Raw genomic sequence first — 53,788 nt, forward strand, 5'->3', positions numbered from 1 at the left:
TGATGCCTGGCGACAACATCACGGTCGACGTCGAGCTGATCGTGCCGATCGCCATGGAAGAGAAGCTGCGCTTCGCCATCCGTGAAGGCGGCCGCACCGTCGGTGCCGGCATCGTCGTCACCATCAAAGAATAATTGGACTTAAACCGATCTGTCGCGGGCGCGGAAGTTGCCCGCGCCGCGCCAGAACAAGGAAGTGACGCATGAACGGACAGAATATCCGCATCCGCCTTAAGGCGTTTGATCACCGGGTGCTCGACGCCTCGACCCGGGAGATCGTGTCGACGGCCAAGCGCACCGGCGCCAACGTCCGCGGCCCCATTCCGCTGCCGACGCGGATCGAAAAGTTCACGGTCAACCGGTCGCCGCACGTCGACAAGAAGAGCCGCGAGCAGTTCGAGATGCGCACGCACAAGCGTCTGCTCGACATCGTCGATCCGACCCCGCAGACGGTCGATGCTTTGATGAAGCTCGACCTCGCCGCCGGTGTGGACGTCGAGATCAAGCTCTAAGGGAATGAGAGCGCGGTAAGGGGCGATGCCCCTGGCCCGGAACTCTAAAGGAATTGAACCGATGCGTTCAGGTGTGATTGCAAAGAAGGTGGGAATGACCCGCATCTATAACGATGCCGGGGAACATGTTCCCGTCACCGTTCTCCAGATGGAGAACTGCCAGGTCGTGGCGCAGCGCACGCAGGAGAAGAACGGCTATACGGCCGTCCAGCTCGGCGTTGGCCTTGCCAAGGTGAAGAACACGTCGAAGGCGATGCGCGGCCATTTCGCCGCCGCGTCCGTCGAGCCGAAGGCGAAGCTCGCCGAATTCCGCGTCTCCGCCGACAACATGATCGACGTCGGCGCCGAGATCACCGTCGAGCACTTCGTCGCCGGCCAGAAGGTCGATGTGACGGGCACCTCGACCGGTAAGGGTTTCCAGGGCGTGATCAAGCGGCACAACATGGGTGGCGGCCGCGCCACGCACGGTAACTCGGTGTCGCACCGCACGCACGGCTCGACCGGCCAGCGCCAGGACCCCGGCAAGGTGTTCAAGGGCAAGAAGATGGCCGGCCACATGGGCGACGCCCGCGTCACCACGCAGAACGTCGAGGTCGTCTCGACCGACGCCGACCGCGGCCTGATCCTGATCCGCGGCGCCGTTCCCGGCGTCAAGGGCGCCTGGATCCTGGTTCGCGACGCGGCCAAGGTCGCGCTCCCGGCCAATGCGCCGAAGCCTGCCGCGATCCGCGCTGGCGCCGCCAAGAATGAAGCCCCGGCCACCGAGGGAGCGGAATAATGGACCTCAAGATCACAACGCTGGGCGGCAAGGACGCCGGCAAGGTGAAACTCTCCGAGGAGATTTTCGGCCTTGATCCGCGCGAGGACATCCTGCAGCGCGTCGTGCGCTGGCAGCTGGCCAAGAAGCAGCAGGGCACGCACAAGGCCAAGGGCCGCGCCGAGATCGCGCGCACCGGCGCCAAGATGTACAAGCAGAAGGGTACGGGCCGCGCCCGTCACCATTCGGCTCGCGCTCCGCAGTTCCGCGGCGGCGGCAAGGCGCACGGCCCGGTCGTGCGCAGCCACGAGCACGACCTGCCGAAGAAGGTACGGGCGCTCGGCCTCAAGCATGCTCTCTCGGCCAAGGCCAAGAGCGCGTCGATCATCATCGTCGACGAGCTGAAGCTGACCGAGGCCAAGACCAAGGCGCTGGTGGCGAATTTCGAGACGCTCGGCCTGACCAACGCCTTGCTGATCGGCGGCGCCGAGCTCGACCAGAACTTCAAGCTGGCGGCGACCAACATTCCGAACATCGACGTGCTGCCCATCCAGGGCATCAACGTCTACGACATTCTGCGCCGCGGCACGCTGGTCCTTTCCAAGGCCGCCGTCGAGGCTCTCGAGGAGCGCTTCAAATGACCGACCTTCGTCACTACGACGTGATCGTCTCGCCGGCGATCACCGAAAAGTCGACCATGGCTTCCGAGCAGAACCAGGTCGTCTTCAACGTCGCCAAGAAGGCGTCGAAGCCGGAAATCAAGGCCGCCGTCGAAGCCCTCTTCGGTGTCAAGGTTACGGCCGTGAACACGCTTGTCCGCAAGGGCAAGATCAAGCGCTTCCGCGGCACGATCGGCCGCCAGGGCGACGTCAAGAAGGCGGTTGTGACGCTGGCCGACGGCCAGTCGATCGACGTCGCGACGGGTCTCTGAGCTAGGCCGCGAGGACAGGACAATGGCACTCAAGAAATTCAACCCGGTAACGCCGAGCACCCGCCAGCTGGTCATCGTCGACCGCTCGGGGCTCTACAAGGGCAAGCCCGTCAAGGGCCTGACCGAAGGCCTGACCAAGTCGGGCGGCCGAAATAACTACGGCCGCATCACGGCCCGCTTCATCGGCGGGGGTCACAAGCGTTCGTACCGCATCATCGACTTCAAGCGGCGCAAGTTCGACGTCGTCGGCACGGTCGAGCGGATCGAGTACGATCCGAACCGCACCGCCTTCATCGCGCTGATCAAGTATGACGATGGCGAGCTGTCCTACATCATCGCCCCGCAGCGCCTTGCTGCCGGCGACAAGATCGTGGCAGGCGAAGCCGTCGACGTGAAGCCGGGCAATGCGATGCCGCTGGCCTCGATGCCGGTCGGCACGATCGTCCACAACATCGAGCTGAAGCCGGGCAAGGGCGGCCAGGTCGCCCGTTCGGCTGGCGGTTACGCCCAGCTCGTCGGCCGCGACCAGGGCATGGCGATCCTGCGCCTCAACTCGGGCGAGCAGCGCGTCGTGCACGGCTCCTGCATGGCGACCGTCGGCGCGGTGTCGAACCCCGACCACGGCAACATCAACGACGGCAAGGCCGGCCGCACGGTGTGGCGCGGCAAGCGCCCGCACAATCGCGGCGTGGCCATGAACCCGGTCGATCACCCGCACGGCGGCGGCGAAGGCCGCACCTCGGGTGGCCGTCATCCGGTTTCGCCCTGGGGCAAGCCGACCAAGGGCAAGAAGACGCGGTCCAACAAGGCGACCGACAAGTTCATCGTGCGCTCGCGCCATCAGCGCAAGAGCTAAGAAGAGGTAACGCCAAGTGACTCGTTCGATTTGGAAAGGCCCCTTCATCGACGGCTACCTTCTCAAGAAGGTGGACAAGGTTCGTGAAGGCGGTCGCAATGAGGTGATCAAGATGTGGAGCCGCCGCTCCACCATCCTGCCGCAGTTCGTCGGCCTCACCTTCGGTGTCTACAACGGCCAGAAGCATGTTCCCGTCTCCGTGAACGAGGACATGGTCGGTCACAAGTTCGGTGAATTCGCTCCGACCCGGACCTATTACGGTCATGGCGCGGATAAGAAGGCGAAGAGGAAATAATCATGGGCAAGGCCAAAGCTCCGCGCAGGCTTGCTGACAACGAAGCGCGCGCCGTTCTGCGCACGATCCGTATCAGCCCGCAGAAGCTGAACCTGGTTGCCGCGCTGATCCGCGGCAAGAAGGTCGCGACAGCGCTTTCCGACCTCGAATTCTCGGCCAAGCGGATTTCCGGCACGGTCAAGAAGACGCTGGAATCGGCGATCGCCAACGCGGAAAACAACCACGACCTCGACGTCGACGCGCTGATCGTGGCGGAAGCCTATGTCGGCAAGTCGATCGTCATGAAGCGGTTCCACGCTCGTGGCCGTGGTCGCGCCAGCCGTATCGAAAAGCCGTTCTCGCACCTCACGATCGTCGTTCGTGAAGTCGAGGAAAAAGGGGAGGCCGCATAATGGGCCAGAAAGTCAATCCGATCGGGCTGCGTCTCGGCATCAACCGCACCTGGGATTCGCGCTGGTTCGCGAACACCGGCGAGTACGGCCAGCTGCTGCATGAGGATATCAAGATCCGCAAGTATCTTGAGAAGGAACTCAAGCAGGCCGCGATCTCCAAGGTCGTGATCGAGCGTCCGCACAAGAAGTGCCGCGTCACCATCCATGCGGCGCGTCCGGGCCTGATCATCGGCAAGAAGGGCGCCGACATCGAGAAGCTTCGCAAGAAGCTGATGGAGATGACGAAGTCCGAGACGCACCTCAACATAGTCGAGGTGCGCAAGCCGGAGATCGACGCCACGCTGGTCGCGCAGTCGATCGCGCAGCAGCTCGAGCGCCGCATCGCGTTCCGCCGCGCCATGAAGCGCGCCGTGCAGTCGGCGATGCGTCTCGGCGCCGAGGGCATCCGCATCAACTGCTCGGGCCGTCTGGGCGGTGCCGAAATCGCCCGCATGGAATGGTACCGCGAAGGCCGCGTGCCGCTGCATACGCTGCGCGCCGACGTCGACTACGGCACGGCCGAGGCGAACACCGCCTACGGTATCTGCGGCGTCAAGGTCTGGGTGTTCAAGGGCGAGATCCTCGAGCACGACCCGATGGCTTCGGAACGCCGCGCGACCGAGGGCGATCATGCGCATGGCGGTCCCGCCGGTGGCGAGCGCGAACGCGGCCGCCGTCGCGAAAACGCCTGAGACATTTGAGAATTTGGAGTTAGAACGATGCTGCAGCCAAAGCGCACAAAGTTCCGCAAGCAGTTCAAGGGCCGTATCCACGGTACCGCCAAGGGCGGCACCAACCTGGATTTCGGCGGTTTCGGGCTGAAGGCGCTTGAGCCGAACCGCGTCACCGCGCGCGAGATCGAGGCGGCCCGCCGCGCGATCACCCGCGAGATGAAGCGCGCCGGCCGCGTCTGGATCCGGGTGTTCCCGGATCTGCCGGTCACCTCGAAGCCGACCGAAGTGCGCATGGGTAAGGGCAAGGGCGCCGTCGACTATTGGGCGGCGCGCGTCAAGCCTGGCCGCATCATGTTCGAGATCGACGGCGTCAGCGAAGAGACGGCGCGCGAGGCGCTGCGTCTCGGCGCTGCCAAGCTCTCGGTCAGGACGCGCTTCGTACAGCGCATCGCAGAATAAGGACGGGCCGATCATGAAAGCCGAAGACATCCGGACCAAGACCCAGGACCAGCTGACCGACGACCTGGCCAGCCTGAAGAAGGAGCAGTTCAACCTGCGCTTCCAGAAGGCCACCGGTCAGCTCGAGAAGACCGCACGCGTGAAGCAGGTCCGCAGGGACATCGCGCGCATCAAGACCATCGCCGCGGAAAAGTCCGCGGCCAAGAAGGCTTAAGGACGAAAACCATGCCAAAGCGCATTCTGCAGGGCACCGTCGTCAGCGACAAGAACGAGAAGACGGTTGTCGTCAAGGTCGAACGGCGCTTCACGCATCCCGTGATGAAGAAGACCGTGCGCATGACCAAGAAGTACAAGGCGCACGACGAGAACAACGCCCACAAGGTCGGCGACCAGGTGTTCATCCAGGAATCGAAGCCGATTTCCAAGGACAAGCGCTGGATCGTCGTGTCTTCGGACCAGGCGTAAACAAGCGAATTTTGGACAGACCGGGGAGGGGCTTCGAGCCCGTCCCGTTAGAAAAGAAGAAGGCGGCCAGTCATGATTCAGATGCAAACAAACCTCGACGTCGCGGATAATTCCGGCGCCCGTCGTGTCATGTGCATCAAGGTGCTGGGCGGCTCGAAGCGGAAATACGCTTCCGTCGGCGACATCATCGTGGTGTCGATCAAGGAAGCCATTCCGCGCGGCCGCGTGAAGAAGGGCGATGTGATGAAGGCGGTCGTGGTTCGCACGGCCAAGGACATCCGCCGCCCGGACGGCAGCGTGATCCGTTTCGACAAGAACGCGGCCGTTCTCGTCGACAACAAGAAAGAGCCGATCGGCACGCGTATCTTCGGACCGGTTCCGCGCGAACTCCGCGCCAAGAACCACATGAAGATCATCTCGCTCGCGCCAGAAGTGCTGTAAGGAGCCGGACCAATGCAGAAGATTAGAAAAGGCGACAAGGTCGTCGTGCTGGCCGGCAAGGACAAGGGCCGTTCGGGCGAAGTCCTCTCGGTGCAGCCGAAGGACGACACCGCGCTGGTGCGTGGCGTCAACATGATCCGTCGTCACCAGAAGCAGTCCCAGTCCCAAGAGGGCGGGATCATCACCAAGGAAGCGCCGATCAACCTGTCGAACATCGCGCTGGCCGACCCCAAGGATGGCAAGCCGACCCGCGTCGGTTTCATCTTCCAGAAGGACGGCAAGAAAGTGCGCGTCGCCAAGCGCTCGGGAGAAGTCATCAATGGCTAAGGCTGAAACCAAGCAGGCGACTGCCAAAAACGAGCCGCGCCTCAAGAAGGTCTACAACGAGACCATCCGCAAGGCGCTGCAGGAGCAGTTCGGCTACGACAACGACATGCAGGTTCCGCGCCTCGACAAGATCGTGCTGAACATGGGCGTTGGCGAGGCGACCGGCGATTCGAAGAAGCCTTCGGTCGCCGCCGAGGACCTGGCGCTGATCGCCGGCCAGAAGGCCGTCGTCACCCGCGCCCGCAACTCGATCGCCGGCTTCAAGGTGCGCGAGAACATGCCGATCGGCGCCAAGGTCACGCTGCGCAAGGAACGCATGTACGAGTTCCTCGACCGCCTCGTGAACATCGCGCTGCCGCGCGTCCGCGACTTCCGCGGGCTGAATCCGAAGAGCTTTGACGGCCGTGGCAACTATGCCATGGGCATCAAGGAACACATCGTGTTCCCGGAGATCAACTACGACAAGGTTGATCAGGTCTGGGGCATGGACGTCATCGTTTGTACGACGGCGAAGACGGACGACGAAGCCAGGGCTCTGCTCAAGGCTTTCAACTTCCCCTTCCGCCAGTAACGGCAGCGAAAAAGGAAAAATCTGAAATGGCAAAGACCAGCTCAGTCGAGAAGAACAACAGGCGCCGGAAGCTTGCGGACCAGTATGCCGCCAAGCGTAACGCGCTGAAGGCCATCGTCATGGATCAGTCCAAGCCGATGGAAGAGCGTTTCCGCGCCCAGTTGAAGCTGTCGGCACTGCCGCGCAACTCGGCCAAGATCCGCATCCGCAACCGCTGCGAAGTCACCGGCCGTCCGCGCGCCTACTATCGCAAGCTCAAGGTTTCGCGTATCGCGCTTCGCGATCTTGGCAACAACGGCCAGATCCCGGGCCTGGTCAAGTCGAGCTGGTAAGGAGGACATTGAGATGTCATTGAGCGATCCTCTCGGCGATATGCTGACCCGCATCCGCAACGCCTATGGCCGCAAGAAGTCGAGCGTCTCGACTCCGGCCTCGCGTCTGCGCACCCGCGTCCTCGACGTGCTGAAGGCTGAAGGCTATATCCGCGACTACAGCCAGACCGACTTCGAAAACGGCAAGTCCGAAATCGAAATCGAGCTGAAGTATTTCGACGGCGCGCCGGTCGTGCGTGAAATCGCCCGTGTCTCGAAGCCGGGCCGCCGCGTCTATGTCTCGGCCAAGTCGATCCCGCAGGTCGCCAACGGCCTCGGCATCGCCATCCTTTCGACGCCGAAGGGCGTGATGGCCGACCACGAAGCGCGCGAGCAGAATGTCGGCGGTGAAATCCTCTGCCAGATCTTCTGATCCGGCGCGTGAGATCGAAAGCGGTATCCGGTTTTCGGGAACGCTCGAAAACTGGAACCTGAACCAAGAGAAGTGACGAGGACAACAAAATGTCTCGTATTGGAAAGAAACCCGTTTCGCTGCCGCAGGGCGTGACCGCGACCGTCAACGGCCAGACCGTGACGGCGAAGGGCCCCAAGGGCGAGCTGAAGTTCGTGGTCAACGACGAAGTGCTGGTCAAGCTGGAAGGCACCGAGATCGCCGTTCAGCCGCGCGACCAGACCAAGACCGCCCGCGCCAAGTGGGGCATGTCGCGCACGCAGATCGTCAACATCCTGCAGGGTGTCAAGGACGGCTTCGAGAAGCGGCTCGAGATCACCGGCGTCGGCTATCGCGCCGCCATGCAGGGCAAGAACCTGCAGCTGGCGCTCGGCTTCAGCCATGACGTGATCTACGAGACCCCGCAGGGCATCACGATCACGGTGCCGAAGCCGACGGAAATCACGGTCACCGGCATCGACAAGCAGCAGGTCGGCCAGGTTGCCGCCGAGATCCGCGAGTATCGCGGCCCCGAGCCCTACAAGGGCAAGGGCGTGCGCTACGCCGGCGAGAAGATCGTCCGCAAGGAAGGCAAGAAGAAGTAAGACTGCAACGCCGCGGGGAGCGGCCGCGGGAGGCTTGGCCTACCGCACAGGGTTGCCCCCGTCTACTGAAGGCAAGGAACTGACATTATGGCTAGCCCGAAAGAAACCACCCAACGCCGTGCGCAGCGCGTGCGCCGTCAGCTCAAGAAGGTCGCCGGCGAGCGTCCGCGGCTGTCGGTCCACCGCACCTCGAAGAACATCTACGTCCAGGTCATCGACGATGCCCAGGGCCGCACCCTGGCCGCCGCCTCGACGCTGGAGAAGGACCTCAAGGGTTCGCTCAAGACGGGCGCCGACACCGCTGCCGCTGCCGCGGTCGGCAAGCTGATCGCCGAGCGCGCTTCGAAGGCCGGCGTCAAGGAAGTCGTCTTCGATCGCGGCCCATACATCTATCACGGCCGCGTCAAGGCGCTGGCCGACGCTGCCCGCGAAGGTGGCCTGAGCTTCTAAGCCTGGTCCCGAAAAGTTGCAGACTTTTCGGATAGGATCATGCAAGGAAGAAAATGATTTTTCACCGCCGGCGACCCAAAAGTGGCGCCGGCATTTCAGCAACCCGTGCTTCCGGAAAAGAACAAGGAACAGGATATGGCACAGGAACGTAGGGAAGGCGGTCGCGGCCGCGAGCGTGATCGCGAAGAGCGCGATGACGGCATGGTGGACAAGCTCGTCCACATCAACCGCGTCGCCAAGGTGGTTAAGGGCGGCCGGCGTTTCGGCTTCGCCGCTCTCGTCGTCGTCGGCGACCAGAAGGGGCGCGTCGGCTTCGGCCACGGCAAGGCACGCGAAGTGCCGGAAGCGATCCGTAAGGCGACCGAGTCGGCCAAGCGCGACATGATCTTCGTGCCGCTGCGCTCGGGCCGCACGCTGCATCACGACGTCGAGGGCCGCTGGGGCGCTGGACGCGTTCTGCTGCGCGCCGCCAAGCAGGGTACCGGCATCATCGCCGGCGGCCCGATGCGCGCTGTCTTCGAGACGCTCGGCATGCATGACGTGGTCGCCAAGTCGATGGGTTCGTCGAACCCGTACAACATGGTTCGCGCCACCTTCGACGCGCTGAAGAGCCAGATGCATCCGAAGGATGTGGCTGCAGCGCGCGGCATCAAGTACTCGACCCTTCAGGCCCGCCGCGGCAATGCCGTTGCGGCTGAAGAATAGTCGACGCTGACCAGGGATCCAGACCATGGCCAAGAAAGCTACCAAGACCATCACCGTCGAGCAGATCGGCTCGCCGATCCGTCGGCCGAAGGAGCAGCGCGCTACGCTGGTCGGCCTCGGCCTCAACAAGATGCACAAGCAGCGCACGCTGGAAGACACGCCCTCCGTGCGCGGCATGATCGCTGCCGTCCAGCATCTCGTCCGCGTCGTGGACGAGGGCTGAGCACAAGCGCAGGAGAACGAAGATGAAACTCAACGATCTGCGTGACAAGGACGGCGCCACGCACTCCAAGAAGCGCCTAGGCCGCGGTATCGGCTCCGGCTCGGGCAAGACCGCCGGTCGCGGCGTCAAGGGCCAGAAGGCGCGCTCCGGTGTCGCCATCAACGGCTTCGAGGGTGGCCAGATGCCGCTCTACCGGCGCCTGCCGAAGCGCGGCTTCAACAACCTGTTTGGCAAGAGCTTCACGGTCGTGTCGCTGGCCCGCATCCAGGCTGCGGTCGACGCCAAGAAGCTCGACGCCAAGGCAACGGTGACGGCCGAGGCGCTGGTCGCGGCCGGCGTCATCCGCCGCGTCAAGGACGGCGTGCGAGTGCTCTCCGACGGCGAGCTCAAGGCGAAGCTCGCCTTCGACGTGGCGGGCGCCTCCAAGGCCGCCATCGAGAAGATCGAGAAGGCCGGCGGTTCGGTGAAGGTGCCGGAAAAGGCCGCCGCCGAGTAACGGCGATTTGAAGCGCGGTCGGCAAGAGCGGACTTCGTTTTTGCTCCCGATCGCGCTTTGATCCGATCAATATGGCGGCCGCGTCAACGCGGCCGCTTGCATGTTTACGGTCCGGAGCTTATCTCGTGAGCTTCGGTGACACGCGCCGCCTGAGCTGCGGGCATCGAGCGTGACATAGCAATCAAAGAAGTAGAGCATGATGTTGTCCGAAAACCGCTCCACACTTTTCGGCATCATGCTCTAGCGGAGAATCAGGCATGGCTTCGGCTGCTGAACAACTAGCCTCGAATCTGAATTTTTCGGCTTTCGCCAAGGCCGAGGACCTGAAGAAACGCATCTGGTTCACCATCGGCGCGCTGCTCGTCTATCGGCTCGGCACCTATATCCCGCTGCCCGGCATCAATCCGGACGCTTTCGCCCAGGCCTTCTCCTCGCAGAGCAAGGGCGTGCTCGGCATGTTCAACATGTTCGCCGGCGGCGCCGTGCAGCGCATGGCGATCTTCGCGCTGGGCATCATGCCCTACATCTCCGCCTCCATCATCATGCAGCTGATGACCTCGGTCATCCCGTCGCTGGAAGCGCTGAAGAAGGAAGGCGAGCAGGGCCGCAAGATCATCAACCAGTACACGCGCTACGGCACCGTGCTTTTGGCGCTGGTGCAGGCCTATGGCATCTCCGTCGGGCTGGAAGGCGGCAACGGCATCGTCAACGATCCCGGCATGTTCTTCCGCATCTCCACCGTGGTGACGCTGGTCGGCGGCACCATGTTCCTGATGTGGCTCGGCGAGCAGATCACCGCGCGCGGCATCGGCAATGGCATTTCGCTGATCATCTTCTCCGGCATCGTCGCCGGCCTGCCGCGCGCCATCTCCGGCACGCTGGAACTCGGCCGTACCGGCGCGCTGTCGACCGGCCTGATCCTGGCGATCATCGTTTTGGCCATCGTCGTCATTGCGCTCATCGTGTTCTTCGAGCGGGCGCAGCGCCGCCTGCTGATCCAGTACCCGAAGCGCCAGGTCGGCAACCGCATGTTCCAGGGCGATACCTCGCACCTGCCGCTGAAGCTCAACACGTCGGGCGTCATCCCGCCGATCTTCGCGTCGTCGCTGTTGCTCCTGCCGGCAACGGTCGCCGGCTTCTCGCAGACGACCAACATGCCCGCCTGGGCGAGCACGATCCTTGCCTCGCTCGGCCACGGCCAGCCGCTCTACATGGCGTTCTACGCGGCGATGATCGTGTTCTTCGCCTTCTTCTACACGGCGATCGTCTTCAACCCCAAGGACACCGCCGACCAGCTCAAGAAGCATTCCGGCTTCATTCCGGGCTACCGCCCGGGCGAGCGCACCGCCGATTACATCGACTATGTTCTCACGCGCATCACCGTCATCGGCGCCATCTACCTGGTGCTGGTGTGCCTGCTGCCCGAATTCCTGATTTCAGCGACTGGCGTACCATTCTACCTTGGTGGCACATCGCTTCTGATCGTGGTCAGTGTAACGCTCGATACGGTGGCGCAGATCCAGGGTCACCTGATCGCGCATCAGTATGAGGGCCTGATCAAGAAGTCGAAGTTGCGCGGGGGGAAGAGGACCAGATGAGGCTGATATTGCTTGGACCGCCGGGGGCGGGCAAGGGGACGCAAGCGCAAAGACTGGTGGAGAAATACCGCATACCGCAGCTCTCGACCGGCGACATGCTGCGTGCGGCCGTACAGGCCGGCACGGAAGTGGGCAAGCGGGCCAAGGCGGTGATGGATGCCGGCGAACTGGTGTCGGACGCCATCGTCAACGCCATCGTGGCCGAGCGCATCGACCAGGCCGATTGCGCAAATGGCTTCATCCTCGACGGTTACCCGCGCACGCTGGTTCAGGCCGATGCGGTTGAATCGATGCTCGCCGACCGTGGCCTCCATCTCGATGCCGTCATCGAACTCGTGGTCGACGACAAGGCGCTGGTTGGACGAATCGTCAAGCGCGCCGAGGATGCCAAGGCCGCCGGCCAGCCGGCGCGCAAGGACGACAATCCGGCTGTGTTCGAGGAGCGCCTGCGGGAGTACTACAAGAAGACCGCGCCGCTGATCGGCTACTATTACGCCAAGGGCAGGCTGAAGAGCGTCGACGGCATGGCCGACATAGACGCGGTGACGCGCGAGATCGAAACGGTGCTCAAATCCGTCACCCAGGCGGCGGCATAGAGAAAACAGTCGATTGCGCTTGACTGTAGCGGTCCGCTGGGGTATGGCGGCCCGTCTTCCATCAGGCATAGGCTTTGCTTGTCCGCAAGGGCAAGGCAGCCGCTTTGAACTGGAAACTCCCGCAAGGGCCGGCCTCCACCGGACGCGGGGCAACTTGAAGCGCCGGCGTGTCCGGCCCATATGGAGATGAGAGAAGATGGCTCGTATAGCCGGCGTCAACATTCCGACCAACAAGCGCGTCGTCATTGCGCTTCAGTACATTCACGGCATTGGCAAGAAGTTCGCCCAGGAGATCGTCGACAAGGTCGGCATCCCGGCCGAGCGCCGCGTCAACCAGCTGACCGACGCGGAAGTGCTGCAGATCCGCGAGACGATCGACCGCGACTACCAGGTCGAAGGCGACCTGCGCCGCGAAGTGTCGATGAACATCAAGCGGCTCATGGACCTCGGCTGCTACCGCGGCCTGCGTCACCGCCGCTCGCTGCCGGTCCGCGGCCAGCGCACGCATACCAATGCGCGCACCCGCAAGGGCCCGGCGAAGTCGATCGCCGGCAAGAAGAAGTAATTGGGGGAATAAGGGAGTAGGGGAGTAAGGCAGTAGGGAATAGTCCGAAAATCGGATCATTTGTTCCCTACTCCCTTACTTCCCTATTCCCCTACTCCCTTACCAAGGTGGAGCCGCTGGCATTACGGCGGTGTAGAGATCAACTGAAAGGACTACCATGGCCAAGGAAGCCGCTCGTGTTCGCCGTCGCGAACGCAAGAATATCTCGTCGGGCGTTGCCCACGTCAATTCGACCTTCAACAACACGATGATCACCATCACCGACGCGCAGGGCAATTCGATCGCCTGGTCGTCGGCCGGCGCCCAGGGCTTCAAGGGTTCGCGCAAGTCGACCCCGTTCGCCGCCCAGATGGCCGCCGAGGACGTCGCCAAGAAGGCGCAGGAACACGGCATGCGCATGCTCGAGGTCGAGGTCTGCGGGCCCGGCTCGGGTCGTGAATCGGCGCTGCGCGCGCTGCAGGCCGCCGGCTTCACCATCACCTCGATCCGTGACGTGACGCCGATCCCGCACAATGGCTGCCGCCCGCGCAAGAAGCGCCGCGTCTAAGGAACTATCGAACGCCGCGCGAACGCCAAAAAGCGTTCCTCCGCGGCATTCCAGGTCGCCCGCCACGATTGGATGGTGGCGGGGCAACGGAAGGAAAGCATCATGATCCAGAAAAACTGGCAGGAACTGATCAAGCCGAACAAGATCGAGTTCTCGTCGAAGAAGAAGACGCTGACCACGCTGGTCGCCGAGCCGCTCGAGCGCGGCTTCGGCCTCACGCTGGGCAACGCGCTGCGGCGCGTGCTTCTGTCTTCGCTGCGCGGCGCGGCCGTCACCGCGGTGCAGATCGACGGCGTCCTGCATGAATTCTCGTCCATCGCCGGCGTGCGCGAGGACGTGACCGATATCGTGCTCAACATCAAGGAAATCGCCATCCGTATGGAAGGCGACGGCCCGAAGCGCATGGTCGTTCGCAAGCAGGGCCCGGGCGCCGTGCTGGCCGGCGACATCCAGACGGTCGGCGACGTCGAGATCCTCAACCCCGACCACGTCATCTGCACGCTGGACGAGGGCGCCGAGATCCGCATGGAGTTCACCGTCGACACCGGCAAGGGCTATGTGCCGGCCGAGCGCAACCGCGCCGAGGACGCGCCGATCGGCCTGATCCCGGTCGACAGCCTCTACTCGCCGGTCAAGAAGGTCTCCTACAAGGTCGAGAACACCCGCGAGGGCCAGGTCCTCGACTATGACAAGCTGACCATGACCATCGAGACCGACGGCTCGATCTCGGGCGAGGACGCGGTGGCTTTTGCCGCTCGCATCCTGCAGGACCAGCTCGGCCTGTTCGTCAACTTCGACGAGCCGCAGAAGGAAGTCGCCGCCGAAGCCGTCACCGAGCTTGCCTTCAACCCGGCGCTGCTCAAGAAGGTCGACGAGCTGGAGCTCTCGGTGCGTTCCGCCAACTGCCTGAAGAACGACAACATCGTCTATATCGGCGACCTGATCCAGAAGACCGAAGCCGAGATGCTGCGCACCCCGAACTTCGGCCGCAAGTCGCTGAACGAGATCAAGGAAGTCTTGGCGGCGATGGGCCTGCACCTCGGCATGGAAGTGCCGGACTGGCCGCCGGAAAACATCGAAGACCTCGCAAAGCGTTACGAAGACCAATATTGAGCATGAATTCCAAGGATCGGCGGCGTGAGCCGCCAGATCCGACGGTCATGCGGAAAACCATCAGAGGCCGTGGCCTCTTGAACAACTGAAGAAGGAAAAGAGCCATGCGCCACGGTTTCAAAGGCCGTCGTTTCGCCCGCAGTGTAAGCCACCGCAAGTCGATGTTCGCCAACCTCGCAGTCTCGCTGCTCGAGCACGAGCAGATCGTCACCACTCTGCCGAAGGCTAAGGACCTGCGTCCGATCGTCGAGAAGCTGGTGACGCTCGGCAAGCGCGGCGATCTGCATGCGCGCCGTCAGGTGATCGCCCAGATCGGCAATGAGGGCGTCGTCAAGCGCCTGTTCGAGACGATCGCGCCGCGCTACGCCTCCCGCAACGGCGGCTACCTGCGCATCATGAAGGCGGGCTTCCGTCACGGCGACAATGCCGCGATGGCGGTCATCGAGTTCGTCGACCGCGACACCTCGGCCAAGGGCGCCGGCGACCGCGCCCGCATCGAAGCCGAAGGTACCGAAGAGGAAGTCGCGGCCGCCTGAGGCTGGGCTTTTCGCAAGTGTTCAAAGGGGCCCTGTGGGCCCCTTTTTACATTCTGAAATCGGCGCTTGGCGTTTCCGACAATTTCGTCGGCCGACGCCCGTGCTTTTGCGCGACAATTATCGGATTTCGGTGCATTAGCCTTTCATTCTGCACAATCGTCGGGACAATGGCGCCCGATTTGGAGGATTCGGAATGCGCATGAAACGGCTGTCCCTTGTTCTGATCTCGGCCTTGCTGGCGTTCGCGCCGGCGGCCAGGCAGGCGCTGGCCGAGGACGCCGCCAAGCCCGCCGATCCCGGCCTGTCCGACGTGCTGACCGATCTTCTCCATGGCGTCGAAGGCGAGAACGCCACCTCCGGACCCGACAAGCGCGTGCCGTTCGGCCGCGAGGAGGTGCAGCTCTCGTTCGCGCCTTTGGTCAAGCAGACGGCGCCGGCCGTGGTCAACGTGTATGCCTCGCAGACCGCCAAGGTGACGTCGCCTTTCGAGGGCGATCCCTTCTTCGAGGAATTCTTCGGCCGCGCGCAGCCGCGCGCGCAATCCTCGCTGGGCTCTGGCGTGCTGGTCGACCCGAGCGGTGTCATCGTCACCAACTACCACGTCATCAAGGATGCCGACGAGGTGAAGGTGGCGACCGCCGACGGGCGCGAGTTCACCAGCAAGGTCATGCTCAAGGATGAGACGCTCGATCTCGCCGTGCTCAAGATCTCCGCCGACAAGCCGTTCCCGGTGATCGCCATCGGCGATTCCGACGCGCTCGAGGTCGGCGATCTGGTGCTGGCGATCGGCAATCCGTTCGGTGTCGGCCAGACCACCACCAGCGGCATCGTTTCGGCGCTGGCCCGCAGCCATATCGGCGTTTCGGATTCGGGCTATTTCATCCAGACCGACGCCGCCATCAATCCCGGCAATTCCGGTGGCGCGCTGATCAACATGGGCGGCCAGCTGGTCGGCATCAACACGGCGATCTACAGCCGCAGCGGCGGCTCGATCGGCATCGGTTTCGCCATCCCCGCCAATATGGTGCGGGCGTTCGCCGACGCGGCCAAGGCCGGTCTCGATTTCTTCGAGCGGCCCTATGTCGGCGCCGAGTTCGAGGCGGTGACGCCGCAGATCGCCGAATCGCTCGGCATGGAAAAGCCGACCGGCGCGCTGGTCTCGTCGGTCGATGCTGCCGGGCCGGCGGGCAAGGCTGGGCTGAAGCCCGGCGATGTCGTGCTCTCGCTCAACGGCACGACCGTCGAAAGCATCGAGGCGCTGGATTATCGTATGGCGACGTTGTCGATCGGCACCAAGGCCAGCTTCGCCGTGCTCAGCAAGGGCCAGCAGGCGACGATGGATATCGCGCTGGAGCGCGCGCCGGAAGGCGCCAAGGCCACCGAGGTGACGCTGCATGGCCGCAGCCCGTTCGCCGGCGCCAAGGTGGCGGAGCTGTCGCCGCGGCTGGCGCAGCGGCTCGGCCTGCGCACCGACCTCAAGGGGGTCGCCGTGGTCGACATCAATCGCGATTCGCCGGCCGCCGATTTCGGCTTCCAGCCGGGCGACATCGTGCGCGAGGTGAACGGCACGACTGTCGACACGGCGGCGACGCTGGCGCAGGTAGCCCAGCAGGACACGCGCTGGTGGCGCTTTACCGTCGAGCGCGGCGGGCAGATACTGCGCCAGGTGTTGCGTTATTGAGGCGATCCAGGGATCGTCCTCCAGCTTTGAAGACCGTTCATGGCCGATTTGTTCAGCGTCGATGAACCGGAAAAGGCGCCGCCCGGCCGGCCGCTGGCCGACCGGCTGCGCCCGAAAAACCTCGGCGAGGTCGTTGGCCAGGAGCATCTGACCGGTCCGGATGGCGCGCTGACCAGGCTGATCGATTCCGGCTCGCTCGGCTCGATGATCTTCTGGGGCCCGCCAGGCACCGGCAAGACCACGGTGGCCCGGCTGCTGGCCGGCGAGACCAAGCTTGCGTTCGAGCAGATATCGGCGGTGTTTTCCGGAGTCGCCGACCTCAAGAAGGTGTTCGAGGCAGCGAAGCTGCGCCGCGGCAACGGCCGCCAGACCTTGCTATTCGTCGACGAGATCCATCGCTTCAACCGGGCTCAGCAGGACGGCTTTCTGCCGGTAATGGAAGACGGCACCGTCGTGCTGGTCGGCGCCACCACGGAAAACCCGTCCTTCGAGCTGAACGCCGCGCTTTTGTCGCGCGCGCGCGTGTTGGTCTTCCGTTCGCTCGGCGAGGACAGCATCGCCAAGCTGCTGGCGCGGGCGGAGGAGACCGAGGGCAGGGCGCTGCCGCTCGACGACGAGGCGCGGGCCATGCTGATCCGCATGAGCGACGGCGACGGCCGAGCTTCGCTGACGCTTGCCGAAGAAGTGTGGCGCGCCGCCAAGCCGGGCGAGGTGTTCGGGCCGGAGGGCCTGCAGCGCATCATCCAGCGCCGCGCGCCGATCTACGACAAGGGTCAGGACGGTCACTACAATCTGATCTCGGCGCTGCACAAATCGGTGCGCGGCTCCGATCCGGACGCGGCCCTCTACTATCTCGCCCGCATGTTCGACGCTGGCGAGGATCCGCTCTATCTCGGCCGCCGGCTGGTGCGCATGGCGGTGGAGGATATCGGGCTGGCCGACCCGCAGGCGCTGGTCATCGCCAATGCCGCGAAGGACGCCTACGACTATCTGGGTTCGCCCGAGGGCGAGCTCGCCTTCGCCGAGGCCGCCGTCTATCTCGCCACCGCGCCGAAATCCAACGCCGTCTACACCGCCTTCAAGGCGGCGACACAAGCGGCAAAGGAGCACGGCTCGCTGCTGCCGCCCAAGCACATCCTCAACGCGCCGACCAAGCTGATGAAGGAAGAGGATTACGGAGCCGGCTACCGCTACGACCACGACGAGCCCGACGCCTTTTCCGGCCAGGACTATTTCCCCGAAAAGATGGGCCGGCGCACCTTCTACGATCCGCCCGAGCGGGGCTTCGAGCGCGATATCAGGAAGCGGCTGGAATACTGGGCCAAGCTGCGCGGCGAGCGGGAAAGGTAGGCTGCTTCTCGCGGCTGGCCGTTTGCCGCGGTCCGTGCCTGGTCAGCCGGCAAGCGCCGCGCGGATCTTGCCCGCGTTTTCCGCCAGCACCTCGGGCTTTTCCATCTGTCCGCTGTGCGGCTTCAGGGGGACGCCTTCGAAGCGCGGGATGACATGGACATGCAGGTGGTAGACGGTCTGGCCCGAAGCCGGTTCGTTGAACTGCAGGATGGTGACGCCGTCGGCGCCGAAGGCTTTCTTGACCGCCTGCGCCAGCTTCTGAACGCCAATGAAGAGCGGCCCGAGCGTTGCCGTGTCGGCGTCGAGCAGATTGCGCGATGGCGCCTTCGGCACCACCAGCGTGTGGCCCTTTCCTTGCGGCATCACGTCCATGAAGGCGATGACCGCATCGTCTTCATAGACGCGGTGCGAGGGGATTTCGCCGCGCAGGATCTTCGCGAAGATGTTGCCGGGATCGTAGTCAGCCATGGCGGGCGCTCCTGATCATGGATGTCCTGCCTCGTGTAGCGAAGCCGTCATGGCGCGGCAAGGCAGGTCAGCCGAGATCGATTCATGCCCGCCTCGACCAGGGCGTGGCCTATTCGGCCAGATCCTTGCGGAACGGCGTGTGTTCCTCGAGATATTCGCCCATCCGCTCGACCTCGCGGCGCTCGCGGCGGAGATAATCGGCCACCGCGTTGCGCAGGCCCGGATGCGCGATGTAGTGCGCCGAGTGCATGGTCACGGGGCGGTAGCCACGCGCCAGCTTGTGCTCGCCCTGCGCGCCGGCTTCCACCACCTTCAGCCCGCGCTCGATGGCGAAGTCGATCGCCTGGTGGTAGCAGACCTCGAAATGCAGGAAGGGGTGGTCCTCGATGCAGCCCCAGTTGCGTCCGTAGAGCGCGTCCGAGCCGATGAAGTTGATGGCGCCGGCGATGTAGCGGCCGTTGCGCCTGGCCATCACCAGCAGGATGTCGTCGGCCATGCGCTCGCCGATCAGCGAGAAGAACTGGCGGTTCAGATAGGGCCGCCCCCATTTGCGGCTGCCGGTATCCATGTAGAAGGCGAAGAAGTCGTCCCAGGCCTTCTCGGTCAGGTCCTTGCCGGTCAGCCAGTCGATGGTGATGCCGTCCACCAGCGCCTCGCGCCGCTCCTTCTTCATCGCCTTGCGTTTGCGCGAGGCAAGCGTGGCGAGGAAGTCGTCATAGTTCGAAAAGCCTTCATTGAAGAAATGGAACTGCTGGTCGGTGCGGTGCAGGAAGCCGGCTGCCTCCAGCGTCGCGACATCGCTTTCCGGGGCGAAGGTGACATGCGCGGAAGAGACGCCCAGCCTGTCGGTCACCATCTTCAGGCCTGCGGCGAGGCCGGCCTTCACCGCGCCGTCGTCCTCGCCCTTGCTGACCAACAGGCGAGGGCCGGTGACGGGCGTGAACGGCACGGCGCTTTGCAGCTTCGGATAGTAACGGCCACCGGCGCGCTCGAACGCATCCGACCAGCCATGATCGAAGACATACTCGCCCTGGCTGTGCGATTTGAGATAGCACGGAACGGCGCCCAGCAGCCTGCCTTGGGCCGTCTCCAGCCGCAGGTGATGGCCCTGCCAGCCGGTGCGGCGCACGGCGCAGCCGGACTCTTCAAGCGCGCTCAGAAAGGCGAATGAAACGAGAGGATTATAGCCGTTTTCCTTGTCGCCGCGCGTGGTCCCGGCAAAGCCGTCCCACTCGTCGCAGGTGAAGGCGCCGATGCCGAAAGCGACGCGGATCGAAAACTCCGCATCCGCCATCTGTCCATCATCGTCATCACCCTGATCCATGAGGCTTATTTAAGCTCCATCCGGGGCCGCGCAAGCCTGGATCACGCCACCTTTACGAGATCGGGTTCGAAACCCTCGAAGGTCATCTGGTCGGCATATTTGAAGGTGAGCTCCACCGCTGGCTGGTCATGCACGGTCCAGGTGATGACCGGCATTTTCAGCCGCTGGCGCACGAAGCTGACGAATGGGTTGGGCAGGTCGCCGGCGGCATAGGAGGTGAAGGCGATGTCATGCGCCAGCATGGCGAAATGCGCCTCTATCAGCTGATTGTCCTTGCCGTAGGCGGTAAGCCCGCCAGGAATGCCGGGCGCGTCCTTCGGAAAATCGCGGATCAGCCAATGGTCGAACGACATGATCGCAACCTTGCCCTTGTAGCGCTTGAGCATCTTGCCGACGGTCGCCACAAGGCCCTGGTCGTAGCCCGGCGTGCCCTTCAGTTCGACCACCAGCGGCACGCGGCCGTCGATCAGGTCGAGCGCCTGCTGCAGCGTCGGCACATGATCGGCCGTGCCGCCGACCTTGAGCGCCGAGAGCTCCGCCGCCGTGCGCTGCCAGACGAAGCCGTCCTCACCGGTCAGCCGCTTGATGTCGCCATCATGGATGACGACGGGAACGCGGTCCGACGAGAGATGCACGTCGCATTCGATCGCGTAGCCGCGCTCGGCGGCGGCTGCGAAGGCCGACAGCGTGTTCTCCCAGCGCGTCTTGTTCATGTCGTGGAAGCCGCGGTGGGCCACGGGCCGGGCGGTCAGCCAGGAAAGATCGGTCATGATGTCAGTCCGGCTCATTCGACTTCGAAGATCGCTTCGATTTCCACCGCCGCGTTGAGCGGCAGCGAGGCGGTACCGATGGCGGAGCGGGCGTGCTTGCCGTTTTCGCCCAGTACCGCGACCAGGAAATCGGAAGCGCCGTTGGCGACCAAATGCTGCTCGACGAAGTCGGGCGCCGAGGCGACGAAGACGGTGATCTTGACCAGGCGCCGGATCTTCCCGAGATCGCCGAGCGCTGCCTTGGCCTGCGCCAGGATGTTGATGGCGCAGTATTTTGCGGCTTCCTTGCCGGCCGCCGTATCGACGTCGCGGCCGAGCAGGCCGCTCGCCTGCAGCTTGCCGTCCTCGAGCGGCAACTGCCCCGCCGTGAACAGCAGATTGCCGGTCCGGCAATAGGGCACATAGTTGGCGGCCGGCGCGGCGGCGGCCGGAATCGTGACGCCGAGATCGCTTAGCCGCTTTTCGATTGTTTCACTCATCGTATTTCCCTATTGCTTGAAGACGCAGCGCGAGCCGGGCCGAAATTGCTATTTTTGCCTCGCTTCCGCCATGACTTTTTTTAAGCTGGACCATCTTTCCCTGCGGCCTGCCATCAGCCGCGACGATCGGAGCACCATATGCGCGCAAAGCGCCTAGCATTCCCTGCCATCCTTGTGCCAGCGCTGTTCCTGGTGGCTCCCGCCTTTGCCGTTCCGGCGCTGCAGGCGCATCGCGCGGTCTACGACCTGACCCTCAACAAGGCATCCGACCGCTCCGGCATAACCGGTATTTCGGGCCGCATGGTGTACGAGTTCAATGGCTCGCCTTGCGAGGGCTACACGGTGAAATTCCGCTTCGTCACCCAGATCGTCACCAACGACAACACGCGCCTGACCGATCAGCAGACGACCACTTTCGAGGATGCCGAAGGCAAGACGTTCTCCTTCGTCACCAAGTCCTTCGTCGACCAGAACCTCGACAAGGAAGTCAAGGGCATGGCGACCAGGGAGGCCAAGGGCCTCAAGGTCGACATCGACAAGCCCGAGAAGAACAGCCTGGAGCTCGCCGCCACCCAGTTCCCGACCCAGCATCTGGTGGAACTGATCGGCAAGGCCGAGAAGGGCGAGAGCTTCTATGAAACCAACTTGTTCGACGGGTCGGAAGACGCCAACAAGGTGATGACGACGACGGTCGTCGTCGGCAAGAAGACCGACGCCGACAAGACCGACCCGGAAGCGCCGGCGCTGGCCAAGCTCGCCGCCGACAAATACTGGCCGGTCGACATCGCCTATTTCGACGAAACCGACAAAAGCGGCGAGGAGGTGCCGGAGTACCGGATCAGCTTCAAGCTGCACGAAAACGGCATCACCCGCGACCTGGTCATGGACTATGGTGACTTCTCGATGACCGGCAAGCTGGTCAACCTGTCGCTGTTCGACCAGTCGAAACCCTGTCCCGCATCGAAATAGTCGAAGGCAAATCGACTCGCAGGGCCGTTGGCGCTGAAGAGGGAAGCGGCAGGCCTGATGGCGATCTATGTCGACGCGGCGATCTGGAAATGGGCCGGCCACCGCTGGTGCCATCTGATGGCCGACGACACCGACGAACTGCATCGCTTCGCCACCGAACTCGGCCTCAAGCGTTCGTCCTACCAGGGGCCGCCCAAGACATCGGCGCCGCACTATGACATAACCGGCTTCGAGCGCGACCGGGCCGTGCGGCTTGGCGCCATCGAATGCAGCCGCGAGGAGATCGTTGCGATCTTTCGCCGCGTGCGGGTGCCGAACGGGAAGATAAGGCCATGACGCTGACGGCATTTCTGGCTTACTGCGCCGCGATCACTCTCGCCGCCGCCACGCCCGGCCCGGCAATGTTCGCGGTCATCACCAACGGCGTCTCGCGTGGCTTTGTCCGCGCCTTCATGGCCGGTGTCGGCATTGCCGCCGGCGACGCGGTGCTGGTGATCCTGGCGCTGCTCGGCCTGGTGGCGCTGGCCCAGACCTTCGAATGGGTGTTCCTCGCGCTGAAATATGCGGGCGCTGCCTATCTGGTGTTCCTCGGCATCAGGATGTGGCGCTCGGCGGCTGCTCATGCGGAGGCGGCGCAGGCACCCCAGGCAAGGCTCTCCCGCTCGTTTTTCCTTGGCGCCTCCATCGCGCTCGGCAATCCCAAGGCAATCCTGTTCCACGCCTCGATCATGCCGCTGATCCTTGACCTCGACACCATGACGTTCGCCGACGGGCTGCTGGTTGTCGCGGTCGTGATCAGCGTCAACATCGTCACCATGGGCGTCTACGCGGCACTCGCCGGGCGGGCCTCAGGCTGGTTCACGACGTCCAGGCGCATGCGGCTGATGAACAGGTTTGCCGGCGGCGCCATGATCGGCACGGGTGCGCTGATCGTCGCACGCTGATCGGCAGACGGCCGGGGCGCTTGCGTTTGTCGCGCATCCCCTCTATATGCGCGCTCATTCCACACACGGACTTTGGTGTCTGCCCGGGAGAAATCCGGCTGAAACCTCCGGTGGCGTTCGAGGACCACGGTCCGAAAATGCCTGTGTCCGTGGAGGCCAACCGGAAAGGAACTTGAGAATGGCTCTGCCTGATTTCAGCATGCGTCAGCTTTTGGAAGCTGGCATTCACTTCGGCCACCAGACCCACCGCTGGAACCCGAAGATGGCGCCCTACATCTATGGCGCCCGCAACAACATCCACATCATCGACCTGTCGCAGACGGTGCCGCTGCTGAACCAGGCGCTCAAGCAGGTGTCGGACACCGTGGCCAAGGGCGGCCGCGTGCTGTTCGTCGGCACCAAGCGCCAGGCGTCCGAAATCGTCGCCGACGCCGCGCAGCGCTCGGCCCAGTACTATGTCAACTCGCGTTGGCTCGGCGGCATGCTGACCAACTGGAAGACGATCTCGAACTCGATCCAGCGCCTGCGCAAGCTCGACGAGCTGCTGGCCGGCGAGGCCCAGGGCCTGACCAAGAAGGAACGCCTCAACCTCGACCGCGAGCGCGAGAAGCTCGACAAGGCGCTGGGCGGCATCAAGGACATGGGCTCGACGCCGGACCTGATGTTCGTCATCGACACCAACAAGGAAGCGATCGCCATCCTCGAGGCCAAGCGTCTCGGCATCCCGGTCGTCGCCATCATCGATTCGAACTGCGACCCGGACAAGATCGACTTCCCGATCCCGGGCAATGACGACGCGGCCCGCGCCATCCAGCTCTACTGCGACCTGATCGCCAAGGCTGCCATCGACGGCATCGCCCGCCAGCAGGGCGCGCTCGGCGTCGACATCGGCGCCTCGGTCGAGGCTCCGGTCGAGCCGGCGCTCGATGCTCCGGCGGCCGAGACCCCGGAAGCATAATAGCGAAGGCCGGTTCCGGCCTTCATCTTTCCAATATCTTGGCGCGCTAAGCGCTGTCGCCGGGCGCATCATCGAGAATCGATGGTGCGTCGGCGCATTTGAAACAAAGAGGCGACAATGAGCATTTCGGCTGCACAGGTCAAAGAACTCCGCGACTTGACCGGCGCGGGCATGATGGACTGCAAGGCGGCGTTGAACGAGACCAACGGCAACATGGAAGAGGCCGTCGACTGGCTGCGCAAGAAGGGCATCTCCAAGGCCGACAAGAAGGCCGGCCGCACCGCCGCCGAGGGCCTGATCGGTGTCGATTCCGGCGTGCGCGAGGCTGCGGTCGTCGAGGTCAATTCCGAGACCGATTTCGTCGCCCGTAACGCTGCCTTCCAGGAAATCGTCGCCAACGTCGCCAAGGTGGCGCTCGCCTACGGCACCACCGAAGCGGTGGCCGCCGCCAAATATCCGGGCTCCGACAAGTCGGTCACCGAGACAATCAAGGACGCGGTCGGCACCATCGGCGAGAACATGGGCTTCCGTCGTTCGGCCAAGCTCAGCGTGCCGCACGGCGCGGTGGCGACCTATGTGCACAACGCCGTCGCCGACGGCCTCGGCAAGCTCGGCGTGCTGGTGGCGATCGAGACCACCGGCAACGAGCATGCCGCCAACGCCTTCGGTCGCCAGGTCGCCATGCATGTCGCCGCCACCAACCCGATGGCTCTGACCGCCGAGCAGATCGACCCGGCGGCCGTCGAGCGCGAGAAGGCGATCTTCGCCGACCAGGCGCGCCAGACCGGCAAGCCGGAAGCGATCATCGAGAAGATGGTCGAGGGCCGTCTGCGAAAGTTCTACGAAGAGGTCGTGCTCCTCAAGCAGGCCTTCGTGCTCAATCCCGACATCACCGTCGAGAAGGCGCTGAAGGATGCCGAGAAGGAGATCGGCGCGCCGGCCAAGATCACTGCCTATCTGCGCTTCGCGCTCGGCGAAGGCATCGAGAAGGAAGAGACCGATTTCGCCGCGGAAGTCGCGGCGGCGGTCAAGAAATAGCCCGAAGCACAAGTAAGGCTACAGAGCTCAGGCAGCACGGCCGGGCGTCCGCGAGGATGCCCGGCCGATTTCTTGTGCGGTGTCGATGAAGGCCCTGAGCTTCGGCGCCATCGACGCCCGGCGCGGGAAATAGAGGAACAGGCCGGGTTCCTCGATCGCCGATTGCGGCAGGATCTGCACGAGGCGGCCGGCGGCGATGTGAGCGCGCACCAGCGGCTCGAAGACGTAGATGATGCCGACCCCGGCAAGCGCGAGGTCGATCGCGGCGAGCGAATCGGTGACGACTGCCGTGCCGTGCGTCTCCACCGAAACGTCCTTGCCGTCCTCGCTCAGGTCCCAGCGATAGAGCGCGCCGCTGCGCACGAGGCGGTAGCCGACGCAATTGTGGCTGGCGAGATCGGCTACGCTGGCGGGACGGCCGCGCCGCCCAACATAGGCCGGCGCAGCGGCCATCACGGCGCTGAATGGCGGCGTCAGCCGGACCGCCACCATGTCCTGCGCGATCATCTCGCCCAGCCTGATGCCGGCGTCGAAACCTTCGCCAACTATGTCGACGAGGCCCTGATCGGCAAACAGCTCGACGGTCACGTCCGGATAGCGTTCCGCCATTGCCGCCACCACGGGCGTCACCGCCAGGGGGATGGCGATATGGGAGACATTGATCCTGAGCAGCCCGGCCGGACGGCCGCCGATGCCGCGGATGCGGTCCATGCGTTCGGCGATGTCCTGCAGGGCAGGGGCCGCCGTCTCGATCAATGCCTTGCCGGCCTCGGTCAGCGAAACGCTGCGCGTCGTGCGGGCGAACAGCGGCTGGCCGATCCTTTCCTCGACAAGACGCACCGCATGGCTGACCGCCGACGGGCTCATGCCGAGCTCCGCCGCGGCAAGCGCGAAGCCGCCGCGCCGCGCCACGGCGACGACGACAGGCAGATGGCTGAGCAGATCGCGATCCATTGCTGAACGATATCGCATAGTCACTGCGAACAATGCAATCTTATCGATTCCGGCACATCGGCCCACATTGTGGCCAGCACCATCGGCAGCGGGCTGATGTACGAGGAGAAGATGACATGAATGCGTTGAAGCACGTCACTTTCGCGGCCGGCATTGCGCTGGCGCCGGTCGATGCCGGCGGGGCGGAATCGTCCGACTGGCGCGCGCTCGCCGATGAGCGCGCCGTCATCCGCATCGCCGACGCCATCGACCCCGCCGTCGACGCACAGGACTGGCCGCTTGCCCGCAGTTACTTCGCAGATATCGTCACTGTGGACTTCAGCAGCCTCTCCGGACAGCCGCCGGCCACCATCCCTTCCGACGAGTTGGTCGGCACATGGTCGGCGAACCTCAAGGGGAGCAAGACCAGCCTGCACCTGCGCACCAACCACAAGGTGGCATTCGACGGCAATGGCGCCACCGTGTCGTCGAACGGCTACGCCTGGAACCGGATGGAAGGCAATGGCGACCCGCTCTGGGAAGTCTGGGGCACCTACGAACACCACCTGACCCGCACGCAAACCGGCTGGAAAGTGGATGGGTTCACGTTCCGCATGACGCATGAGCGCGGCAACCCGTGGGTCAAGGCCACTCCCGGCCGCTGAAAGGCGGCGTCAACCTGGATCGGAACAACACCATGACTATGAGCTACTACACGCTCGGCCACAGCGGCCTTCGGGTAAGTCGTCTCGCACTCGGCACCATGACGTTCGGCACCGAATGGGGCTGGGGAGCCGACCGGGAAACCGCCCGCTCGATGTTCGACGCCTATGTCGAGGCAGGCGGCAATTTCTTCGATACGGCCGACCTCTACACCAATGGCACGAGCGAGACCTGGCTCGGCGAATTCGTCGCCGAGCGCGGGCTGCGCGACAAGGCCGTGATCGCCACCAAGTTCACCATGAACACCGAGCCCGGCAATCCGAACAGCGGCGGCAATGGCCGCAAGAACATCATGCGCGCGGTGGAGGCCTCGCTCAGGCGGCTCGGCACGGATTATATCGACCTCTACCTGCTTCACGTCTGGGACAGGCTGACGCCGGCCGAAGAGGTCATGCGCACGCTGGACGACCTGGTGCGCGCGGGCAAGGTGCGCCATATCGGTCTGTCGGACGTGCCGGCCTGGTATGCCGGCCGCGCCCAGGCGATTGCCGAATTGCGCGGCTACGAGCCGGTTTCGGCCTTGCAGCTCGAATATTCGCTCGTCGAACGTTCGATCGAGCATGAGTTCGTCCCCTTCGGCACGCGTCACGGGGCGGGCATCATGGTCTGGAGCCCGCTGGCCAGCGGCTTGCTCAGCGGCAAGTATCGGCCGGCGCAGGCCGGAAATGCCGGCCGGCTCGATGGGTTTCGCAACACCACCCATCCGGGGTTCCAGAAATTCACCGAGCACAACTGGAAGATCGTGGGGGAGCTCGAAAAGGTTGCCGCCGACCTCGGCCGCAGCATGCCGCAGGTGGCGCTCAACTGGGTGGCGACGCAGCCGGGGATCGCCTCGGTCATCCTCGGCGCCACGAAGCTCGGCCAGCTGCAGGACAATCTCGGCGCGCTGGATTTTTCGATTCCCGCCGATCTTCGCGGCAGGCTGGACGAGGCGAGCCGGTCCCCCGCGCCATTCCCCTATTCCTATTTCGGTTTCGAGATACAGGGCCGCGTCACTGGCGGCGCCACGACAGGCGACAAACCTGCGGGCTATGCGTCGCCGGTGCTCATCGAAGGCGAAGCCGTCAGCGTTGCCAGCGACTGATTGGCCGCAGCCGGCGGGCGGGGATTGCGCAGGGGCGCCGCGTGACATCGCGGCGCCCTTCGTGTATCGGAACTCGCATCGCGCCGCTGTTTTGGCGCGGCGCCTGCGCGAGGGCGGCCACCCCAGGCGCATCACACGCACAATGACGAGGTTCAGATGACGGCGAAGCCCCTCTACCGACGTGTCTTGCTGAAAGCGTCGGGCGAAGCGTTGATGGGCGAGCAGCATTTCGGCATCGATGTGTCGGTCGTCGACCGCATCGCCGCCGATATCGCCGAGGCGCGCGCGATGGGCATCGAGGTTGGTGTCGTCATCGGCGGCGGCAACATCTTTCGCGGCGTGGCGGTTGCGTCCAAGGGCGGCGATCGCGTCACCGGCGACCACATGGGCATGCTTGCCACCGTCATCAACTCGCTGGCGCTGCGCACCTCGCTGAATAAGATCGGCGTCGAGGCCGTGGTGCTGTCGGCAATCGCCATGCCGGAGCTTTGCGAGAGCTTCTCCCAGCGCCAGGCCACTGCCTACATGAATCAGGGCAAGGTCGTCATCTTCGCCGGCGGCACCGGCAACCCGTTCTTCACCACCGATTCGGCCGCGGCGCTGCGCGCCGCCGAAATCGGCGCCGACGCGCTGTTCAAGGGCACCCAGGTGGATGGCGTCTACTCCGCCGATCCCAAGAAGGACCCCAACGCGACCCGCTTCGAGCGCATCAGCCATGCCGAAGTGATCAAACGCGGGCTTTCGATCATGGATACGGCAGCGATTGCACTTGCGCGCGAAAACAACATTCCGATAATCGTCTATTCGATCCACGAGAAGGGTGGTTTTGGCGAGATTCTGAGGGGCGGCGGCCGCTGCACGGTCGTTGCGGACGATTGATCCGGAGCGTAATCCGAACCGGAAGCCCGCTAATGAAAGCGACAGCCGGTTTTCGGAACGAGGCTCGAGCACGGGGCCGTTGCCCTGAACAGTGAACCCGGCAAACGGGTCGAGGAGACGATGATGAGTGGTGAGTTCGACGACCTCAAGCGGCGCATGGACGGGGCGATCGCCGCGTTCCGGCATGATCTGGCCTCGCTGCGCACCGGGCGCGCGTCCAGCAACCTGCTCGACGCGATCCAGGTCCAGGCTTACGGCACCTCGATGCCGATCAACCAGGTGGCGAACGTATCCGTGCCAGAGCCGCGCATGCTTTCGGTGTCGGTCTGGGACAAGGCGATGGTCGGCGCCGTCGACCGTGCGATCCGCGAATCCAATCTCGGCTTCAACCCGATCGTCGACGGCACCAATCTCAGGATCCCGCTGCCCGAACTCAACGAGCAGCGCCGCAAGGAACTGGTCAAGATTTCGCACGGCTATGCCGAGAATGCCCGCGTCGCTGTCCGCCATGTCCGCCGTGACGGCATGGATTTCCTCAAGAAGGCCGAAAAGGACGGCAATATCGGCGAGGACGACCACCGCAAGCGTTCCGACCAGGTGCAGAAACTGACCGATGAGATGATCAGCACCATCGACCATCTGCTTTCCGATAAGGAAGCTGAAATCATGCAGGTTTAGGGTCGGTCCTTCACCGGCCCGAAAGCGAGACCATGGCAACGCCCGCGCATGTCGCGATCATCATGGATGGAAATGGACGCTGGGCCAAGGCGCGCGGCATGCCGCGGCTTGCCGGCCATCGCGCCGGCGTCGAGGCCTTGCGCAAGACGGTGCGCGCCGCGCCTGGCCTCGGTATCTCGTTCCTGACTGTCTACGCCTTCTCGTCGGAAAACTGGTCGCGGCCCAAATCCGAGGTCAGCGACCTGATGGGCCTCTTGAAGCTGTTCATCCGCCGCGACCTTGCCGAACTGCACCAGAACGGCGTGCGGGTGCGAATCGTCGGCGACCGGTCAGGACTGCAGCCCGACATCAGGGGCCTGCTGCAGGAAGCCGAATCGCTCACCGCCGGCAACGAGTCGCTGACGCTGGTCATCGCCTTCAACTATGGCGGGCGTGACGAAATCGTGCGCGCGGCGCGCAAGCTTGCAGCCGCGGCCGTGCGCGGCGAGATCGACAGCGAGGCGATCACGGCGGAGTCCTTTGCCGGCGCGCTCGACACCGACGGCATTCCCGATCCCGAACTGGTCATCCGCACCAGCGGCGAGCTCAGGTTGTCCAACTTCCTTTTGTGGCAGGCGGCTTACAGCGAGCTGGTGTTCCTGCCTTGCTACTGGCCGGACTTCAGCCGCGAGCACCTGGCCGACGCGCTGCGCGACTTCGCCAGCCGCGAGCGCCGTTTTGGCGGGCTTGCCGCCCAAGACGTCGCTTCGTGAGCGGCGGCCAGATGAGCAACCTCCAGCTGCGCGTCATCTCGGCGCTCGTGCTGGCCGCCGTCACCCTCGGGCTCACCTGGCTCGGCGGCTTGCCGTTCCGCTTTCTCTGTACCTTCATCGTCTCCACCATTTTCTATGAGTGGTCACGCATGGCGCGCCCGGCAACCGGCGGTTCCCTGGGCTTCCTGCCGGAGGCGCTGCTGCTGGCCTTCATCGGCTTCCTGATAGCCGGCGTGCCGGCATCCTGGCTGCTCTCGCTCGTCGTGGTCATAGTTGTGGTCACGGCTGCCAGCGCTCAAATGCGCGGGGCGGCGCAATGGGATGCCGCCGGGCTGGCCTATGCGTCTCTCTCCGGCCTGTCGCTGGCGATGCTGCGCGACGGCGACCATTCCGGCCTGATTGCGATCCTCTTCCTGTTCGCCGTCGTCTGGGCGACCGACATAGCGGCTTATTTCGTCGGTCGCGCCGTCGGCGGCCCCAAGCTGGCGCCGTCGATCTCGCCCGGCAAGACGCAGAGCGGGGCGCTCGGCGGCGCCATTGGCGGCGTGATCGCGGGTGTGCTTCTGGCTGCGGTGGCCGGGGTCGGCAATCTCGGCATCGTTGGCCTTGTCGCCCTGGCTTTGTCGGTCGTCTCGCAAGCCGGTGACCTTTTCGAATCCTGGGTCAAGCGTCGCCATGGGCAGAAGGACTCGGGAAACCTGATACCCGGCCATGGCGGCGTCATGGACAGGGTGGACGGGCTTGTCGCGGCGGCGTTCGCCCTGTACGTCATCGGATGGATATCGGCGGGCGCCGATCATCCGGCCCAGGGGCTGTTTCCGGTTTGAACCGCATGTCGTAGGGCGAGAGACGGGCTGCGCCACGGATTCGCCTGGATTGATGTCACAGTCGCGGCACGGCCTGCGTCGCGCACGATCTTGAGGACACGACTTGAACGAGATTCTTCACGCGTTGTTCAGCACGGAAGGCTTCGTCCTCGGCACGCTGGTGCCGTTCCTGTTCGTGCTGACCGTGGTGGTCTTCGTGCACGAAATGGGTCACTACCTCATCGGCCGCTTGTGCGGCATCGGCGTCAAGGCCTTTTCGATCGGCTTCGGCCCCGAGCTCTTCGGCTTCAACGACAGCCACGGCACGCGCTGGAAGCTCTGCGCCATACCGCTTGGCGGCTATGTGAAGTTCGTCGGCGACATGAATGCCACGTCGAGCCAGCCTAGCGCCGAGGACCTGGAAACGCTGAGCGCTGCCGAGCGCGCTGTCGCCTTCCACACCCAGCCGATCTGGAAGCGCGCAGCCACGGTGGTGGCGGGGCCGCTGTTCAATTTCCTGCTGACGATCGCCGTCTTTGCCGTGCTGTTTTCCGTCTATGGCCGCCCGGTGCTGGATCCGATGGTGGCCGAGGTTGTCGCCGGCAGCCCGGCCGAGAAAGCCGGCATCCTGCCCGGTGACCGATTCGTCAAAGTCGATGGCAGCGCGGTCGAAACCTTCGCCGACGTCCAGCGCCTGGTCCAGGGTCGCGCCGGCGACGCCATCGCCTTCACCATGCTGCGTGGCGGCAAGGAGATCACGCTCACGGCGACGCCGGAGCCGATGGAGCAGCAGGACGCGCTGGGCAACAAGATCAAGGTGGCGGTGATCGGCGTCGCCAACAGCACGGAACTCGGCCAGCCGCGCGTCATCACCTACAATCCGGTCGGCGCGGTGGGAGCGGCCGTCGAAGAGACCGGTCACGTCATTCAGCGCACCGGCCAGTTCCTGCAGCGTTTCCTCGTCGGCCGCGAGGACAAATGCCAGCTGGGCGGGCCGATCAAGATCGCGAAAATGTCGGGGCAGGCGGCAAAACTCGGCTTCGAGTGGCTTGTGCAGCTTGTTGCTTTCCTGTCAGTGGGGATAGGAATTCTCAACCTGTTGCCGATTCCCCCTCTCGACGGCGGCCACCTGTTGTTCTACGGCGTGGAGGCGGTCATCCGCCGGCCGGTGTCGGAACGGATGATGGAAATGGCCTATCGGGCCGGGCTGCTTCTGGTGCTCGGCTTCATGGGGTTCGTATTCTGGAACGATCTGTTTGGATGCTGAAATCATGAAGAAATTTGGCTTCAGCAGCCGCAATGTTGAGACGCCGTTTACCATGCACAGGGGTAAGGCGTGACGCGAAAGCCACGCACCAGGGTTAAGTAATTACAAATTAACCAGAAGCCTTGCGTGTAGGGAAAATCCGGTTAATACGGTATGGGAAAATTACCGCACGTCCGGTTTTCTCGCCGTGGGGACTACGAGAAAAGGTACAAAAGCCCGATGAAGGCAGCATCCAAGTTTCTGAGCGCCGCGTCCGCGGTGGCTTTGTCCGCCGCTCTGGTTGTGCCAGGCGCGCTCGCAGTGCAGTTCGTTGCCACATCAGCTGCCGAGGCGGCCGTTGTCTCCAGAGTCGAGGTGACGGGCAATCAGCGTGTCGACGCAGACACCATCCGCAACTACATCCAGATCAAGCCCGGCAAGGCCTTCTCCAGCTCCGACATCGACGATGCGGTCAAGGCGCTGTTCGGCACCGGACTGTTCTCGGATGTGCAGATCAACCAGGTCGGCTCCTCGCTGGTCGTCAAGGTTTCCGAATACAAGGTCGTGAACCAGGTCCTGTTCCAGGGCAACAAGAAGCTCAAGGACAATGCACTGGCAGTCGCCGTGCAGCTGAAGCCGCGCGGCACCTTCTCCCAGCAGACGCTCGATTCGGACGTCGATGCGGTGAAGGCTGCGTATCGCCGCATCGGCCGCGACGACGCCGCCGTGACGACGCAGATCATGGAACTCGGCGACAACCGCGTGAACGTGGTCTTCAACATCAATGAAGGTGGCCGCACGCAGATCGCCGCGATCAATTTCGTCGGCAACAGCGCCTATTCGAGCCGCCGCCTTTCGGACGTCATCGCCACCAAGCGTTCGTCCTGGCTTTCCTTCGTGCTGCGCGACGACGTCTATGACGAGGACAAGCTGCGCGCCGACCAGGAACTGCTGCGCCGCTTCTACTACAATCACGGCTATGCCGACTTCCAGGTCGTCTCCGCGGTCGGCGAGCTCGACGACACCACCAATAAATACACGGTCACCATCACCGTCCAGGAAGGCGATCGCTACACGTTCGGCGACGTCAGTGTCGAAAGCACCATCCCCGAGGTCGACTCGAAGGCGCTGGAATCGGTGGTCGAAACCCATAAGGGTGACGTCTACAACGCCAAGGACGTCGAGGACTCCATCATCGCGCTGACCGAGAAGGTTGCCGGTTCCGGCTATGCCTTCGCCCAGGTGACGCCGCGTGGCGACCGCAATTTCGAGAACCACACGATTTCGGTCGTCTATACGATCGACCAGGGCACCAAGGCCTATATCGAGCGCATCGAAATCCGCGGCAACGACCGCACGCGCGACTATGTCATTCGTCGCGAGTTCGATGTGAGCGAAGGCGATGCCTTCAACCAGGTGCTCATCCAGCGCGCGAAGAAGCGCCTGGAAGCGCTCAATTACTTTGACAAAGTCGACATCTCGACGGTGCCGGGCTCGCAGCCCGACCAGGTCGTGCTGGTGGTGGATGTGGTCGAAAAGTCGACCGGCGAGTTCTCGGTCGGCGCTGGCTACTCGACCGGCGGCGAGACGGCGGGGCCGTCCGTCGAAGGCTCGATCACCGAGCGCAACTTCCTCGGCCGCGGCCAGTACATCAAGATCGCGGCGGGCGGCGGCAAGAACTCGCGCGACTACAGCTTCTCCTTCACCGAGCCCTACTTCCTCGGGCGCCGCATCGCGGCCGGCTTCGACGTCTTCCAGCAGACGCGCAACTACGATCACTACGACAGTGAGACGTTGGGCGCGACCGTGCGCTTCGGCCTGCCGATCACCGACAACATCTCGACGCAGCTGGCGTACAACATCGCGCAGGAGAAGTATAAGCTCGACAGTGGTTGCGATGACACGCCGCAAGATGGGATTCCGGACGCGGATTGCGATATCTCGGCGGCGATCGTTCAGGGTATTGACGAAAGTCCGTGGATCAAGTCGTCGGTCAGCCTCGGCCTGACCTACAACACCATCGATGACATGAAGAACCCGCATGAAGGCATCTATGCCAATGTGACCACGGAAGTGGCCGGCCTCGGCGGTGATGCCAAGTTCGTCAAGGTGACGGGCCGCGGCAGTGTCTACCAGACCCTTTCCGAGCAGTTGGATCTGGTCGGCCTGATCTCCGGCGGTGCCGGCCACATCGAAGGCTATGGCGACGACGGCTTGCGTATCTTCGATCACTTCCAGAGCAGCGACCGCATGATTCGCGGCTTCGCCTATGGCGGCATCGGACCTGTTGCCACGGGCACCAGTGGCGATCACCTCGGCGGCACCACCTATTTCAATGCCTCGGCGGAAGCCCAGTTCCCGCTGCCAGTTATCCCGGAAAGCTTCGGCCTGCGCGGCGCGGTCTTTGCCGATGCGGCAACGCTCTATGGCAGCAAGGTCGATACCGCCCTGGTCGATCAGTCGACGACCGACATGAAGCTGCGCGCTTCGGTTGGTGTCGGCCTGATGTGGGCTTCGCCTTTCGGCCCGATCCGCATCGACTACGCGGTGCCGGTCAAGAAGCAACCGACCGACGACGTGCAGGAATTCAACTTCGGCATAGCGACCCGTTTCTGATCCGCGGGTAACAATGCTTCCGGGCCGCGTTGCGGTCCGGAAGAGTGATCCGACCAAGCTGGATATTGCTTCTGGAATGACCGATCCGGTGTTCTTCGCGCCATCACGCCGGTATACGGCAGGCGAAGTCGCGAATCTGACCGGCGCCCAGCTTGTCGATTCCGCCCAATCCCATATTGCCATCGAAGCCCTGGCGCCGGCCAATGAAGGCGGCAAGGACGCGCTCGTCTTCGTCGACGGCAAGCGCAATTTCGCCCTTATGCCGTCGCTCAAGGCTGCGGCGGTTCTCTGTCCGGCGGACTTCGCGAGCAAGGCTCCGGCAGGCGTCGCGGTCCTCACCCATCCGCGCCCGCAGCAGGCGTTCGCGCTGGTCGGGCGCCTGCTGTTTCCGCAAGCGGCCACACCCGGGCCCATGACCGGCGAAACCGGCATCTCCCCGCATGCCCACATAGACCCGTCGGCGCATGTCGAGGCCGGCGCCGTTGTCGAGGCCGGCGCGGTCATCGGTCCGCGCGTCTCGATCGGCAGCGGCACCATCATTGCTCCGCATGCGGTCATCGGCCATTCCTGCCAGATCGGCCGCGACGGCTATGTCGGCCCGGGCGCCAGCGTGCAGTATGCGCTGATCGGCAATCGCGTCATCATCCATGGCGGCGCCAGGATCGGCCAGGACGGCTTCGGCTTTGTCGCCGGCGCCAAAGGGCCGGAGCGCGTGCCGCAGATCGGTCGCGTCGTCATCCAGGACGATGTCGAGATCGGCTCGAACACCACCGTCGATCGCGGCGCCATGTCCGATACAATCATCGGCCAGGGCACCAAGATCGACAATCTGGTGCAGATCGCCCACAATGTCCGCATCGGCCGCAATTGCATTATAGCCGGACTTTCGGGTATTTCGGGTTCCGTCGTCGTCGGCGACGGCGTCACCATGGGCGGCGGCGTCGGCCTCGCCGATCATTTGACCATTGGGCCTGGGGCCAAGCTTGCAGCGAGAAGCGGATTCATGAGCAACGTCCCGGCGGGCGAGATCTGGGGAGGCTATCCGGCGCAGCCGATGGCCGAGGCCATGCGCGAGATCGCGATGCTGCGCAAGCTGGCCAGGACCCGCAAACAGGGCGATGGGAATGGCTGACATGGTGGCGACGCTCGAGGCGGTCGACATATTGGGGCTGATGAAGCTCCTGCCGCATCGCTATCCGTTCCTGATGATCGATCGCATTGTCGACATCGACGGCGACGATTCCGCCGTCGGCATCAAGAACGTGACCATCAATGAGCCGCATTTCCAGGGCCATTTCCCGGATCAGCCGGTGATGCCGGGCGTGTTGATCGTCGAGGCCATGGCGCAGACCGCCGGCGCCATCTGCATCCGCAGCCTCAACGCTGAAAAACCCTCGCTGGTCTATTTCCTGACCATCGACAATGCCAAGTTCCGCAAGCCGGTCGTCCCCGGCGACCAGTTGAAGATCCACGTCAAGAAAATCAAGAAGCGCGGCAACCTGCTCAAATTCGCCTGTGAAGCCCTGGTGGACGGCGCCAAGGCCGCCGAAGCCGAGATTTCGGCGATGATGGTCACCGGCTGACGATCGAAATGCTCATGACAATTCAGACATTCATCCATCCTTCCGCCGTCGTCGAAGATGGCGCCGCCATCGGCAAGGGCGCCCGCATCGGGCCGTTCTGCCATGTCGGCGCCGACGCCGTGATCGGCGACCGCGTCGAACTGGTCAGCCATGTCTCGGTGATGGGCGCGACCACCGTCGGTGCCGGTACCAAGGTCTATCCGATGGCGACGCTGGGCGCGCCGCCGCAGAACACCAAGCACAAGGGTGGCCGCACGACGCTGGTGATTGGCGAGAACTGCACGATCCGCGAAGGCGTCACCATGCATCTCGGCACCGATTCCAGCCGTGGCGAGACGACGGTAGGGGACAATGGCAATTTCCTCGCCTATGCCCACATCGCCCATGACTGCGTCGTTGGCAAGAACGCCACCTTCGCCAATGGCGCGACGCTCGGCGGCCACTGCGAGATCGGCGACAACGTCTATATTGGCGGCCTCACCGCCGTTCACCAGTTCGTCCGCATCGGCAACAACGCCTTCATCGGCGGCTGTTCGGCAGTCGTCGGCGATGTCATTCCCTATGCGATTGCCGTCGGCAACCGCGCCAGCCTTCGCGGCCTCAACATCGTCGGCCTAAAGCGCTCGGGCCTGCCGCGCGCCGAGATCCACCTGTTGCGCAAGGCCTACCGGACGATCTTCGACCGCTCGCGGACCGTCGGCGAGAACATCGAGTTCGCCAAGGCGGAATTCGCCTCCTCGCCGACGGCCATGAAAATCATCGATTTCATCGCCAGTCGCGGCAAGCGGCACTATGCCGTCCCGTCGCTCAAGGGCGGCGACGGCGACGATGCCGATGACGAAGGCTGAGGCTGCCGGAGCCAAGCTAGACCTCGCGCCGGGCTCCAGGGTCGGCATCATCGCCGGCGGCGGCAGCCTGCCGGTGGAAGTCGCGGCCAGCCTGGCAAGGCAAGGGCACCCGCCCGTCATCATCGCTGCCGAAGGCGAGGTCGACCGCAAGCAGGACCTCGCCGGCTATGAGGCCGAGCAACTCGCGCTCGAAGACTTCGGCTCGCTGGTCCCGTTGCTCAGGCGCAAGCGGATCAGCCATCTCGTGCTGGCCGGCGAGATCAGGCGCAGGCCGAAATTAAGCGCCATGCGGCCGAGCCTTGGCCTGCTGGCGGTCGTGCCGACGGTGGTGATGGGGCTGGCGCGCGGAGATGACGGCCTGCTGCGGATCCTGACGCGCTTTCTGGAAAAGCGCGGCATCAAGGTCGTCGGAGCGCATGAGATCGTGCCCGAACTGCTCGCCGGCAAGGGCCCTTTGACCCAGGCTGAGCCAAGCAAAGCCGACTGGCGTGACATCGAGGCGGCCAGGGTGGCCGCGAAGGCGATCGGCGCGCTGGATATCGGCCAGGCTGCCATTGCCATCGGCGGCCGGGCGATCGCGCTGGAAGGCATAGAGGGCACCAACGGACTGCTCGAGCGGACCAGGCAACTGCGCGACCATGGCCGGCTCGCCGGCAAGACCCGCGGCGTGCTTGTCAAATGCGCCAAGCCCGGCCAGGAATTGCGCGCCGATCTACCAACCATCGGCCCGCGGACGGTCGAGGCGGCGCAAGAGGCAGGGCTGGCAGGGATTGCCGTGGAAGCCGGCCGCTCGCTGATCCTTGAAGGTCCCGATACGATCGCGCGCGCCAATGCGCTCGGCCTTTTCATCATCGGCCTGCCCGCCGAGGAGCCGGCTCATGGCCACTAGCAAGTCGTTGAAGGTCGCCGTCGTCTGCGGCGAGGAATCGGGCGACCTGCTGGGCGCCGACATCGTCGCGGCGCTGAAGCGGACGACGGGCCGGGATGTTCAGCTTCTCGGCATCGGCGGTCGGCATTTGCAGGCGCTCGGCCTGAAATCCCTGTTCGACGGCAGCGAGATCGCGCTGATGGGGTTCAGCGCGATCCTGCGCGAGCTGCCGCGCCTGATCAGGCGGATCGGCCAGACGGCAAGCATGATCGCGGCCGAAAAACCCGACTGCCTCATCACCATCGACAGCCCGGATTTCTCGCTGCGCGTGGCGAAGAAGGTGCGTGCCGCCAACCCGTCGATTCCAATCGTCCACTATGTCTGCCCGAGTGTCTGGGCATGGCGACCGGGCAGGGCGGTGGCGATGAAGCCCTATGTCGACCATATCCTGTGCATCCTGCCTTTCGAGGTGAAGGCGCTCGCCCGCCTCGGCGGTCCGCCTGGCACCTATGTCGGGCATCGCCTGGCGCGGGATCCTGGCGTGCTTGGCGCAGCCAAGGCGCAAGGGCTCCCCCGGGACCTGGCGGGGGATCGCGTCAAGACGCTGCTGGTGCTGCCGGGTTCCCGTCGTGGCGAAGTACGCCGGCTAATCGAGCCGTTCGGCAAGACGATGTCGATCCTGCGCCAGCGTGGGCATCGCCTGCGTCTGCTCTTGCCGACCGTGCCGCACGTCGCCGAGCTGGTCAGGGCTTCGGTCGCCAGTTGGGACGACAAACCGGAGATCATCGTCGAGCCCGAACGCAAATGGCAGGCCTTCGGCAAGGCCGACGCCGCGCTGATCGCCTCGGGAACGGTATCGCTCGAACTGGCCCTGTCGGGCGTGCCGATGGTGTCGTGCTACAAGCTCGATCCCGTAGCGCGGCTGGTCATGCCTCATCTCATTTCCGTCTGGTCGGCGCTGCTGCCCAATCTGATCTCGGACCGGACCCTGGTTCCGGAGTTTTACGACCAGTATGTCCTGCCGGAGAACCTCGCCAGGCAACTGGAGACGCTGTTTTCCGACACCGGCATGCGCGCCTGGCAGAAGGACGGGTTCGCCGAGATCGCGCGGCGCATGGCGACGGACAGACCGTCAGGCGATATCGCCGCCGAGGTCGTTCTGCGACACATCAAATAAAAAGCGCCCTCGCGGGCGCTTTTTCACCTTTTCGCTCGGGCGCGATCAGCGCTTGGCGATCGGCACGTAGTCGCGTTCGGCGGCGCCCGTGTAGAGCTGACGCGGCCGGCCGATCTTCTGGTGCGGATCCTCGATCATCTCCTTCCACTGCGCGATCCAGCCGACGGTGCGGGCGACCGCGAACAGCACGGTGAACATGGTGGTGGGGAAGCCCAGCGCCTTCAGCGTGATGCCGGAATAGAAGTCGACGTTCGGATAGAGCTTCTTCTCGATGAAATAAGCGTCGGTGAGCGCGATCTTTTCCAGCTCCATGGCGATGTCGAGCAACGGGTCGTCCTTGATGCCGAGCTCGCCCAGCACCTCATGCGCGGTCTTCTGCATGATCTTGGCGCGCGGATCGTAGTTCTTGTAGACGCGATGGCCGAAGCCCATCAGCCGGAACGGATCGTTCTTGTCCTTGGCGCGGGCGATGAATTCCGGGATGTGGTCGACATGGCCGATTTCGCCCAGCATGTTGAGCGCCGCCTCGTTGGCGCCGCCATGCGCCGGGCCCCACAGGCAGGCAATGCCGGCGGCGATGCAGGCAAACGGATTGGCGCCCGATGAGCCGGCAAGACGCACCGTCGAGGTCGAGGCGTTCTGCTCGTGATCGGCGTGCAGGATGAAGATGCGCTCCATGGCGCGCGCCAGCACCGGATTGATCTTGTACTCCTCGCACGGCACCGCAAAGCACATGTGCAGGAAGTTGGCGGCGAAGTTCAGCTCGTTCTTCGGATAAATGAAGGGCTGGCCGATGTGGTACTTGTAGGCCATCGCCGCGATCGTCGGCATCTTGGCGATGAGCCGCATCGAGGCGACCATGCGCTGGTAGGGATCCGAAATGTCGGTCGAGTCGTGGTAGAAGGCCGACAGCGCGCCGACCACGCCGCACATGACAGCCATCGGATGCGCATCGCGGCGGAAGCCGGTGAAGAAGCGCGACATCTGCTCATGCACCATGGTGTGGCGCGTCACCCGGTAGTCGAAGTCGTCCTTCTGCGCCTTGGTCGGCAATTCGCCGTAGAGCAGGAGGTAGCAGACCTCGAGGAAGTCGCCATGCTCGGCGAGCTGGTCGATCGGATAGCCGCGGTGCAGCAGGATGCCGGCGTCGCCGTCGATGAAGGTGATGGCCGACTCGCAGCTTGCCGTCGAGGTAAAACCGGGATCGTAGGTGAAGGCGCCGGTGGTGCTGTAGAGCGCGCCGATGTCGATGACGTCAGGCCCGACCGAACCGCTTCGCACCTTGAATTCATGCGTCTTGCCGGCGAGTTCCAGCTTGGCGGTCGACTCGCGCGGGTTGGCCCCCAAGTCCAGTTTTGTTGCAGCTTCGCTCATTAGAAACTCCTTCTTGTTTCCTCATGCCGGCAAGGCAAATTCCTGCAAAACGACACATCGAAATCACCGGAATGCGCGTACTCGCCACCGCATTTTAGGAGGTGCGTGCCAGATTGGGCCAAGGCCTAATGTTGCACTGCGAAACGCGCCTTTCAATGCCAATCTTCTTGGGCCAGTTCGCTCCTAATCGATTTGATCCGCGATGCGCGCCAGGCTTTCCTCGCGGCCGAGCACGGCAAGCACGTCGAACACGCCGGGCGACGTGCTCCTGCCGGTCAGCGCGGCTCGCAGCGGCTGCGCCACGGCGCCGAGCTTGTGGCCGCCGGCCTGCGCGAAGTCACGGATCGCGGCCTCGGCGGCAGCTGCCGTCCAGTCGCCAGAGACCGCTGTCAGCGTCGCATGGGCGCCACGCAGAACGGCGCGCGCCTCGCCGGAAAGCAGCGCCGCCGCCTTCTCGTCGACCGGCAACGGCCGCTCGGCAAACAGGAACCCCGCGCCGTCGACCAGTTCGACCAGCGTCTTGGCGCGCTCCTTGAGGCCGGGCAGGGCCGCGAGCAACTGCGCCTTCTTCTGGTCGTCGAGCCGGGCGGCGAGCGCGGGGCCGCCTTCGAGATAGGGCAGGGTGGCGACGAAGATGTCGAAAAGCGCATGATCGTCCATCTTGCGCATGTGCACGCCGTTCAGCGCCTCGAGCTTGGCGAAGTCGAAGCGGGCGGCGCCCTTGTTGACGTCGCCGATGTCGAACCAGCCGATCATGTCCTTGATCGACATGACTTCGTCATCGCCATGGCTCCAGCCGAGGCGGGCGAGATAGTTGAGCAGCGCCTCCGGCAGATAGCCCATCGAACGATAGGCCTCGACGCCGAGCGCGCCATGCCGTTTCGACAGCTTGGCGCCGTCGGCGCCATGGATCAGCGGGATGTGCGACATCGACGGCACATCCCAGCCCATGGCGTTGTAGATCACCGTCTGGCGCGCTGCGTTGGTCAGATGATCGTCGCCGCGGATGATGTGGGTGACGCCCATGTCATGATCGTCGACGACGACGGCGTGCATGTAGGTCGGGTTGCCGTCCGAGCGCAGGATGATGAAATCGTCGAGATCCTTGTTGGGAAAGCGCACCTCGCCCTGCACGCGGTCGTGCACGACGGTCTCGCCGTCGGTCGGCGCCTTGATGCGGATGGCACCCTTGAGGCCGGGAGGCGCCTCGGACGGGTCGCGTTCGCGCCACTGGCCGTTGTAGCGCGGCGGCAGGCCCTTGGCCCGCGCCGCCTCGCGCATCGCCTCAAGCTCCGCGGGTGTCTCGTAGCTGTAATAGGCCTTGCCCAGGCGTACGAGCTGCTCCGCGACCTCGCGATGGCGCGGCGCGCGCTCGAACTGCGACACGGCCTCGCCGTCCCATGACAGGCCGAGCCAGGTCAGCCCGTCCAGGATGGCAGCGGTCGCCGCCTCGGTGGAGCGCTCGCGATCGGTGTCCTCGATGCGCAGCAGCATGGTGCCGCCGGTGTGCTTCGCATAGAGCCAGTTGAACAGCGCCGTGCGCGCCCCGCCAATGTGCAGGTAGCCTGTCGGCGAGGGGGCAAAACGGGTGACGACCTTGTCGGACATGGCACTCTCAGGCTGGCACAGGAAGCGGGCGTGGTGGCGCGGACTTTCGCGTTTTCGGCGTTCATGTAGCATAGGAGGTCTGGGGCGCAAGGGGCAGACCTGATGGCTGGACGAGGCCGCGGCGCGGAGGAGGGCGAGGGGACGACAGCTGGCGTCAGCGAGCGCCTGCTGTTTGTTGACATGCTGCCTGCCGATGCCGCGCCGGTTTCGCTTCCGGAGCCGCGTCCGGCCAAAGAGATTTTGCCGCCCGATGGAGGTGGATTCCGCCCGGCCTCGCCAACGGCAACCATCACGCGGCTCCGCAGGCAGCTTGGCCGCGTCTCATGGCCGGCGTTTCACCGCAGCATCGGCAACGCGGCCACGACCGAGCTTGATCGCGGCATCGGCTTCCTGCTGGTGCCGGTGTTCCTGGCTGCCGGCGTGATCTTCTATTTCTCGCTGAACGCCGAGCCGGATCTCTACAGGCCGCTTGCGGCGGTGGCGCTGATGGCTGTCTGCGCGCTGGTTTCGCGCTCGCGGCCAAGGACGCATCTCCTCTTCATGGCGGCGTTCTTTTGCGCCCTGGGCTTTCTCGCCGCAAAGGTCGAGACCTGGCGCGCCGCGACCCCGATGCTCGGTTCCGAGATCCAGACCCGCCTGACCGGCCGCCTCGTCAGCCTGGAGGAGATGGAGAACGGCCGCGTCAGACTGACAATCGATGTGATCTCCACCGCCCACCCAAAGCTGCGCTACGCGCCGGAGCGGGTCAGGCTTTCGGCGCGGAAAGTTCCCGCCGACATGACCGCCGGCTCGCTGCTGACGGGCTATGCAAGGCTGCTGCAGCCGACCGGCCCGGTGCGGCCGGACAGCTACGACTTCTCCTTCGACAGCTATTTTTCGGGCATTGGCGCCAGCGGCTTTTTCCTCGGCAATCCAAAGACAATAGCCAGCGAAGAGGCGCCAGCGACGGCGCGCCTCGCTTCCGCGATCGAGAAGGCGCGGGAGAGCATCGCCGACCACATCCGCGGCCTGGTTGGCGGCCCGGAGGGCGAGATCGCGGCGGCGCTGATCGTCGGCGTGCGCGCAGGCATTCCCGATGAGATCAACGAGGCGATGCGGCGCACCGGCATCTACCACATCATCTCCATCTCCGGCCTGCACATGGCGCTGGTTGCCGGCACCATCATGCTTCTGCTGCGCGGCGCCTTCGCGCTGTTTCCCGACTTCGCCTCGCGCCGGCCGGTCAAGAAATATGCCGCCGCCGCCGCGCTGGTCTCGATCGCCGCTTACCTCGTCTTCTCCGGCATTGTGGTCGCCGCCGAACGCAGCTTCATCATGCTGGCGGTGATGCTTGTCGCCGTGCTGTTCGACCGGGCCGCGCTCACCATGCGCAATCTGGCGATCTCGGCCATCGCCGTCATTCTTGTGTCGCCGCACGAAGTGGTCGGCCCGAGTTTCCAGATGTCGTTCGCCGCCACCGCCGCGCTGGTCGGCGCCTATGCCGGCTGGTCGGACTATCGGGCCGACAGGACGACCGCGCCGCCGCCGAAGCGATCGTTCCTTCACTTTGCGTCGCGAAAGCTGGTGATGGGGATGGGCGGCCTTGCCATGACCTCAATCATCGCCGGCAGCGCTACGGCGCTTTTCGCGATCTGGCACTTCCAGCGCGTTTCGCCGCTCAGCCTGCTCGCCAACCTGGCCGTCATGCCGATCGTTTCGGTGGTCATGTTCCTGGGGGTCGCCAGCGCCCTGACGATGCCGTTCGGTCTCGACTGGCCATTCCTGTATCTGATGGGCAAGGGCCTGACGGCGATGATTGCGATCTCCGGGTGGATCTCCGAACGCTCGCCGGTCGATGCCGTCGGGCTGATCTCCATCCAGTCGGTGCTTTTCGTGACGATAGCGCTGGTCATCGCGACCATGGCCACGACCTGGCTGAGACTTGCGGCGATCCCCTTCGCTCTGGCCGGCCTGCTGACGGTTTCAAATACCCGCACGCCCGATGTGCTGATCTCGGAGGATGCGCATCTGGTGGCGATGCCGATCGGCGGCGGCGAACTCGCCGTCAACCGGGCGCGGTCGAACGAATTCACCACCGACAACTGGAAACGCGCGCTGGTGGCCGAGACCATCGTCGAGCCGGAGACCTTCGAGACAGGGGATGCACGCTTCGACATCGATCCGCTCGACCTGCCGCCGGGCTCGCCATTTTACTGCAGGGACGGGCTATGCCTTGCCCGGCATCCGTCAGGCGCAATCGTGGCGCTCGCGGAAAACCGCAAGACGGCGCGGCCGGCCTGCGCCTTCGCCGACCTGATCGTCATCGACGACGCCACGGCCTACAGTCCCTGCTGGAATTCGCTGGCGCTCGTCGTCACCAAACGTCAGCTCGCCCGCTCCGGCAGCGCCGCCGTCTTCTTCGATCCGCAATCGGCGACCGCGCAAGCAACAATCCGCTACGCGGTCGAAAAGCCCTACCGGCCATGGCACGAGCAGCGCAAATACTCTCGCGAGGCGAGGGGACTGCCGCCTTATCAGAGACCCGAAAAACCGGTGGTCAAACTGGCGCCGTCCGCTCAGTAGCGCCGGATCAGGCCGACCAGCTTGCCTTGCACCTTGACCCGGTCAGGGCCGAAGATGCGGGTCTCATAGGCAGGGTTGGCGGCTTCGAGCGCGATCGATGCGCCCTTGCGGCGGAAGCGCTTCAGCGTCGCCTCTTCCTCGTCGACCAGCGCCACAACGATCTCGCCGGGGCTCGCCGTGTCGGCGTTGCGGATGATGACCGTGTCGCCGTCGAAGATGCCGGCCTCGATCATCGAGTCGCCCTTCACCTCCAGCGCATAATGCTCGCCGCCCGAGATCATGTCCAGGGGCACCGAGATCGAATGCGTCTGGTGCTGGATGGCGTCGATCGGCACGCCGGCGGCGATGCGGCCCATTACCGGGATCGACACCGCCGACACAGCGTCGTCGTCATTGCTGGGGGTGCGCGACGGCGACGCCGGTTTGATCTGCCGGCCGAGATTGCCCTGTCCGAGGCTTCCCTGGATTACGCTCGGCGAAAACTTCTTCGCGGCATTGAGGCCAGGCGCGATCGAATCGGGCAGGCGCAGCACTTCCAGCGCACGCGCCCGGTTGGGCAGCCGGCGAATGAAGCCGCGCTCCTCCAGCGCCGTGATCAGCCGGTGGATGCCCGACTTCGAAGCCAGATCAAGCGCCTCCTTCATCTCGTCGAAAGAGGGCGGAATGCCGCTTTCCTTCAGCCGTTCATGGATGAACATCAAGAGTTCATGTTGTTTGCGCGTCAGCATGGCGGCCCCCACGGGTTCTGAAACCAGAATCAGAAAAACAAACCCAGAACAAACACTATCTGTTCCAGTTGTGTTCCGCAACCGTTTAAAGTTTAATGAATGCGTTGACGTTTTGTTCAGCGTAGCATCAGCACGCGGCAGGCATCGCCCACAGCGGCCGCAGGCGCGAAGGGCTCGCGCACGATCAGGCCGTTGGCGTCGGCCAGCATGCGCAGCATCGAGGAGTCCTGGATGCCGAAGGGCGTCGCGACCAGTGAGCCGGCTTCTTCGCGGACGACGGCGCGCACGTAATCCTGCCTCAGATCGTTTGCCTGCATCGGCGCGGCCAGCCGCGCCTCGCGCATATCCTGCCGGAACTCGCGGCCACCGAGCCGCGCCAGCAACGGCTTCAGGAACAGCTGCGAACAGACCAGGCTCGCGACCGGATTGCCGGGCAGGCCGATGCAGCGCGCGGGTCCCAGCCGGCCGAACATCAGCGGCTTGCCTGGGCGCATGGCGATCTTCCAGAAATCGAGCGTCATGCCTTCGCCGGTCAGCACGTCGTGAATGAGATCGTGGTCGCCGACCGAGGCGCCGCCAAGCGTCACGATGACATCGGCCTGCTGCTCGACGGCCTGCCTGACCAGCGCGGCGATCGCTTCCTTGCGGTCGGCGGCAATGCCGAGATCGAGCGCGCGGGCGCCGACCGATTGCGCAGCGGCGGCGACGCCATAGGCGTTGGACGAGATGATCTGGTCGGGACCGAGTTCGCTGCCGGGTGACAGCAGTTCGTCGCCGGTGGCGATGATGGCGACCAGCGGCCGCTTCACCACAGTGAGGCGCGGGTGGTTGGCGGATGCCGCCAGCGACAATGCCGCCGGATCGAGCAGCCGGCCCTTTTCCAGCAGCACATCGCCTTCTACGAAGTCGAGCCCGGCCCGGCGGATGTTGCGCCCTTCAGCGGTCGGCTCGGTCACTTCGATCGTGCCGCCGCCAAGGTCCTGCACATTCTCCTGGATGACGATGGTGTCGGCGCCTCGCGGCAGCGGCGCGCCGGTGAAGATGCGCACGGCTTGCGCCGTGCCGACGCTGCCTTCGAAGCCGCGACCGGCCGGCGCGATGCCGATCACCGAAAGCCGCGCCGGAACGGATGCCACGTCGGCGGCGCGCGTCGCATAGCCGTCCATGGCTGAGGCGTTGAAGGGCGGCTGCGTGCGCAGCGCCACCACAGGCTCGGCCAGAACCCGACCGGCGGCGTCGATCAGTGCGACGCTTTCGCTGGCCCGCGGCGCCGCTCCATCCAGAAGGCGCTCGAGCGCCTCGGCGACAGGAACCAGCGCCATCAGGCGCCCGCCCCGGCCGACTTGTAGTCGCCGGACTTGCCGCCGGTCTTTTCGACCAGCCTGATGCCGGAGATCACCATGGCGCGGTCGGCGGCCTTGGCCATGTCGTAGATGGTGAGGCAGGCGACAGAGGCCGCCGTCAACGCTTCCATCTCGACGCCGGTCTTGCCGGTGACACGGGCAAGCGCGGTGACCTTGAGACCGGGCAGCGACTTGTCCGGTTCGATATCGACGGAAACCTTGGTCAGGAGCAGCGGATGGCAGAGCGGGATCAGCTCATGCGCGCGCTTGGCCGCCATGATGCCGGCGATGCGCGCGGTGCCCAGCACATCGCCCTTCTTGGCGTCGCCGGCAAGGATCATCTCAAGCGTTTCGGCGCGCATCGAGACAAAGCCCTCGGCGATCGCGGTGCGCACCGTTTCGGCCTTGTCGCCGACGTCGACCATGTTGGCTTCGCCAGAGGCGCCAAGATGGGTGAGGGCGGCCGCCATCGTCAGACGGCCTCGGCCGGCGCCTTGCCTGTCAGAAGCAGGCGAGTCGCCGCCGCGACATCCTGTTGCCGCATCAGGCTCTCGCCGACAAGGAAGGTGCCGATGCCGCACTTCTCCAGCCTGCGGCAGTCCTGATGGGTGAAGATGCCACTCTCGCTGACCAGCAGCCGGTCGGCCGGCACCATCGCCGCCAGCCGCTCCGAAACGCCGAGGCTGGTCTCGAACGTCCTGAGGTCGCGGTTGTTGATGCCGATCAGCCGCGACGAGAGCCGGAGCGCCCGCTCCATCTCGGCCTCGTCATGCACTTCGACCAGCGCATCCATGCCAAGTTCGAGGGCCGTCGCCTCGAGCTCGCGCGCCATCGCGTCGTCGACACTCGCCATGATGATCAGGATGGCGTCGGCGCCCCAGGCGCGGGCCTCGAACACCTGATAGGCGTCGAACAGGAAATCCTTGCGCAGCGCGGGCAAGGCGACGGCGGCGCGCGCGGCGGTGAGGAATTCGGGCGCGCCCTGGAAGGACGGGGCGTCGGTCAGCACGGAGAGGCAGGCGGCGCCGCCATTCGCATAGGCCTTTGCGAGCGCCGGCGGATCGAAATCGGCGCGGATCAGCCCCTTGGACGGGCTCGCCTTCTTGATCTCGGCGATCAGCCCGAAGCCGCCGGCCTTGCGCCTGGCCTCGAGCGCGGCAAGAAAACCGCGCGGCGCCTCGGCGCCTTGAGCCCGCGCCTTGATCTCGGCCAGCGGCACGCGCTGCTTGGCCGCCGCGATCTCCTCGCGTTTGTAAGCTTCGATCTTGCGCAGAATGTCGGACAAGGGGCCCTACTCGTTCGAAATTTCAACCAGCCGACCGAGCACCTGGAGCGCGCGGCCGCTGTCGATGGCTTGTGCCGCGCTCGCCATGCCGTCGGCGAGCGTCGTCGCCTTGCCGGCCACCACCAGGCCGGCGCCCGCATTCATCAGCACGGTGTCGCGATAGGCGCCCGCAGCACCTGCCAGCATATCGCGCAGCGCCTTGGCGTTGTAGGCCGCGTCGCCGCCGCGCAACTCGTCCTTGGTGTGGCGCTGCAGGCCGACCGCTTCGGGGGTGAGCGCGAAGGTGCGGATCTCGCCGCCGGCAAGTTCCGCCACCTGCGTCTCGCCGGTGGTGGTGATCTCGTCATAGCCGTCGCCGTGAACGATCCAGGCGTGCTCGGTGCCCAGCGCCTTCAACGCCTCGGCAACCGGCATGATCCATTCCGGCAGGAACACGCCGACCATCTGCCTGCTGACGCCGGCCGGATTGGACAGCGGTCCGAGCAGGTTGAAGATGGTGCGCGTGCCAAGCTCGCCCCGGATCGGGCCGACGTGCTTCATCGCCGGATGGTGCGCCGGCGCGAACATGAAGCCGACGCCGGCTCCATGGATGCAACGGCCGATCGTCTCCGGTCCGATGTCGATCTTGACGCCGAGCGCGGTGAGCACATCGGCAGCGCCGGTCAATGAGGACAGGCCGCGATTGCCGTGCTTGGCCACCGGCACGCCGCTCGCTGCAATGACGAATGCCGATCCCGTCGAGATGTTGACGCTGTGCGAATTGTCGCCGCCGGTGCCGACGATATCGATGGCGCCGTGCGGAGCCTCGACGCGCAGCATCTTGGCGCGCATCGTGGCGACGGCGCCGGAAATCTCGCTCACCGACTCGCCGCGCACGCGCAGCGCCATCAGGAAGCCGCCAATCTGACCGGGCGTCGCGTCGCCCGACATGATGATGTCGAAGGCCTCGCGCGCCTCCTCAAACGAAAGAGGAGTGCCGGCGGCGACCTTGGCGATATGGGTCTTCAGCGCGCTCATCGGGCCTGCGCCTGGGAAACCGCGGCCGGATCGATGCGGACGTCGTATTGCGTCTGCAACTGCGCCACCAACTGGTCGAGCAGGTCGTCCGACATGCCGGCGGTGAAGGATTTCTGCGCGTCGTCGGGCACGGAGCTGCCATCGGCGCCGGCCGGCTCGAACACTTCGGCCACCTTGTAGAGGATCTGGCCGTCGCCGGTGGGCGAGGGGATCAGCCCGGTGCCGCCTTCGCCGACGCCGAACATTTCGGCGGCGCCTTCCTTGCCGAAATCGGCGTCATCGGCTTCGCGCTTGAGGCCGCGCTTGGTCTGCTTCTCCAGCTTCAATTCGCCGGCGATCACGTCGAGCGTGGTGCCTGCCTTGAGACGCTTTTCCAGTTCCTGCGCCTTGGCGTCGAGCCGCTTTTCCGTTTCAGCCGCCGTCCAGTCGGCCACCACCTTCTGGCGAACCTCGTCCAGCGTGCGGTCGCGCGCCGGCGTGATCGATCCGACTTCGTAGAAGACGAAGCCATTGTCGGCGGTGGTCAGGCCCTCATTCTCGGTGCCGGGCTCTGCGGCGAACACCGCCTTGATCAGGTCCGCCGATTCCGGCAGGTCCTTGACGATGGTCTCGTCGGGACGCTGGCCGGTGCGGTCGATCGCGTCGATGGTGACGACCTTGAGCTTCAGCTTGGCGGCGGCGTCGGCGAGCGAACTGCCCGAAGCGCGCGTGTCCTCGTAACTGTCGTGCACGTCGAGCAGGATGCGGCTTGCCTCGCCGAGCGCCAGGTCCTTGCGGATCTGGTCGGAGACTTCGGCCAGCGGCTTCACCACCTCCGGCTTGATCTCGGTGACGCGCAGGAGCACCGGGCCGAAAGCGCCCTGGACGACGGGGCTGACCTCATTGGCGGCGAGCTTGAAGGCCGCTTCGGCCACCGCCTTGTCGGCGATCTTGTCCTTGGCAAGCGTGCCGAGCAGCGTGTCTGCCTGGGTCTTGCCCTCGGCGGTGACCAGCTTGTCGAAGGTCGCGCCCGCCTTCAGCGAATCGAACGCGGCCTTGGCTGCATCCGACGTCTTGAACACCAGCTGCTCGATGTTGCGCATCTCCGGCGTCGTGTAGCGCCCCTTGTTCTTGTTGTAGTCGTCGCTGATCTGCTGATCGGTCACCGCGGTCGGATCCATGATGTCCTGCGGCTCGAGCCTGACATAGGAGAACTTGCGGTATTCGGGCGCGGCGTAGGTCTTCTTGTTGGCATCGAAATAGGTCTGGAGCGCGCTGTCGGCCGGCGCCTCGATCGGTTCGACCAGCGTCTTCGGCAACGTCAGATAGTCGATGGTGCGGTCCTCGCCGCGATAGAGCGCGACCGCCTTGAGGAAGGTTTGCGGCGCCTTGAGGCCGTCCGAAACCGCCTCGACGATCTGCTGGCGCACCGCCACCTGGGAGCGGTTCTTCAGATAGTCTTCGGGCCGCATGCCGACCTGACGCAGCAGATATTCGAACGTCCTGCGGTCGAACTGGCCGCTCGGGCCCTTGAAGGCCGGGTCCTCGCGCGTCAGCTCGGCAAGCCGGTCCTTGGAGAGGCCGAGGCCGAGCTTGCGGGCCTGCTCGTCGAGCACGGCGCCCGAGACGAGCTGCGCCAGCACCTGGTTGTCGATGCCGAGCGCCTTCGCCTGCTCGTGCGTGATGCGCTGGCCGAACTGCTGCGACATGACGCTGATCTGGCGGTCATAGGCGAGGCGGTACTCGTTGATCGAAACTGTCGTGCCGCCGGCGGTGATCACGGAATGATGGCCGCCCAAAGTTCCTGACAGACGCCCCGAAATACCCCACACGGCAAAGCTGATCACCAGCAAGGACAGCAACGCCTTCGCGACCCAGGTGCCCGCCGCGTTTCTCAAGATACCAAGCATGCCTACTTCCGATTTTTGCGCATTTTGCGTGCGCCCGAGTCTGAAACAAGCGCAATAGCGCCCTTCCGGCCCACTGTCGATTGCTTTGTGGCCTGATTTTGATAGTGAGGGCGGAAGCCGAATATCGCCTGGAGAAAGCAAAGCTCATGACGCCTGGAATCCGCCCGCTCGTCGCCGGCAACTGGAAAATGAACGGCACCAGCGCCTCGCTCAATGAGCTGAGGATGATCGGCAACGGCTTCATGAGTGGGCTCGACGCCGAGACCGAGGCGCTGGTCTGCGTGCCCGCGACCCTGCTGTCGCACGCGGCCGAAATCCTGTCGCGCACCCCGGTCCGGGCCGGCGGCGAGGATTGCCATCCCAAGGAGAGCGGCGCCTATACCGGGCGCATTTCAGCCGAGATGCTGAAGGACGCCGGCGCCAGCCACGTCATTGTCGGCCATTCCGAATGCCGCGCCGACCTCAGCGAGGACGACGCCACCATTCACGCCAAGGCGTCCGCGGCGTGGCGGGCCGGGCTGGTGGCCATCATCTGCATCGGCGAGACAAGGGCTGAACGCGAGGCGGGCACGACGCTCGACGTGCTGTCGCGCCAGATCGCCGGGTCGGTGCCGACCAGCGCCACGGCGGCCAACACGGTCATTGCCTACGAACCTGTCTGGGCGATCGGCACCGGCCTGACGCCGACCGCTGACGATGTCGCCGATGCGCATGCGCATATCCGCGCCAAGCTGACGGAGCTGCTCGGTGGCGCTGCGGCGAAGATGCGTATCCTCTATGGCGGCTCGGTCAAGCCGTCCAACGCTGTCGAGCTGCTCGGCGTGGCCAATGTCGACGGCGCGCTGGTCGGCGGCGCCAGCCTGAAGGCGGCGGATTTTCTGGGCATCGCCGAGGCCTATCTGAATATCTCCTAGCCGCGGGGCCGACAGGCCGGCGCGGCCGAAATCGTTGCAAAGGCCGCATTGCTCCCCATATTCCGGCCACGGGCTTGGAAATGCCATCAAAGCATTGTAAGGAGCCGCCTCCAAATCACCGGTCGTATCCGCGGCCGCGCAAGGCCTTGCCAGGATAAATTATGGAAACCGTACTGATCGTCATTCACCTTATGGTCGTGCTCGCGCTCGTCGGCGTGGTGCTGCTGCAGCGCTCCGAGGGCGGCGGTCTCGGCATCGGTGGCGGTTCCGGTTTCATGACGGCGCGTGGCGCCGCCAATGCATTGACGCGGGCAACGGCGATCCTGGCCGCGGCCTTCTTCGCCACCTCGCTCACTCTGTCGCTCGTCGCGCGCTACGGCGAAAAGCCGATCGACATCCTCGATCGTGTCCCGGCGTCGTCCAGCAACGCCGGCAAGGGCGTGCTCGACCAGCTGCCGGGCAACGCGCCGGCCGGCGCCACCGCACCGGCCGCTCCGTCGACCTCGACGGCGCCGGCGGCACCCGCCAGCGGATCGGCGACGCCGCCCTCATCGGGCAACGGCGCCGCGACGACGGCGCCTGCGCCGGCACCCGCGAATCCGGCCAGCCCGCCGGCGGCCAATGGCGTCACCTTGCCGGTCACCCCGCAGGTTCCGAACCAGTAGCCGGACAAGCTTATCCGGCCGCGATCTGTTGTCGTTTGAACACAGTCGCGGCAAATGCCGCACATTCACGAAGATTCAACCGGGCGTAGGCCGACGGCCCGCTTGAGGCGGCTCGGCCAGATCGATTATACATTGCGCGCGGCACTTTCGGCGTCCTTGGGGGACGCCGGGCGACGCCGTGGCAACAAAGCATTACACGATCGGATCTTCGCCATGCAGCTTCGCAGCTTCATTTTCATGGGATTCCTTGCCGTGCTCGGCATGGGGTCCGCAGCCTTCGCCGGCACGCCGGCAAACATAGCCGCATCGCCGTCAGTCGAGATTACCAGCGCCATCAATGTCGCCGTCAAAAGCGACGCATCGCAGCTGAAGCTTCTCAAGAAGAAGAAGAACCCGACGCCAGCCGATCTCGCTCAGATCAGCAAGCTCGAGGACAAGATCGCGGCCGACAAGGAAGCCGCCAAGACCAAGGCGCTCGAAGCCCGCAAGCTGGCGATGCGCGACGCAGCCAAGGCCAAGGCGGACGCTGCCCGGCAGGAATGGCTGGCGAAGAAGGGCCAGTCGGCCGAGACGAAAGTGGCCGATGCCAAGACTGGCAAGAAGACGGTCAAGATCATCGAGCCGATCGCCGCTGTCGAACCGATCCAGTCGGCCGAGCCGATGCCGGCCGAGGCGATGAACGTCGCGCTGACCGGCAACAATGGCGAGCTGCGCAGCGAGGCTCCTGGCCAGAAGCCGGCAAGCGGCGGCCTGTTTGCAGGCCTGTTCGGCGGTTCGTCGTCGTCATCGATCAGCTATCTGCCCGAAACGCGCGCACTTGATTCGGCTCTCGCCAAGAAGGACGCCAAGCGGCCGTTCAAGGTGAAGCCGGAGTTCGTGCCGCAGGACGTCGAGTTCAGCGGCTACCCCGCCGGCACCATCGTCATCGACACCAGCGCCCGCCGTCTCTATCTCGTCGAATCGTCGAGCACGGCGCGACGCTATGCGATCGCCGTCGGCCGCGAAGGCTTGCAGTTCAAGGGGACGGTCGCTGTCGGCGACAAGCAGGAATGGCCGCGCTGGATCCCGACGCTCGACATGCAGAAGCGCGAGCCCAAGCACTATGGCCAGTACAAGGACGGCATGCCCGGCGGCGGCGAGAATCCGCTCGGCGCGCGCGCCATCTATCTCTATGACGGCAAGAAGGACACGCATCTGCGCATCCACGGCACCATCGCGCCGCAGTCGATCGGAACCAGCGCCTCCAATGGCTGCTTCCGCATGATCAACGAGCACGTCATGGACCTCTACAGCCGGGTCAAGGTCGGCACCAGGG

The 53,788-nt window shown here is 64.6% G+C and carries 63 protein-coding genes and 2 pseudogenes (1 of these 65 cut by a window edge); 52 read left to right on the plus strand and 13 right to left on the minus strand.

The features are described 5' to 3' along the window. The 30 genes and pseudogenes from tuf to EN786_RS30060 form a co-directional block, all read left to right on the plus strand. Positions 1 to 134, plus strand: a pseudogene (tuf, locus tag EN786_RS29915) (elongation factor Tu); the annotation flags it as partial. Positions 135 to 202: 68 nt separating this feature from the next. Beyond that, positions 203 to 511, plus strand: coding sequence for a 30S ribosomal protein S10 (rpsJ, locus tag EN786_RS29920; RefSeq protein ID WP_006205468.1), 309 nt, complete (start codon positions 203 to 205; stop codon positions 509 to 511). Between the two features lie 61 nt (positions 512 to 572). Continuing rightward, positions 573 to 1,289, plus strand: coding sequence for a 50S ribosomal protein L3 (rplC, locus tag EN786_RS29925; protein ID WP_127286411.1), 717 nt, complete (start codon positions 573 to 575; stop codon positions 1,287 to 1,289). Further along, positions 1,289 to 1,909: a 50S ribosomal protein L4 gene (rplD, locus tag EN786_RS29930; protein ID WP_127286410.1), complete on the plus strand. Its 621-nt coding sequence runs from the start codon at positions 1,289 to 1,291 to the stop codon at positions 1,907 to 1,909. Before rplC ends, rplD begins: the two co-directional genes overlap by 1 nt. Further along, positions 1,906 to 2,199 (plus strand): 50S ribosomal protein L23, encoded by a 294-nt coding sequence (locus EN786_RS29935; RefSeq protein WP_126054435.1) that lies wholly within the window; start codon positions 1,906 to 1,908, stop codon positions 2,197 to 2,199. Before rplD ends, EN786_RS29935 begins: the two co-directional genes overlap by 4 nt. 22 nt (positions 2,200 to 2,221) lie before the next feature. After that, a complete protein-coding gene (gene rplB, locus EN786_RS29940; protein ID WP_126054436.1) occupies positions 2,222 to 3,055 on the plus strand; it encodes a 50S ribosomal protein L2 in 834 nt (277 codons plus the stop codon). A 16-nt stretch (positions 3,056 to 3,071) separates the two neighbouring features. Then, positions 3,072 to 3,350 carry a 30S ribosomal protein S19 gene (gene rpsS / locus EN786_RS29945; RefSeq protein WP_015317982.1) on the plus strand — a complete coding sequence of 93 codons (279 nt, stop codon included), beginning with the start codon at positions 3,072 to 3,074 and terminating at the stop codon, positions 3,348 to 3,350. Between the two features lie 2 nt (positions 3,351 to 3,352). Then, entirely contained in the window at positions 3,353 to 3,742 is a 390-nt protein-coding gene (gene rplV / locus EN786_RS29950) for a 50S ribosomal protein L22 (RefSeq protein WP_006205462.1), read from the plus strand. Next, the gene (rpsC, locus tag EN786_RS29955) at positions 3,742 to 4,473 is read left to right on the plus strand and encodes a 30S ribosomal protein S3 (protein ID WP_127310694.1); all 732 of its coding nucleotides are present in this window, start codon (positions 3,742 to 3,744) and stop codon (positions 4,471 to 4,473) included. Before rplV ends, rpsC begins: the two co-directional genes overlap by 1 nt. Before the next feature lie 27 nt (positions 4,474 to 4,500). Beyond that, the gene (gene rplP / locus EN786_RS29960; RefSeq protein ID WP_126054438.1) at positions 4,501 to 4,914 is read left to right on the plus strand and encodes a 50S ribosomal protein L16; all 414 of its coding nucleotides are present in this window, start codon (positions 4,501 to 4,503) and stop codon (positions 4,912 to 4,914) included. 13 nt (positions 4,915 to 4,927) lie between these two features. Further along, positions 4,928 to 5,128, plus strand: coding sequence for a 50S ribosomal protein L29 (gene rpmC, locus EN786_RS29965; RefSeq protein ID WP_126042433.1), 201 nt, complete (start codon positions 4,928 to 4,930; stop codon positions 5,126 to 5,128). Positions 5,129 to 5,139: 11 nt separating this feature from the next. Continuing rightward, the gene (gene rpsQ, locus EN786_RS29970) at positions 5,140 to 5,379 is read left to right on the plus strand and encodes a 30S ribosomal protein S17 (protein ID WP_010909280.1); all 240 of its coding nucleotides are present in this window, start codon (positions 5,140 to 5,142) and stop codon (positions 5,377 to 5,379) included. Positions 5,380 to 5,451: 72 nt separating this feature from the next. Next, positions 5,452 to 5,820, plus strand: a complete 369-nt coding sequence (gene rplN / locus EN786_RS29975; protein WP_006205457.1) for a 50S ribosomal protein L14 — start codon at positions 5,452 to 5,454, stop codon at positions 5,818 to 5,820. 12 nt (positions 5,821 to 5,832) lie between these two features. Further along, complete coding sequence (gene rplX / locus EN786_RS29980) at positions 5,833 to 6,147, plus strand: 50S ribosomal protein L24 (RefSeq protein ID WP_127286408.1); 315 nt, start codon at positions 5,833 to 5,835, stop codon at positions 6,145 to 6,147. Continuing rightward, a complete protein-coding gene (gene rplE / locus EN786_RS29985; protein WP_127286407.1) occupies positions 6,140 to 6,718 on the plus strand; it encodes a 50S ribosomal protein L5 in 579 nt (192 codons plus the stop codon). The genes rplX and rplE overlap by 8 nt, the downstream gene beginning before the upstream one ends. Positions 6,719 to 6,744: 26 nt before the next feature. Continuing rightward, the gene (gene rpsN, locus EN786_RS29990; RefSeq protein ID WP_127286406.1) at positions 6,745 to 7,050 is read left to right on the plus strand and encodes a 30S ribosomal protein S14; all 306 of its coding nucleotides are present in this window, start codon (positions 6,745 to 6,747) and stop codon (positions 7,048 to 7,050) included. Positions 7,051 to 7,063: 13 nt separating this feature from the next. Next, positions 7,064 to 7,462 (plus strand): 30S ribosomal protein S8, encoded by a 399-nt coding sequence (gene rpsH / locus EN786_RS29995; protein WP_126054443.1) that lies wholly within the window; start codon positions 7,064 to 7,066, stop codon positions 7,460 to 7,462. Positions 7,463 to 7,551: 89 nt separating this feature from the next. After that, positions 7,552 to 8,085, plus strand: coding sequence for a 50S ribosomal protein L6 (gene rplF / locus EN786_RS30000; protein ID WP_127285250.1), 534 nt, complete (start codon positions 7,552 to 7,554; stop codon positions 8,083 to 8,085). A gap of 87 nt (positions 8,086 to 8,172) precedes the next feature. Then, a complete protein-coding gene (gene rplR / locus EN786_RS30005) occupies positions 8,173 to 8,535 on the plus strand; it encodes a 50S ribosomal protein L18 (protein WP_127285249.1) in 363 nt (120 codons plus the stop codon). Positions 8,536 to 8,670: 135 nt separating this feature from the next. Next, a complete protein-coding gene (gene rpsE / locus EN786_RS30010; RefSeq protein WP_127285248.1) occupies positions 8,671 to 9,240 on the plus strand; it encodes a 30S ribosomal protein S5 in 570 nt (189 codons plus the stop codon). Positions 9,241 to 9,265: 25 nt separating this feature from the next. After that, a complete protein-coding gene (gene rpmD, locus EN786_RS30015; RefSeq protein ID WP_006205449.1) occupies positions 9,266 to 9,463 on the plus strand; it encodes a 50S ribosomal protein L30 in 198 nt (65 codons plus the stop codon). A 22-nt stretch (positions 9,464 to 9,485) separates the two neighbouring features. Continuing rightward, on the plus strand, positions 9,486 to 9,959 hold the full coding sequence (gene rplO / locus EN786_RS30020) for a 50S ribosomal protein L15 (RefSeq protein ID WP_127285247.1): 474 nt from the start codon (positions 9,486 to 9,488) through the stop codon (positions 9,957 to 9,959). A 257-nt stretch (positions 9,960 to 10,216) separates the two neighbouring features. Further along, on the plus strand, positions 10,217 to 11,557 hold the full coding sequence (gene secY, locus EN786_RS30025) for a preprotein translocase subunit SecY (protein ID WP_127285246.1): 1,341 nt from the start codon (positions 10,217 to 10,219) through the stop codon (positions 11,555 to 11,557). Next, a complete protein-coding gene (locus EN786_RS30030) occupies positions 11,554 to 12,153 on the plus strand; it encodes an adenylate kinase (protein WP_127310038.1) in 600 nt (199 codons plus the stop codon). The genes secY and EN786_RS30030 overlap by 4 nt, the downstream gene beginning before the upstream one ends. A 196-nt stretch (positions 12,154 to 12,349) precedes the next feature. Continuing rightward, positions 12,350 to 12,718 carry a 30S ribosomal protein S13 gene (rpsM, locus tag EN786_RS30035; RefSeq protein WP_006205445.1) on the plus strand — a complete coding sequence of 123 codons (369 nt, stop codon included), beginning with the start codon at positions 12,350 to 12,352 and terminating at the stop codon, positions 12,716 to 12,718. 157 nt (positions 12,719 to 12,875) lie between these two features. Next, complete coding sequence (gene rpsK / locus EN786_RS30040; protein WP_006205444.1) at positions 12,876 to 13,265, plus strand: 30S ribosomal protein S11; 390 nt, start codon at positions 12,876 to 12,878, stop codon at positions 13,263 to 13,265. A gap of 102 nt (positions 13,266 to 13,367) precedes the next feature. Continuing rightward, positions 13,368 to 14,378 (plus strand): DNA-directed RNA polymerase subunit alpha, encoded by a 1,011-nt coding sequence (locus tag EN786_RS30045; RefSeq protein WP_006205443.1) that lies wholly within the window; start codon positions 13,368 to 13,370, stop codon positions 14,376 to 14,378. Between the two features lie 104 nt (positions 14,379 to 14,482). After that, on the plus strand, positions 14,483 to 14,914 hold the full coding sequence (gene rplQ / locus EN786_RS30050) for a 50S ribosomal protein L17 (RefSeq protein WP_127285244.1): 432 nt from the start codon (positions 14,483 to 14,485) through the stop codon (positions 14,912 to 14,914). Positions 14,915 to 15,107: 193 nt separating this feature from the next. Continuing rightward, positions 15,108 to 16,595, plus strand: a complete 1,488-nt coding sequence (locus EN786_RS30055; protein ID WP_127310037.1) for a DegQ family serine endoprotease — start codon at positions 15,108 to 15,110, stop codon at positions 16,593 to 16,595. A 39-nt stretch (positions 16,596 to 16,634) separates the two neighbouring features. After that, positions 16,635 to 17,945: a replication-associated recombination protein A gene (locus EN786_RS30060; RefSeq protein WP_127285242.1), complete on the plus strand. Its 1,311-nt coding sequence runs from the start codon at positions 16,635 to 16,637 to the stop codon at positions 17,943 to 17,945. A gap of 42 nt (positions 17,946 to 17,987) precedes the next feature. On the opposite strand, the gene EN786_RS30065 is transcribed toward EN786_RS30060, so the two are convergent. From EN786_RS30065 to EN786_RS30080, 4 genes are all read right to left on the minus strand, one after another. Beyond that, the gene (locus EN786_RS30065) at positions 17,988 to 18,413 is read right to left on the minus strand and encodes an HIT family protein (RefSeq protein WP_127310035.1); all 426 of its coding nucleotides are present in this window, start codon (positions 18,411 to 18,413) and stop codon (positions 17,988 to 17,990) included. A 109-nt stretch (positions 18,414 to 18,522) separates the two neighbouring features. After that, entirely contained in the window at positions 18,523 to 19,737 is a 1,215-nt protein-coding gene (locus EN786_RS30070) for a GNAT family N-acetyltransferase (RefSeq protein WP_135909194.1), read from the minus strand. A gap of 41 nt (positions 19,738 to 19,778) precedes the next feature. Next, the gene (locus tag EN786_RS30075; protein ID WP_127310033.1) at positions 19,779 to 20,507 is read right to left on the minus strand and encodes a glycerophosphodiester phosphodiesterase; all 729 of its coding nucleotides are present in this window, start codon (positions 20,505 to 20,507) and stop codon (positions 19,779 to 19,781) included. A gap of 14 nt (positions 20,508 to 20,521) precedes the next feature. Further along, on the minus strand, positions 20,522 to 20,986 hold the full coding sequence (locus EN786_RS30080; protein ID WP_127310032.1) for a RidA family protein: 465 nt from the start codon (positions 20,984 to 20,986) through the stop codon (positions 20,522 to 20,524). Between the two features lie 138 nt (positions 20,987 to 21,124). Here EN786_RS30080 and EN786_RS30085 point away from each other — a divergent pair, with 138 nt between their 5' ends. From EN786_RS30085 to tsf, 5 genes are all read left to right on the plus strand, one after another. Next, the gene (locus tag EN786_RS30085) at positions 21,125 to 21,955 is read left to right on the plus strand and encodes a cell envelope integrity EipB family protein (protein ID WP_127286031.1); all 831 of its coding nucleotides are present in this window, start codon (positions 21,125 to 21,127) and stop codon (positions 21,953 to 21,955) included. Between the two features lie 57 nt (positions 21,956 to 22,012). After that, on the plus strand, positions 22,013 to 22,291 hold the full coding sequence (locus EN786_RS30090) for a DUF4031 domain-containing protein (protein WP_126054457.1): 279 nt from the start codon (positions 22,013 to 22,015) through the stop codon (positions 22,289 to 22,291). After that, positions 22,288 to 22,899, plus strand: a complete 612-nt coding sequence (locus tag EN786_RS30095) for a LysE family translocator (RefSeq protein ID WP_135909196.1) — start codon at positions 22,288 to 22,290, stop codon at positions 22,897 to 22,899. Before EN786_RS30090 ends, EN786_RS30095 begins: the two co-directional genes overlap by 4 nt. Before the next feature lie 178 nt (positions 22,900 to 23,077). Continuing rightward, positions 23,078 to 23,857 (plus strand): 30S ribosomal protein S2, encoded by a 780-nt coding sequence (rpsB, locus tag EN786_RS30100; protein ID WP_127286033.1) that lies wholly within the window; start codon positions 23,078 to 23,080, stop codon positions 23,855 to 23,857. A gap of 117 nt (positions 23,858 to 23,974) precedes the next feature. After that, positions 23,975 to 24,895 carry a translation elongation factor Ts gene (gene tsf, locus EN786_RS30105; RefSeq protein ID WP_127310030.1) on the plus strand — a complete coding sequence of 307 codons (921 nt, stop codon included), beginning with the start codon at positions 23,975 to 23,977 and terminating at the stop codon, positions 24,893 to 24,895. 27 nt (positions 24,896 to 24,922) lie between these two features. Here the strand turns inward: tsf and EN786_RS30110 are convergent, their stop codons facing one another. Further along, the gene (locus tag EN786_RS30110; RefSeq protein ID WP_127310029.1) at positions 24,923 to 25,849 is read right to left on the minus strand and encodes a LysR family transcriptional regulator; all 927 of its coding nucleotides are present in this window, start codon (positions 25,847 to 25,849) and stop codon (positions 24,923 to 24,925) included. A 116-nt stretch (positions 25,850 to 25,965) separates the two neighbouring features. Here EN786_RS30110 and EN786_RS30115 point away from each other — a divergent pair, with 116 nt between their 5' ends. From EN786_RS30115 to lpxB, 13 genes and pseudogenes are all read left to right on the plus strand, one after another. Continuing rightward, the gene (locus EN786_RS30115) at positions 25,966 to 26,493 is read left to right on the plus strand and encodes a nuclear transport factor 2 family protein (RefSeq protein ID WP_127310028.1); all 528 of its coding nucleotides are present in this window, start codon (positions 25,966 to 25,968) and stop codon (positions 26,491 to 26,493) included. 32 nt (positions 26,494 to 26,525) lie between these two features. Further along, the gene (locus EN786_RS30120; RefSeq protein WP_135909198.1) at positions 26,526 to 27,635 is read left to right on the plus strand and encodes an aldo/keto reductase; all 1,110 of its coding nucleotides are present in this window, start codon (positions 26,526 to 26,528) and stop codon (positions 27,633 to 27,635) included. Between the two features lie 156 nt (positions 27,636 to 27,791). After that, entirely contained in the window at positions 27,792 to 28,514 is a 723-nt protein-coding gene (pyrH, locus tag EN786_RS30125) for a UMP kinase (RefSeq protein ID WP_127286038.1), read from the plus strand. Positions 28,515 to 28,637: 123 nt separating this feature from the next. Continuing rightward, the gene (frr, locus tag EN786_RS30130) at positions 28,638 to 29,192 is read left to right on the plus strand and encodes a ribosome recycling factor (RefSeq protein WP_127286039.1); all 555 of its coding nucleotides are present in this window, start codon (positions 28,638 to 28,640) and stop codon (positions 29,190 to 29,192) included. Between the two features lie 20 nt (positions 29,193 to 29,212). Then, a pseudogene (locus EN786_RS30135) lies at positions 29,213 to 29,944 on the plus strand (isoprenyl transferase); the annotation flags it as partial. Positions 29,945 to 29,955: 11 nt separating this feature from the next. Continuing rightward, positions 29,956 to 30,771 (plus strand): phosphatidate cytidylyltransferase, encoded by an 816-nt coding sequence (locus EN786_RS30140; RefSeq protein ID WP_127310100.1) that lies wholly within the window; start codon positions 29,956 to 29,958, stop codon positions 30,769 to 30,771. A gap of 103 nt (positions 30,772 to 30,874) precedes the next feature. Next, on the plus strand, positions 30,875 to 32,017 hold the full coding sequence (rseP, locus tag EN786_RS30145; protein ID WP_127286428.1) for an RIP metalloprotease RseP: 1,143 nt from the start codon (positions 30,875 to 30,877) through the stop codon (positions 32,015 to 32,017). Positions 32,018 to 32,236: 219 nt separating this feature from the next. After that, the gene (gene bamA, locus EN786_RS30150; protein WP_127286427.1) at positions 32,237 to 34,612 is read left to right on the plus strand and encodes an outer membrane protein assembly factor BamA; all 2,376 of its coding nucleotides are present in this window, start codon (positions 32,237 to 32,239) and stop codon (positions 34,610 to 34,612) included. 76 nt (positions 34,613 to 34,688) lie between these two features. Next, positions 34,689 to 35,744 carry a UDP-3-O-(3-hydroxymyristoyl)glucosamine N-acyltransferase gene (gene lpxD / locus EN786_RS30155; RefSeq protein ID WP_127286426.1) on the plus strand — a complete coding sequence of 352 codons (1,056 nt, stop codon included), beginning with the start codon at positions 34,689 to 34,691 and terminating at the stop codon, positions 35,742 to 35,744. Continuing rightward, entirely contained in the window at positions 35,737 to 36,195 is a 459-nt protein-coding gene (fabZ, locus tag EN786_RS30160) for a 3-hydroxyacyl-ACP dehydratase FabZ (RefSeq protein ID WP_127286425.1), read from the plus strand. The genes lpxD and fabZ overlap by 8 nt, the downstream gene beginning before the upstream one ends. A 14-nt stretch (positions 36,196 to 36,209) precedes the next feature. Continuing rightward, entirely contained in the window at positions 36,210 to 37,043 is an 834-nt protein-coding gene (gene lpxA, locus EN786_RS30165; protein WP_127286424.1) for an acyl-ACP--UDP-N-acetylglucosamine O-acyltransferase, read from the plus strand. After that, positions 37,030 to 37,932, plus strand: coding sequence for an LpxI family protein (locus EN786_RS30170; protein WP_187331307.1), 903 nt, complete (start codon positions 37,030 to 37,032; stop codon positions 37,930 to 37,932). The genes lpxA and EN786_RS30170 overlap by 14 nt, the downstream gene beginning before the upstream one ends. Beyond that, complete coding sequence (gene lpxB, locus EN786_RS30175) at positions 37,922 to 39,088, plus strand: lipid-A-disaccharide synthase (protein WP_127310102.1); 1,167 nt, start codon at positions 37,922 to 37,924, stop codon at positions 39,086 to 39,088. Before EN786_RS30170 ends, lpxB begins: the two co-directional genes overlap by 11 nt. Positions 39,089 to 39,133: 45 nt before the next feature. Here lpxB and gltA read toward each other — a convergent pair whose 3' ends face one another. Together gltA and gltX are read right to left on the minus strand one after the other, a co-directional pair. Continuing rightward, the gene (gltA, locus tag EN786_RS30180) at positions 39,134 to 40,462 is read right to left on the minus strand and encodes a citrate synthase (protein ID WP_127285805.1); all 1,329 of its coding nucleotides are present in this window, start codon (positions 40,460 to 40,462) and stop codon (positions 39,134 to 39,136) included. A gap of 183 nt (positions 40,463 to 40,645) precedes the next feature. Next, positions 40,646 to 42,070 carry a glutamate--tRNA ligase gene (gltX, locus tag EN786_RS30185; protein ID WP_127285806.1) on the minus strand — a complete coding sequence of 475 codons (1,425 nt, stop codon included), beginning with the start codon at positions 42,068 to 42,070 and terminating at the stop codon, positions 40,646 to 40,648. 102 nt (positions 42,071 to 42,172) lie between these two features. On the opposite strand from gltX, the gene EN786_RS30190 reads away from it, so the two are divergent. Then, positions 42,173 to 44,632: a ComEC/Rec2 family competence protein gene (locus EN786_RS30190; protein WP_135909200.1), complete on the plus strand. Its 2,460-nt coding sequence runs from the start codon at positions 42,173 to 42,175 to the stop codon at positions 44,630 to 44,632. Here the strand turns inward: EN786_RS30190 and lexA are convergent. The 6 genes from lexA to EN786_RS30220 form a co-directional block, all read right to left on the minus strand. Beyond that, complete coding sequence (lexA, locus tag EN786_RS30195) at positions 44,626 to 45,360, minus strand: transcriptional repressor LexA (protein WP_127310812.1); 735 nt, start codon at positions 45,358 to 45,360, stop codon at positions 44,626 to 44,628. The two genes, EN786_RS30190 and lexA, sit on opposite strands and share 7 nt — an antisense overlap. Before the next feature lie 116 nt (positions 45,361 to 45,476). Next, entirely contained in the window at positions 45,477 to 46,682 is a 1,206-nt protein-coding gene (glp, locus tag EN786_RS30200) for a gephyrin-like molybdotransferase Glp (protein WP_127310811.1), read from the minus strand. Beyond that, the gene (gene moaC / locus EN786_RS30205; RefSeq protein WP_127310810.1) at positions 46,682 to 47,173 is read right to left on the minus strand and encodes a cyclic pyranopterin monophosphate synthase MoaC; all 492 of its coding nucleotides are present in this window, start codon (positions 47,171 to 47,173) and stop codon (positions 46,682 to 46,684) included. The genes glp and moaC overlap by 1 nt, the downstream gene beginning before the upstream one ends. Positions 47,174 to 47,175: 2 nt before the next feature. Then, positions 47,176 to 47,988 (minus strand): indole-3-glycerol phosphate synthase TrpC, encoded by an 813-nt coding sequence (gene trpC / locus EN786_RS30210; RefSeq protein ID WP_127310809.1) that lies wholly within the window; start codon positions 47,986 to 47,988, stop codon positions 47,176 to 47,178. A 6-nt stretch (positions 47,989 to 47,994) separates the two neighbouring features. Beyond that, positions 47,995 to 49,005, minus strand: coding sequence for an anthranilate phosphoribosyltransferase (trpD, locus tag EN786_RS30215; protein ID WP_135909202.1), 1,011 nt, complete (start codon positions 49,003 to 49,005; stop codon positions 47,995 to 47,997). Beyond that, positions 49,002 to 50,894, minus strand: coding sequence for a SurA N-terminal domain-containing protein (locus EN786_RS30220; protein WP_135909204.1), 1,893 nt, complete (start codon positions 50,892 to 50,894; stop codon positions 49,002 to 49,004). Before EN786_RS30220 ends, trpD begins: the two co-directional genes overlap by 4 nt. Before the next feature lie 146 nt (positions 50,895 to 51,040). On the opposite strand from EN786_RS30220, the gene tpiA reads away from it, so the two are divergent. From tpiA to EN786_RS30235, 3 genes are all read left to right on the plus strand, one after another. Continuing rightward, positions 51,041 to 51,808, plus strand: coding sequence for a triose-phosphate isomerase (gene tpiA / locus EN786_RS30225; protein ID WP_127284340.1), 768 nt, complete (start codon positions 51,041 to 51,043; stop codon positions 51,806 to 51,808). A 161-nt stretch (positions 51,809 to 51,969) separates the two neighbouring features. Continuing rightward, on the plus strand, positions 51,970 to 52,473 hold the full coding sequence (secG, locus tag EN786_RS30230; protein WP_127310806.1) for a preprotein translocase subunit SecG: 504 nt from the start codon (positions 51,970 to 51,972) through the stop codon (positions 52,471 to 52,473). 213 nt (positions 52,474 to 52,686) lie between these two features. Next, positions 52,687 to 53,788 carry the 5' portion of a L,D-transpeptidase gene (locus tag EN786_RS30235; protein WP_135909206.1) on the plus strand. The gene runs 14 nt beyond the window's last position, so the window shows 1,102 of its 1,116 coding nt (coding positions 1-1,102); the start codon lies at positions 52,687 to 52,689; its stop codon lies beyond the right edge, outside the window.

The sequence above is a fragment of the Mesorhizobium sp. M4B.F.Ca.ET.143.01.1.1 genome, assembly GCF_004792275.1.
Lineage (GTDB): Bacteria > Pseudomonadota > Alphaproteobacteria > Rhizobiales > Rhizobiaceae > Mesorhizobium > Mesorhizobium abyssinicae.

Excerpts from the sequence above, each read along its gene's own strand:
- rpsJ (WP_006205468.1), top strand. The coding sequence starts at position 203 with ATGAACGGACAGAATATCCGCATCCGCCTTAAGGCGTTTGATCACCGG.
- rplC (WP_127286411.1), top strand. The coding sequence starts at position 573 with ATGCGTTCAGGTGTGATTGCAAAGAAGGTGGGAATGACCCGCATCTAT.
- rplD (WP_127286410.1), top strand. The coding sequence starts at position 1,289 with ATGGACCTCAAGATCACAACGCTGGGCGGCAAGGACGCCGGCAAGGTG.
- EN786_RS29935 (WP_126054435.1), top strand. The coding sequence starts at position 1,906 with ATGACCGACCTTCGTCACTACGACGTGATCGTCTCGCCGGCGATCACC.
- rplB (WP_126054436.1), top strand. The coding sequence starts at position 2,222 with ATGGCACTCAAGAAATTCAACCCGGTAACGCCGAGCACCCGCCAGCTG.
- rplV (WP_006205462.1), top strand. The coding sequence starts at position 3,353 with ATGGGCAAGGCCAAAGCTCCGCGCAGGCTTGCTGACAACGAAGCGCGC.
- rpsC (WP_127310694.1), top strand. The coding sequence starts at position 3,742 with ATGGGCCAGAAAGTCAATCCGATCGGGCTGCGTCTCGGCATCAACCGC.
- rplP (WP_126054438.1), top strand. The coding sequence starts at position 4,501 with ATGCTGCAGCCAAAGCGCACAAAGTTCCGCAAGCAGTTCAAGGGCCGT.
- rpmC (WP_126042433.1), top strand. The coding sequence starts at position 4,928 with ATGAAAGCCGAAGACATCCGGACCAAGACCCAGGACCAGCTGACCGAC.
- rpsQ (WP_010909280.1), top strand. The coding sequence starts at position 5,140 with ATGCCAAAGCGCATTCTGCAGGGCACCGTCGTCAGCGACAAGAACGAG.
- rplN (WP_006205457.1), top strand. The coding sequence starts at position 5,452 with ATGATTCAGATGCAAACAAACCTCGACGTCGCGGATAATTCCGGCGCC.
- rplX (WP_127286408.1), top strand. The coding sequence starts at position 5,833 with ATGCAGAAGATTAGAAAAGGCGACAAGGTCGTCGTGCTGGCCGGCAAG.
- rplE (WP_127286407.1), top strand. The coding sequence starts at position 6,140 with ATGGCTAAGGCTGAAACCAAGCAGGCGACTGCCAAAAACGAGCCGCGC.
- rpsN (WP_127286406.1), top strand. The coding sequence starts at position 6,745 with ATGGCAAAGACCAGCTCAGTCGAGAAGAACAACAGGCGCCGGAAGCTT.
- rpsH (WP_126054443.1), top strand. The coding sequence starts at position 7,064 with ATGTCATTGAGCGATCCTCTCGGCGATATGCTGACCCGCATCCGCAAC.
- rplF (WP_127285250.1), top strand. The coding sequence starts at position 7,552 with ATGTCTCGTATTGGAAAGAAACCCGTTTCGCTGCCGCAGGGCGTGACC.
- rplR (WP_127285249.1), top strand. The coding sequence starts at position 8,173 with ATGGCTAGCCCGAAAGAAACCACCCAACGCCGTGCGCAGCGCGTGCGC.
- rpsE (WP_127285248.1), top strand. The coding sequence starts at position 8,671 with ATGGCACAGGAACGTAGGGAAGGCGGTCGCGGCCGCGAGCGTGATCGC.
- rpmD (WP_006205449.1), top strand. The coding sequence starts at position 9,266 with ATGGCCAAGAAAGCTACCAAGACCATCACCGTCGAGCAGATCGGCTCG.
- rplO (WP_127285247.1), top strand. The coding sequence starts at position 9,486 with ATGAAACTCAACGATCTGCGTGACAAGGACGGCGCCACGCACTCCAAG.
- secY (WP_127285246.1), top strand. The coding sequence starts at position 10,217 with ATGGCTTCGGCTGCTGAACAACTAGCCTCGAATCTGAATTTTTCGGCT.
- EN786_RS30030 (WP_127310038.1), top strand. The coding sequence starts at position 11,554 with ATGAGGCTGATATTGCTTGGACCGCCGGGGGCGGGCAAGGGGACGCAA.
- rpsM (WP_006205445.1), top strand. The coding sequence starts at position 12,350 with ATGGCTCGTATAGCCGGCGTCAACATTCCGACCAACAAGCGCGTCGTC.
- rpsK (WP_006205444.1), top strand. The coding sequence starts at position 12,876 with ATGGCCAAGGAAGCCGCTCGTGTTCGCCGTCGCGAACGCAAGAATATC.
- EN786_RS30045 (WP_006205443.1), top strand. The coding sequence starts at position 13,368 with ATGATCCAGAAAAACTGGCAGGAACTGATCAAGCCGAACAAGATCGAG.
- rplQ (WP_127285244.1), top strand. The coding sequence starts at position 14,483 with ATGCGCCACGGTTTCAAAGGCCGTCGTTTCGCCCGCAGTGTAAGCCAC.
- EN786_RS30055 (WP_127310037.1), top strand. The coding sequence starts at position 15,108 with ATGCGCATGAAACGGCTGTCCCTTGTTCTGATCTCGGCCTTGCTGGCG.
- EN786_RS30060 (WP_127285242.1), top strand. The coding sequence starts at position 16,635 with ATGGCCGATTTGTTCAGCGTCGATGAACCGGAAAAGGCGCCGCCCGGC.
- EN786_RS30065 (WP_127310035.1), bottom strand. The coding sequence starts at position 18,413 with ATGGCTGACTACGATCCCGGCAACATCTTCGCGAAGATCCTGCGCGGC.
- EN786_RS30070 (WP_135909194.1), bottom strand. The coding sequence starts at position 19,737 with ATGGATCAGGGTGATGACGATGATGGACAGATGGCGGATGCGGAGTTT.
- EN786_RS30075 (WP_127310033.1), bottom strand. The coding sequence starts at position 20,507 with ATGACCGATCTTTCCTGGCTGACCGCCCGGCCCGTGGCCCACCGCGGC.
- EN786_RS30080 (WP_127310032.1), bottom strand. The coding sequence starts at position 20,986 with ATGAGTGAAACAATCGAAAAGCGGCTAAGCGATCTCGGCGTCACGATT.
- EN786_RS30085 (WP_127286031.1), top strand. The coding sequence starts at position 21,125 with ATGCGCGCAAAGCGCCTAGCATTCCCTGCCATCCTTGTGCCAGCGCTG.
- EN786_RS30090 (WP_126054457.1), top strand. The coding sequence starts at position 22,013 with ATGGCGATCTATGTCGACGCGGCGATCTGGAAATGGGCCGGCCACCGC.
- EN786_RS30095 (WP_135909196.1), top strand. The coding sequence starts at position 22,288 with ATGACGCTGACGGCATTTCTGGCTTACTGCGCCGCGATCACTCTCGCC.
- rpsB (WP_127286033.1), top strand. The coding sequence starts at position 23,078 with ATGGCTCTGCCTGATTTCAGCATGCGTCAGCTTTTGGAAGCTGGCATT.
- tsf (WP_127310030.1), top strand. The coding sequence starts at position 23,975 with ATGAGCATTTCGGCTGCACAGGTCAAAGAACTCCGCGACTTGACCGGC.
- EN786_RS30110 (WP_127310029.1), bottom strand. The coding sequence starts at position 25,849 with ATGGATCGCGATCTGCTCAGCCATCTGCCTGTCGTCGTCGCCGTGGCG.
- EN786_RS30115 (WP_127310028.1), top strand. The coding sequence starts at position 25,966 with ATGAATGCGTTGAAGCACGTCACTTTCGCGGCCGGCATTGCGCTGGCG.
- EN786_RS30120 (WP_135909198.1), top strand. The coding sequence starts at position 26,526 with ATGACTATGAGCTACTACACGCTCGGCCACAGCGGCCTTCGGGTAAGT.
- pyrH (WP_127286038.1), top strand. The coding sequence starts at position 27,792 with ATGACGGCGAAGCCCCTCTACCGACGTGTCTTGCTGAAAGCGTCGGGC.
- frr (WP_127286039.1), top strand. The coding sequence starts at position 28,638 with ATGAGTGGTGAGTTCGACGACCTCAAGCGGCGCATGGACGGGGCGATC.
- EN786_RS30140 (WP_127310100.1), top strand. The coding sequence starts at position 29,956 with ATGAGCAACCTCCAGCTGCGCGTCATCTCGGCGCTCGTGCTGGCCGCC.
- bamA (WP_127286427.1), top strand. The coding sequence starts at position 32,237 with ATGAAGGCAGCATCCAAGTTTCTGAGCGCCGCGTCCGCGGTGGCTTTG.
- lpxD (WP_127286426.1), top strand. The coding sequence starts at position 34,689 with ATGACCGATCCGGTGTTCTTCGCGCCATCACGCCGGTATACGGCAGGC.
- fabZ (WP_127286425.1), top strand. The coding sequence starts at position 35,737 with ATGGCTGACATGGTGGCGACGCTCGAGGCGGTCGACATATTGGGGCTG.
- lpxA (WP_127286424.1), top strand. The coding sequence starts at position 36,210 with ATGACAATTCAGACATTCATCCATCCTTCCGCCGTCGTCGAAGATGGC.
- EN786_RS30170 (WP_187331307.1), top strand. The coding sequence starts at position 37,030 with ATGACGAAGGCTGAGGCTGCCGGAGCCAAGCTAGACCTCGCGCCGGGC.
- lpxB (WP_127310102.1), top strand. The coding sequence starts at position 37,922 with ATGGCCACTAGCAAGTCGTTGAAGGTCGCCGTCGTCTGCGGCGAGGAA.
- gltA (WP_127285805.1), bottom strand. The coding sequence starts at position 40,462 with ATGAGCGAAGCTGCAACAAAACTGGACTTGGGGGCCAACCCGCGCGAG.
- gltX (WP_127285806.1), bottom strand. The coding sequence starts at position 42,070 with ATGTCCGACAAGGTCGTCACCCGTTTTGCCCCCTCGCCGACAGGCTAC.
- EN786_RS30190 (WP_135909200.1), top strand. The coding sequence starts at position 42,173 with ATGGCTGGACGAGGCCGCGGCGCGGAGGAGGGCGAGGGGACGACAGCT.
- lexA (WP_127310812.1), bottom strand. The coding sequence starts at position 45,360 with ATGCTGACGCGCAAACAACATGAACTCTTGATGTTCATCCATGAACGG.
- glp (WP_127310811.1), bottom strand. The coding sequence starts at position 46,682 with ATGGCGCTGGTTCCTGTCGCCGAGGCGCTCGAGCGCCTTCTGGATGGA.
- moaC (WP_127310810.1), bottom strand. The coding sequence starts at position 47,173 with ATGGCGGCCGCCCTCACCCATCTTGGCGCCTCTGGCGAAGCCAACATG.
- trpD (WP_135909202.1), bottom strand. The coding sequence starts at position 49,005 with ATGAGCGCGCTGAAGACCCATATCGCCAAGGTCGCCGCCGGCACTCCT.
- EN786_RS30220 (WP_135909204.1), bottom strand. The coding sequence starts at position 50,894 with ATGCTTGGTATCTTGAGAAACGCGGCGGGCACCTGGGTCGCGAAGGCG.
- tpiA (WP_127284340.1), top strand. The coding sequence starts at position 51,041 with ATGACGCCTGGAATCCGCCCGCTCGTCGCCGGCAACTGGAAAATGAAC.
- secG (WP_127310806.1), top strand. The coding sequence starts at position 51,970 with ATGGAAACCGTACTGATCGTCATTCACCTTATGGTCGTGCTCGCGCTC.